Here is a 56,968-nt window from a genome sequence, read left to right on the forward strand (position 1 = left end):
GCGGCGCGACGAACGTGCCACTGCCCTGGCGCCGGATCAGCTTGCCTTCGAGCACCAGCTCGCTGACGGCCTGGCGCAGCGTGACGCGCGAGACGGAGAACCGTTCGGCGAGCTCGCGTTCGGACGGCAGGACGGTGCCTTCGCCGAGGGTCTCGACGAGGTCGAACAGCTCGGCCTTGACCGCGTAATAGCGCGGGACTCGGCCGTGTTCTGGGATGCCCGCGCGAACGGGTCGATCAGCACGGTGCGGCGGGACGCGGTTCACGTGGCGTGAGCCTACGTGACTCCCCGTGCGATCAGGACGACAGCTTCGGCGGGTCGGGGATCTTGTAGCCGGAAGATCCGATGTTGACCTCGAGCGACTTGCGCCAGGCACCGGTGTCGATCATCTTCTGCAGCGCGGCCTGGACCTTCGCCTTGCTCGTCGGGTCGTCGCGGTGCAGGCCGACGCCGTACTCCTCCTTGCTGAACGGGTCGCCGACGACCCTCAGCAGCTCGGGGTTCTGGGCGGCGTAGCCCGCCAGCAGGACGTCGTCGGTGGTGACGGCGTCGACGTTCTCCGCGAGCAGCGCCGTGACGCAGTCGCTGAACTTCGCGTACTCGACCATTTTCACGTCTTTCGCGAACTGGTCGCGCACGTACTCGGCGGAGGTCGAGCCCGCGGTGGAGCACAGCCTCAGGTTGGCGTTGAGCGACTTCGGGCCCTCGATGCGGTTCTCGTTCATGCGCACCAGCAGGTCCTGGCCGGCGACGAAGTACGGGCCCACGAAGTCGACGATCTGCTTGCGCTTGTCGGTGATCGAGTAGGTGGAGACGACCATGTCGGCCTCACCGCTGGTCAGAAGCGTCTCCCGGTTGCCGGGCTGCGCCTCCTTCCAGACGATGTTCTCCTCTTTGACGCCCAGCTCGCCCGCGATGAACTTGGCGACGTCGACGTCGAAACCGCGGTAGCTGCCGTCGAGCCTGCGCACCGACAGTCCCGGTTGGTCGTACGACACGGCGATGACCATGCGGTCGTTCGAGCTGACCTTCCCGGCCATCGTGGACGCGTCACCACCCGCGCACGAGGCCAGCAGGAGCACGGCCGCGCTTGTTGTCGCCGCCAGGCGGAGAAGTGCTCTCGGCGTCATTCGTCCCTCTTACAGCGTTATTCCACGGGCACGCGCCCTCGCACCAAGGTCGGCGCTGCTGGGCGATGCGGGAAACCTAAGCGGCGGCAGGACGCATGTCCATACCTGGGAGCGAATGAAAACAACGGAATCGTTGCTGTAACAGTTCAGCGGCGAGACTGGCGCGGGTCTAGCGCAGACGCCTCGGACCGGCGTCGTGCAGGGACGGGGGCGGGCCGATGACTATGCGGGCGCTGCTGACGAAAGCCCCTGCGGCAGAAGCAAGAACGGGTTCGAGCTTCAGCGACCGCACCTCCGGAAGGTCCTCCGCCAACGCGGCCAAACGGAGTACCAGTTCCTGAAGTGCTTTCAGGTCCGCTGGTTCGTCACCGCGGTATCCGGTCAGCAGAGGCGCGGCTTTGGGTGCGGCAACGAGTTCCGCGGCGTCGGTGTTCGTGAGGGGTACCGCCCGGTAGGCCCGGTCGCCGAGGAGATCGCTGACCAGACCCGACAGTCCGAACCAGACCAGCGTGCCGAAGCTCGGGTCGTCCTGGAGGCCGAGGACGCAGCTGACTCCCTTGGGCGCCATGCGTTGCACGTACACACCCGGCTTGCCGGAGAGCGCCGCGAGGTCGTGGTAGGCGGCCCTGACCGACTCGCGCTGGGCGATGTCGAGCCGGACGCCGACGAGGTCGGTGCGGTGGCGCAACCGCTCGCTGGTCGCCTTCATCGCCACGGGGTAGCCGAGTTCGTCCGCCACCTCCACAGCTTCCTCCTCGCTGGAGGCGATGCGGAACGGGACGACGTCGATGCCGTAACACTCCAGCAGTGCGACGGCCTTGTGGTCGTCGAGCCGGACCTCGGACGCCGGCGAGTCCACAATGGACCTCGCCCGTTCGGTGTCGATGCCCTCCGGCCGGACGAAGGTGCCCTGCGGTGCGGCGCGCCAGCGGGCGTAGCGGACGGTGCGGGCCAGCGCGAGCACGGCCCGTTCGGGACTGGCGTAGCTCGGGATGGAGCCCTTGCCGGGCATCTTCAGCTCGTCGGGGATGCCCTCGACGGCGAGGAACGTGGAGACGATCGGTTTCGTGCTGGGCGCGGCCTCCTTGAGGGCGCGCGCGTAGGCGGCGCCGGGAACCGCGATCGGGGGCACGAAGACGACGACGAGCGCGTCGGTGTCGGGACGGTCCAGGGCCTCCTTCACAGCCTTGGCGAACTCCTCCGGCGTGGCCTGGGCGCCGACGTCGACGGGGTCGCCCGCGAGGTCGAGGTCCTGGGCGAGCAGCGTGTCGGCGGCCAGCAGGCCGATCGCGGTGGAGTTGCCGACAACGGCGACGCGCTTGCCCGCGGGCAGCGGCTGGTGGGCCAGCAGCAGCGCGGTGTCGAAGAGCTGCGCCAGCGAGTCGACCCTGATCACGCCGGCCTGCTCGAACAGGGCCTGGACGCTCGCCTCGTCGACCTTCGCGGCCGTGGCGGCGAGGCCGGGCACGACGGCGTGGCGGCCGGACTTCACCGCGACGATGGGCTTGGTGCGGCCGAGCCTGCGCGCGAGCCGCGCGAACTTGCGCGGGTTGCCGAACGACTCCAGGTAGAGCAGGACGACGTCGGTGGCCGGGTCGGTCTCCCAGTACTGCAGCAGGTCGTTGCCGGAGACGTCGGCGCGGTTGCCCGCCGAGACGAACGTGGACAGGCCGAGGCCCCAGCCGGCGGCGTTGGCGAGGATTGCCGTGCCGAGGGCGCCGGACTGGCAGAAGAAGCCCGCACGGCCGCGCGACGGCAGCTGCGGGGCGAGACTCGCGTTGAGGCGGACCTTGGGGTCGAGGTTGAGCACGCCCAGTGCGTTCGGACCGACGACGCGCATGCCGTGTGCTCTCGCCTCCGCCGCGAGCCTGCGTTCGGCGGACAGACCGTCAGGTCCCGTCTCGCCGTAGCCGGAGCTGACGACGACAAGTGCCTTCACGCCCTTGGCGAGGCAACCGTCCATGACCTCGTCGACGCTGGCCGCAGGAACGGCGACGATGGCGAGGTCGACGTCGTCGGGGATGTCGAGCACGGTCGGATAGGCCCGCACGCCGCGCACAGCGCGATGCTCGGCGTTGACGGGGTAGACGGGGCCGTTGAAGTCGGCTTCGAGGAGGTTCTTGAGGACCGCGTGCCCGATCTTGGTGGGGTCGGTCGAGGCGCCGATGACGGCGACGCTGCGCGGGTGCAGCAGGTTGTGCACGCTGCGTGCCTCGGCGGCCTGTTCGCGGGCCCTCGCGACGGCGACGGACTCGTCGGTGGGGTCGATCGCGAACTCCAGGTGCAGCACCCCCTCCTCGAACGCCCTGCTGACCTGGTAGCCGGCGTCGCGGAACACCCGGACCATCTGGCCGTTCTCGGCGAGCACCTCGGCCTCGAACCGGGTGAGCCCGACCTCCCTGGCCGCGGCGGCGAGGTGTTCGAGCAGGATGCTGCCGAGCCCGCGCCCCTGGTGCCCGTCCTCGACGACGAACGCCACCTCGGCGCTGTCGCCGTGGTGCAGCCGGTCGAAGCGGCCGACGGCGACGATGTCGTCGCCCAGCAACGCGATGAGCGCCACGCGGTCGTGGTGGTCGACGGTGCTGAACCGCTCGAGGTCGCGCTGCGGGATCCGCGGGTAGGGCCCGAAGTAGCGGAAGTACCGCGTCCGCTCGGACAGCCGGCCGTGGAACTCCCGGAGCTCCTCGGCGTCGGCCGGCGTGATCGGCCGCAGGTGGACGGTGCCGCCGTCGCTGAGGACGACGTCCGCCTCCCAGTGCCGCGGGAAGTCGAACGGGTCCCTGGCCGCGTCGGCGCTGTCTTTCGGAACGTCGTTGGAGACGCCCGTCGGGACGTCCTTCGGCACGTTGTCCGGCACTTTGTGTCAGTCCCTGGGGTCGTCGGGGTCAAGCCCATGCAACGGGAACACCGCACGGCGCGTGTCGCGGATCGCCTTGTCCACCGGCTGCTCCGCGTCGCCGCCCCACGCCTGGTACCCAGGGTCGCATCCATCAGTCATGGACGCAGGCAGAGGCCACTCGGGTGCGATCCGCGTCGCATGTGCGACCCACTCCGCCGGCAGCGGCCGGTTCGGGTCGACGTCGCGGTCCAGCACCGTCGCCAGCAGGTGCGTCCACGACCGCGGCACCACCCTGAGCAGCTCGTACCCGCCGCCGCCGAGCGCGAGCCACTTGTACCCGTGCTCGTTCACGATGTCGCGGAACGCCTGGTAGATCGCCCGGTGCCCGTCCACGCTCAGCGACAGGTCCGCGAGCGGATCCTCCCTGTGCGTGTCGACCCCGCACTGCGTGACCAGCACCTGCGGCCGGAACGCCTTCAGCAACGCGGGCACCGTCGCGTGGAACGCCCGCAGCCACGCGCCGTCGCGCGTGCCGGCGGGCAGCGGCACGTTGACCGCGTTCCCCTCGGCACCGGCTCCGCCGACCTCACCGGCCCACCCGGTCCCCGGCCACAGGCTCATCGGATGCTGGTGCAACGACACCGTCAGCACCCGCGGATCGTCCCAGAACGCCGTCTGCACCCCGTCCCCGTGGTGCACGTCGACGTCGACGTACGCGATGCGCTCCACCCCGCTGCGCAGCAACCACTCGATGGCCACCGCGCAGTCGTTGTAGACGCAGAACCCGGCCGCGCTGTCCGGCATCGCGTGGTGCAGGCCGCCGGCGATGTTGACCGCCCGGTCCGCCTCCCCCGACGCGATGGCCCGGGCCGCCACCAGCGATCCGCCGACCACCAGCGCCGACGCCTCGTGCATCCGCTCGAACACGGGGTTGTCCGCCGTCCCCAGCCCGTGCCCGACGTCCCACCCCGCCGTCGGCGCCGCCTGCACCGCGCTCAGGTAACCGGGCTTGTGCACGAGCTCGATCTCGTCGTCACCGGCCGGCACCGGCGCCCGCAGCTCGACGCCGTCCAGCACCCCGAGGGCGGTCGCGAGCCGGACCGTCAGGTCCAGCCGGACCGGGTTCAGCGGATGGTCGCCACCGAGGTCGTACCCGAGGAAGGACCTGTCCCAGACAACCGCGGCTGGCTTACCCATGCCCAGCAACCTACAGTCGCTTCCCGTCGGCGCACCTCCGGCCACGAACCCGGGACCACCACCCCGGAACCGATCTCACCGAACAGGGGTCAGAGGCGACATGCACCTGCGACCAGCCGCCGTCCTCCTCGCACTGGGCCTGACCCTCGCCACCGCCACGGGCTGCGCGGAACAGGTCCGGGGCTCGGCCTCCCCCGACCCGAACGCCGCGGAGCAGTCCACCGCGCCCTCCACGACCTCGCGGAAGCCGCGGAGCAGTGCCACGCCGTCCAAGCCGGCGGCCCCCACCGCCCAGAAGCAGGGCGACGTGAAGATCGGCACCAGGAAGAAGGCGACGGGCCTCGAGACCTGCGGCGTCCTCAAGCCCGCCGACATCGAGGCCGCGACCGGTGGCAAGTCCTCGGCGGACGGCGGCTGCATCCACACCGTCACCAACCCGTCCGCCGTCATCACGCAGCTGGTCACGGTTCCCGACGTCGTGGACCAGGAGGGCGAGAAGAAGCAGATCGACATCGGCGGCAACACCGCGTGGCAGGTCGCCGCCTCCAAGGAGGACTGCCAGGTCACCGTCATGCTGACCGACGACCCGGACGTCATCACCCCGGCCTTCTCCGTGAGCGTCCTGGCGATCGACGACCTGGACACCTGCGGCACGGCCCTCAAGCTCGCCACCGAGGGTTTCAACCGCATCCCCAACGCCTGACCGCCCCACGCCGTCAGGCGGCGGCCGGGCAGCGGCCGGGCATCAGCCGCCGGTGGCGACCTCCCGGTCCAGCGCACACCAGTTGGACCACGACCCGGCGTACAACGCCGCCGGCTTCCCGGCCGACGTGATCCCCGCGACCTCCAGCGCGAGCACGACGGACGAGGCGGTCACGCCGGACCCGCAGTAAGCACCGACAGCCGCCTCCCCCGTCACCCCGATCTCGGCGAACCGCGCGGCCAACTCGGCCGCGCCGAGCCACCGCCCGTCCGGACCGACGTGCCCGGTGCTCGGCGCGTTGAGCGCCCCCGGAACGTGCCCGGCCTTCGGGTCCACCGGCTCGGTCTCGCCCCGGTACCGGGCCGCCGCCCGCGCGTCGAGCAGCACGCCGTCTCGAGCGAGCGCCGCCGCCCCGTCCGCGTCGAGCACGGGCATCTGCCCAGGCCGCACCACGACGTCTCCAGCCGCATCACCGGTCAGCGCCGGCGCCTCCTCAGCGGTCACCGGCAACCCGGCGGCCTCCCACGCGGCGAACCCGCCGTCCAGCACCGCGACCTCGCCGTACCCGGCCCACCGCAGCAACCACCACACCCGCGCGGCGACCGACCCGTCTCCCGCGTCGTACGCGACGACTCGCCCGCCCTCGCGCACGCCCGCGCGCCGCAGCACCTCCTGCAGCAGTTCCGGATCCGGCAACGGGTGGCGCCCACCCTGACCGGGCGGGGCGGACAACTCCGTGTCGAGATCCACGTACACCGCGCCGGGCACGTGGCTGACCTCGTAGTCTTGGCGTCCGGGTGGTCCGCCGAGACGCCACCGCACGTCCAGCACGACGGTGGCCGGCTGCGCACGCAGCGCGTCGGCGAGGGCCTCAGGAGTGATCAAGGGATGCACGGCACACATCCTGCACCCGCGCGGACACCTGTGTCCCCCGGCACGACTACCATCGACACCATACGAAGGGGAGCGGGTGTGAACGACCTCATCGACACCACGGAGATGTACCTCCGCACGATCTACGAGCTCGAAGAAGAGGGCGTCGTGCCACTGCGCGCCCGCATCGCCGAGCGTCTCGGCCAAAGTGGACCGACGGTGAGCCAGACCGTCGGCCGCATGGAGCGCGACGGCCTGGTCATCGTGGCGGAGGACCGCCACCTCGAGCTCACCGAGCAGGGCCGCAACCTCGCGATCGCCGTCATGCGCAAGCACCGGCTCGCCGAGCGCCTCCTCGTGGACATCATCGGGCTCGAGTGGGAGCACGTGCACAGCGAGGCGTGCCGCTGGGAGCACGTGATGAGCGAAGCGGTCGAACGCAAGCTCATCAAGCTGCTCGGCAACCCGACCACCTCGCCCTACGGCAACCCGATCCCCGGTCTCGACAAGCTGGGCGACGGCGAGCCGGCCCCGCCCGCCGAGGCGGACCTGGTGCGCGTGGACGAGGTGGCCCGCCGCGGCGGTGGCCGCGTCGAGGTGCGCCGCATCGCCGAGCACGTGCAGCTCGACCCGGACCTCATGGCCGAGCTCAAGGAAGCCGGCGTCGTGCCCGGCAGCACCGTGGAGGTCGCGGCGCTCGCCGGCGCCAAGGTCGTCCAGGTGCGCGGCGGCAACGGCAACTCCGCAGAACTCGACCCCGCGGTCGCCCACGCCGTCCTGGTGCTCGCCCGGTGACCCAGTCGACGGCACCGGCGACGAAGGCGGCCGAGGCGTTCCAGCGCCTGCACGGACGCGCTCCCGAGGGGGTCTGGTCGGCTCCCGGCCGCGTCAACCTCATCGGCGAGCACACCGACTACAACGACGGCTACGTGCTGCCGTTCGCGTTGCCGCACCGCATCGCGGTCGCGGCGTCTCCCCGCGCCGACGGCGTGATGACCGTCAGCACGATGGGCGACGACGGCGGGTTGCAGGAGGCGGACCCGATGGTGGTGGCCGACCTAGCCCCCGGCACCGTCAAGGGGTGGCCCGCGTACCCCGGTGGAGTCGCCTGGGCCCTGCGGGAGCAGGGGATCGCCGTCACCGGAGGAGCCGACCTCGTCATCGCGGGCGACGTGCCCGCCGGCGCCGGTCTCTCGTCCTCCCACGCCCTGGAGTGCGCCGTCGCGCTCGCCCTGCTCGGCCTCGCCGGTGTCGACGCCGAGCGGCCGGACATCGCGCGCTGGGTGCAGCGCTCCGAGAACGACTTCGTGGGCGCGCCGACCGGCATTCTCGACCAGACCGCATCGCTGTGCTGCATCGAATCGCACGCCCTGTTTTACGACGTGCGCTCGGGCAAGCCGGAACAGGTCGCGTTCGACGCGGCTGCCAGCGGGCTCGAGGTCCTGGTCATCGACACGCGCGCGAGCCACGCGCTCGTCGACGGCGGCTACGGCGCCAGGCGGGCCGGCTGCGAGCGCGCCGCCGGGATCCTCGGCGTTCCCGCTCTGCGCGACGTCGACATCGCCGAGCTCGACCAGGCGCTCGTCCGGCTGCCCGAAGACCTGCGTCCGCTGGTGCGGCACGTAGTGACCGAGAACGACAGGGTCCTGCGCAGCGTCGAGCTGCTCCGCGCGGGTGAGCTCGTCGACGTCGGACCGCTGCTCTCCGGCTCCCACGCGAGCCTGCGGGACGACTACCGCGTCTCCTGCCTGGAGCTCGACGTCGCCGTCGACTCCGCCATGGCGGCCGGCGCGCTGGGTGCCCGGATGGTCGGCGGCGGTTTCGGTGGCTCGGCCATCGCCCTCGTGCCCGTCGAAAGGCACGACGAGGTCGAGCGGTCCGTGCTCGCCGGCTTCGCCTCGCGCTCGCTCACGCGGCCGAGGCTCTTCACGGCGGTTCCGTCCGCGGGCGCGGGCAGGGACCGGTAGCAGAGAACGATCTTGACCAGGAATGCGAGGACTGTGGTGAAGCTGCTCGTCACGGGCGGGGCCGGATACGTCGGCAGTGTGTGCGCTGCCAGGCTGCTCGAAGCCGGGCACGAGGTGGTCGTCCTCGACGACCTCTCGACCGGCCACGAGGACGCCGTCCCCTCGGGAGCGCGCTTCATCCGGGGTGACATCGCCGAGGTCATCGGCGATGTCCTCGCAGAAGGGTTCGACGGCGTTCTGCACTTCGCGGCGAAGTCCCTCGTGGGCGAGTCCATGCAGGACCCCGGCAAGTACTGGACGGGCAACGTCCTGACGGCGGTCCGCCTGCTCGACGCCATGAAGGAACATGGCACGCCGAAGCTCGTCTTCTCCTCGACTGCCGCGACGTACGGCGAGCCGCGGGAGGTGCCGATCCCCGAGACCGCGCCGACCGCGCCGACCAACACCTACGGCGCCACCAAGCTGGCCATCGACCACGCGATCACGTCGTACGCCGCGGCGCACGGCCTGGCGGCGACGAGCCTGCGGTACTTCAACGTCGCCGGCGCCTACGGCAGCATCGGCGAGCGGCACGCGACCGAGACCCACCTCATCCCGCTGGTGCTCCAGGTCGCCCTCGGGCAGCGCGAGCACATCTCGATCTACGGCGAGGACTGGCCCACCGAGGACGGCACCTGCGTCCGGGACTACATCCACGTCCTGGACCTCGCGGACGCCCACCTCCTCGCGCTCGAGAACGCCACCGCGGGCGAGCACCGGATCTACAACCTGGGCAACGGCACCGGCTTCTCCGTCAAGCAGGTCATCGACACCTGCCGCGAGGTCACCGGCCACCCGATCCCCGCCGTCGTCGCCCCCCGGCGCGCCGGCGACCCCGCCGTCCTGGTCGCCTCCGCGGAGCGGGCGCGCACCGAGCTCGGCTGGAAGCCCGAGCGCGCCGACATCACCGGCATCGTCCGCGACGCGTGGGAGTTCACCCGCGCCCGGCACGGAGCCTGAGCCGGGATGACCGACTTCGCCTCCTTCGAGAGCTACAACGCCACTCCGCGGCTCGCATCGCTCGCACTGTCCCCGGACGGCACCCGGCTCGTCACGGTCGTCTCCACGCTCGCCCCGGACGGCAAGACGTGGCAGGGCGCCCTCTGGGAAGTCGATCCCACCGGGGAGCGGGAGGCCGTCCGGCTCACCCGCTCCGCCAAGGGCGACTCCTCCCCCGTGTTCGCGCCGGACGGGTCGTTGTTGTTCCTGTCGGGCCGCCCGGACCCGCTCGCGAAGCCGGGCGAGTCCAACGACAAGAAGGCGCTGTGGCGCCTTCCCGTCCACGGCGAGGCCGCCGAGGTGCTGCGGCCGGGTGGCGGAGTCGGTCAGGTGCGGGCCGCCGGCGAGACGGTGCTGTTCACGTCGTCGGCGCACCGCTTCACGGAGTTCGGTGACGAGGACGACGCCAAGCGCAAGGCACGCGAGGACGCCGGGGTGACGGCGATCCTGCACGAGTCGTACCCGATCCGGTACTGGGACGCGGACCTCGGTCCTACCTACCCACGCCTGTTCGCGGCTCCTCTCGCGGACGCCGGCACCGTCACCGCTCTCAGCGAAGACGCCGAAAGCAGGCTCAGCGACGAGGACGTTGAGCTGAGCCCAGACGGGAAGTGGGCCGTTTTCGGCCACGACGTCGACGTCAGCCCCTCCTACGGTCGCCGGACCGAACTGCGGGTCGTCGCCACCGGCGGTGGCGCGCCCCGGACCATCGCCTCCGAAGAGGGCTTCTCCTTCGGTGGTGCCACGTTCACGCCCGACTCGGCCGCCGTGATCGCGATCCGGTACCGCGAGTCCACTCCGGACTCCCCACACCGGCGCGACCTCGTGCGCATCGACCTGGCGGAGGGCTCGATCACGCCACTGGCGCCCGGTTTCCAGGAGGAGCCGGACCACCCGGTGGTGAGCCCGGACGGGTCGGCGGTCTTCTTCACCGCGAGCCACCTCGGGCACCAGCCGGTCTGGCGGCTCGATCTCGCGACCGGCGAGGTCATCAAGCTGACGGTGACCGGTTACTACAGCGATCTGGTGGTGAGCCCGGACGGCAAGACGCTGTACGCGTTGCGCAACTCGGTCGACCACCCGCCACAGCCCGTGCGGTTCGCCTCCGAGGGAACCGACCAGGACCCGGAACGGCTGCGCGCGCCCGGCGCTCTCGCGTCGGTGCCCGGCACGCTCACCGAGATCTCCACGGTCGTCGCCGACGGCAGGACCGTCCGCTCCTGGCTGGTGCTGCCCGAGGGTGCCTCCGCCGACTCCCCCGCCCCGCTCCTGCTGTGGGTCCACGGCGGCCCGGTCATGAGCTGGAACGGCTGGACCTGGCGCTGGAACCCGTGGCTCATGGCCGCTCGCGGCTACGCCGTCCTGCTGCCCGACCCCGCCCTCTCGACCGGGTACGGGCCGGACTTCATCAAGGCCGGCTGGGGCCGCTGGGGCGCCGAGCCCTACACCGACCTGATGGCCATCACGGACGTCGCCGTCGAGCGAGCCGACATCGACGCCTCCCGGACCGCCGCCATGGGCGGGTCGTTCGGCGGTTACATGGCCAACTGGATCGCCACCCAGACCGACCGGTTCCGTGCGATCGTCACCCACGCGTCCCTCTGGCACCTCGACGCGTTCTCCGGCGGCACCGACAGCTCCTACTTCTGGATGCGGGAGATGGGCGACCCCCTCACCCACCCGGAGCGGATCCAGGCCAACTCCCCGCACCTGCGGGTCGCCGACATCAAGACCCCGATGCTCGTCATCCACGGGGACAAGGACTACCGGGTTCCGATCGGTGAGGGGCACCGGCTGTACTTCGACCTCGTCCGCCACGGGGTGACCGCGAAGTACCTTTACTACCCAACCGAAAACCACTGGATCCTCACCCCCGGCAACTCTCGGGTCTGGTACGAGACGGTGTGGGCGTTCCTGGCCGAGCACGTGCTGGATCAGGGCTGGGAGCGACCCGAACTGCTCTGAGCGAGCAACTGGCGGGCGCTGTCCATGTACCTCACGGCCAGCGCCCGCATCTCCGAGGGCGGGAACGCGGCGCTGACGGCGGCCCTGATGAGCTTGCTCAGCGAATGACCGGGGCGCGCCTCATCGGCCACGTCGAGGGCGACGGACGCGATCCCGCCGTCGCCGCGCTGGTAGGCGTAGAACGCCAGCAGGCACGCGGCCTCCGCACGTTCCGGTGCCGGACAGGCTCTGGTGAGCTCGAGCCACAGGCGTTCGGCGAGACGGGACCTGGCCTGGGCGGCGAACCCCAGGCTCGCGTCACGGACGTCGGGCATCACCAGGGCCCGTGCCAGTGCGACGACCTCGTCGTCCCGCAACGGACCCTTGCGGTTCTCCACCGCGTCGATCGCGTCGCTCACGCGGCGCAACTCGGTGCCGGGATCGAGATCGGCCGAGTTCGTCATGAGCTCGTCGAGCAGTGCGGACCTGCGCTCCACCGCCGCGGGTGGGTCAAGCGCGAGGATCGCCGCCATCGCGGCGCGCGACTCGAACGTCACGTTGCCCTCGTGAGCCGACGCGGCGGCGACCGCGGACAGCTGAGGGTCCGGCAGGGTGCCGTAGCAGTCGATGTCGAGGTAGCAGAGCCACTTCGCGCCCTTCTGGCACGACGGCAACCAGACGGCTTCGACGACGTCGATGCCCACGCCACCCAGCCCGTGTCTGAGCGCGGTGACCAGCGGTTCGTGAGGTAGTTCCTCGGGCACGTGCTCTGTCGGCGCGCACACGACCACGAGGATCACTTCTGTCGCGCCTTGGTCGAGCAGCGGCCCTTCCAGCTGGGCTGCCAGGAAGCCCCTATGTCGCGGGCGTGGAAGGTCGACGCGCATGGTCATGCTGACCAGGTCGTCCTTCAGCACCAGCACGACGAGCGAGTCGGACGGGTGGAATCCCATCAGGTGCGGGATCGCGGCGTAGAGCTCGGCGGCGTCGCGAACCCGGATCGGTTTCGGGAGGGTGGTGGGCATGGGGCTCACTGTGGCGGGGCGAGCCGGGTGGTGAGCCGGGATGGACGCCAGGTTGTGGACAACTCAGCGGCTGTGGACAGGTCGAGATCTTGGACCGCCCTGGAGCGGGGTTCTGTCGGAGGTGGGTGCTAGGTTGCCGTGCTCCGGTCCCCGCCGACCGGAGCACGGCATCACCTCAGAACGCCTGGAACACCGAGCGCCAGCCGCCGACGACCGGCAGCTCCACCGACGTCCGGGCGAGGTCGAGCGACAGTCCGGCGCCCGGCTTCGGGCGCAGCGTGTAGTCGTAGTCGCTGGAGATCACCACGAACTCGAGCCGGTGACCGGCCTGCAGGACGTAGTCGTCTGGCACGATCGGCACCTCGACGTCGTAGAACTTGCCGGGCTTGATCGGCGACGTCCTGTCCGGTCGTTCCCTGTTCTGCGGGTCGGTCGAACCGCGCGTGATGACGTGCGACGTGCCGTCCGGACGGCGGTCGACCAGCAGCGTCGTCACGTTGGCCGCGGGCCGGTCGAACGCGAGACGCAGGTTCGCGGTCGACTTGCCGGACAGCCGCACCGGCTTCTGCGCCGGCTCCGAGGTGTAGGACAGCCGGTTCGGCGAGGTCGCCTGGTCGATCAACGACTCAGCCGTCTTCGTCGCGTCATCGGTCAGCTTCTCCACGCCGCGGCCCGGAAGGACACCGAGAGCGCCCTTGGCGGATCCGCCCGCGGACAGGCGCAGCCGCACGTCGGACGTGCCGGGGGCCGGCCAGTCCTTCTCGTCGACCCACGTCTTGTCCTCGCGCTGGATCGTCGCCTTCGGCTCCTTGTCGATGCCGTTGCGGTGACCCCACAGGTACTGGGTGAACCAGCGGTTCAGCGTGCGCCGCCACTCGGCCGAACGGAGCGTGTCGGCGTCCGTGTGCCCGGACTGGTGCAGCCAGATCTTGTGCGGCGCGCCGACCTTCTTCAACGCCGAGTACCACTGCTCGACGTGCGTCATCTTGACGTTCCAGTCGTTGAGCCCGTGCACCGCGAGAACGGCCGCGCGGACTTTGTGGACGTCGTTGAGGTAGTTCCGCTTGTCCCAGAACCGGCTGTAGTCACCGGTGATCCGGTCCTGGTCCTTGGCGATCTCGGCGATGATCGGCTTGCAGATCTCCCGGTCGGCACGCGTGTAGACGTATTCGGCCAGCACGTCGGCGTCCTCGCCCTGGAACGTGCCGGGTGCGACGACGGCGCCGTCCGCGCGGTAGTAGTCGTACCAGCTGGAGATCGCGGCGATCGGCACGATGGCTTCGAGACCGCGGACGCCGGTGGAGGCGACGGCGTTGGGCAGCGTTCCGTTGTAGGAGACGCCCATCATGCCGGTCTTGCCGGTCGACCATGTCGCCTTGATGGCCTCACCCGTGGCGGTCCGCGCCGTCGCACGGCCGTTGAGCCAGTCGACGACGACACGAGCGCCGATCGTCTCGTTGACGTCACCCGTCGTCGGGCAGCCCGTCGACTTGCCGGTGCCGAGGGACTCGGCGTAGACGACCGCGTACCCGCGGGCGATGAAGTAGGCCTCGTAGCGGCCGGAGGTGATCGGGTTGGGGCCGAGGGCGGCGGTGATGCGTTCGTCGGAGTTGGCCTTGAGCAGGCGGCCGTTGCGCTTGTCGGGCACGTACAGCTCGACGTCGACGTTGTGGTTGGCGACGTCGTTGCCGCCCGAGAAGTACGGGCTGACCATGTAGACGACCGGGACCTTGAGACCGCGTTCGGTGGCGCGCGGCCGGACGACCTCGGTGTAGACCTCGTCGTCCTTGCCATCGCGGTCGCTGTCGACCGGGGCGCGGACCCAGAGGCTCTCCTTCACCACGTCTTTCGGGTCGAAGACGGGCTGGGCCTCGCCGTTCTGGAAAACGGGCCCTTCGGCGGCTTGAGCGGTGACAGGCAGAAATGGCAGAACGAGCACCGCGGTCAGCAGTGCGACTCTTCGTGCGCCCCTCACGAGGCACCCCCAATGCGGAAGCCAGAGACAGGGATCGCCCTGCACCCTCTCCCTTGACTGCAAGACATGTCACCCGTCGATCGGCTCTTGACCTGAGAGCATGGACCGTGCACATTTCCGACTTCGTCCACGCGCTGCCGAAGGCCGAGCTGCACGTCCACCTCGTGGGCGCGGCTTCCATCGACACCGTCCTCGCGCTCGCCCGCAACCACCCCGGCGGGCGGGTGCCGACCGACGAGACCGAGCTGCGGAAGTTCTACGAGTTCACGGACTTCCGGCACTTCATCAACGTGTACGGCATCGTCAACGACCTCGTCACCACGGGCGAGGACGTCCGCACTCTCGTCGTCGGATACGCGCGTGACGCGGCACGGACCAACATCCGCTATGCGGAGCTGACGATCAGCGCGACCAGTCACCTGCGAGCCGGCATCGCGCCCGACGAGCTCGTCGAGGCGTTGAACGCGGGACGCGACGAAGCGCTCGCCGTGCACGGCGTGACGTTGCAGTGGATCTTCGACGTTCCCGGTGTCTGGGATCGCGACTGGGGCATGACGAGTGCGCGGTTCGCCACCGAGCACCGGCCGGAGGGGCTGGTGGGCTTCGGACTCGGCGGGTTCGAGTCGGACTCACCGAGGGCGAACTTCCGCGAGGCGTTCGCGATGGCGCGCGACGCCGGCCTGCACATGGTGCCGCACGCCGGTGAGACGACGCCGCCCAGCGAGATCTGGGCCGCTCTGCACGATCTGCGGGCCGAACGGATCGGGCACGGTGTCAGCGCGGTGCAGGATCCCGGCCTGCTGCGGCACCTCGCCGACGAAGGCGTCGTCGTAGAGGTGTGCCCGACGTCGAACCTCCGGACCGGCGCGGTGCGGTCGTTCGACGAGCACCACCTGCCGCGGCTCGTGGAGGCGGGCGTCCCGGTGACGATCAGCACCGACGACCCCGGCATGTTCCACACCGACCTCGACCGCGAGTACCTGCTGTGCCACGAGCGTTTCGGGTTCGGCCGGGACGAGCTCGCCGGCCTCGCCCGTGCCGCCGTGCGGGCGTCATACGCGCCGGCCGAGCTGAAGGACCAGATGTTGAAGGAGATCGACGCGGTATGAGTGGTGCGAACGTGGTGACGACGACCGTCGACTCGCCTGAGGCCGCCGAGTCGCTGGCGAAGGGGATCGTCGAGGCCAGGTTGGGCGCGTGCGTGCAGATCGTGCCCATCCGCAGCGTCTACCGGTGGGACGGCGAGGTGCGCGTCGACGCGGAGTGGCAGTGCGTCGTGAAGACGTCTTCCGTCCGCGTCGACGACCTCGTCGCGCACATCAAGGCGCATCACAGCTACGACGTCCCCGAGGTCGTCGTCACCCCCGTGGTCGGGGGCAACGACGACTACCTCGCGTGGATCTCAGAGGAGACCTCGTAGGTGACGCGGCAGCGGCTCGGTGTGCAGCACGCCGAGCCGCTGCGTCGCCCTCGTCAGCGCGACGTACAGCTCGCTGGGCGACATGCGTTGCGGCTCGACGACGAGGACGACGTCGAACTCCAGCCCCTTCGACGCACGCGGCGGCATCCAGCCTTCGCCGATGACGGCGATCGTGCGGCCGTTGCACGCGCTGGCGTGTGCGTCGAGTTCGTCGCGCACGGCTGCCGATATATCAGTCACGCGGCGGGCCCACGGGCGTTCACCGGTCTTGCGCACCGACACCGGGGCCGACGCGTCGGGGTCGACGACCTTCAGGACCGGGGTGGCGACGGCCATGATCTCGCCCGGGGTGCGGTAGTTGACCTCCAGCCGTCGGTAGGTGAACCGCTCGAACACCGATCCCCAGCTCCGGACTCCTCCCGCGGCCTGACGTTGAGCCAGGTCGCCGACGACGGTCATGGACTTGTTGGGACACCTGCGCAGCAGCAGGCGCCAATCCATTGCGGACAGTTCCTGCGCTTCGTCGACGACGACGTGGCCGTATGTCCACGTGCGGTCTGCGGCGGCGCGTTCGGCGAGGGAGCGGTGGTCGCGCACCTCGTGCCGAGCCGCCAGCACATCGGCGTTGACGAAGTCGGTGACGATGTACTCGTCGGTGTCGGCGCGTTCGTCGATCGACAGGACGTCCATGACGCCGCGGGCGTACTCGAGTTGTTCTTCCTCCGCCCGCCTCGCCTCGCGCTCCGCGGTGCCGTCGGACCCGAGCAGGTCGGCGAGCTCGTCGAGCAGCGGCACGTCGGACACGGTCCACGCGTCGGCGTCTGCCCGGTACAGCTCCGGCGCACCGATCCGGAAACAGCGACCCGCGTACAGATCGGCGAGCAACTGTTCCGGTGTGAGCAGCGGCCACAGCTTGTCGACGGCGTCGCGCAACGCGGAGCTGTGGCGGAGTTCGTGGCGGACGTCCTCCTCGATCTCCGGCCAGTCGACGCCGATCAGGCGCATCGCCGGCGCGACGAGTTCCTCGGCGAGCGCGAGGAAGAAGTACTTGCGGGCGGCGTTGTGCGGCAGCTCGTAGTAGCGCGTCTTCTCGCGTGCGACGGCGGCGATGTGCGCGTCGAGCGGCACGATGATGTCTTCCAGCTCGATCTCGATGGGCTCGTCCGGCAGTTCCTGCCGGTCGGCCACTGCGACGGCCAGCAGGTCGAGAACGGACACATCGCCTTTCAGCCGTTGCAACGACGGTGTGTCTTCGGCGTCGGTGACAACACCGGGGTAGAGCTCACCGGGCGTCGCGAAGACGACGTCGGTCTCCCCCAGCGACGGCAGGACGTCGCCGACGTAGTGGAGGAAGCCGGTGTTCGGGCCTACGATCAGCACACCGTGCCGGGACAGGCGTTCACGGCGCGTATACAGCAGGTATGCCACGCGGTGCAGGGCCACCGCGGTCTTGCCCGTTCCGGGACCGCCCTCGATGACGAGCACACCGGGGCCGGAGTAGCGGATGATCTCGTCCTGCTCGGCCTGGATGGTCGAGACGATGTCCCGCATCGTCACCGTCCGCGGGGCGTTGAGGGCGTCGAGCAACGCGGTCGTGTCAGTCAGCAGTTCGTCGTCGTGGAAATCGCGCAGCTCCCGGTCGCGAACGCGGAAGTGCCGCCTCAGCACGACACCCTCGGGGTTCGCGGCCGTCGCCGTGTAGAACGGCCGCGCCGCCGGTGCGCGCCAGTCCAGAAGCAGTGGCTCGAAGTCGTCGCCGAACAGTCCGACCCTCCCGATGTAGGTGCTGTCGCCGTTCTCCGAGTCGATACGGCCGAAGCACAGCCCCTCTTCCGCCGCTTGGTACTTCCTGAGGTCCTTGGCCAGGACCTCGACCGCAGCTTCGCGGTCCAGCCTCTGGGCCGTGTCGTCCCGCAGCGTGGCGGCGAGATCCGCTGCCGCTTTGTCCCTTTCCTGATCGAGCTTTTGATACAGAGAGGTGATTCGCGCCTGTTCGCTCGCCAACACATTGCCCCCTGTGATACAATAGTGCCGTGTACTCGGAAATCTAATTCCGACAATGCAAAGCCATTCTTTGTATCACATCTCCGCTATGCGCGGAACCCCTTGCAGGATCAACCATCGTACGCGCTTGACGTGCTGCGATGCGGTTCGATCATCACTGGTCGAGGCAGTACACTGGACGTGCACCCAGGAGCTTGGGCCAGGAAATTCAAGGGGATGATGGGCCGGCAGCGTGCCGCGTCAACCCCTTCGAATCATTGGCGGCCGCACCGGAAAATGTAGGATTCGGCTACACGGCTCGCACAGCTGGAGAGGCCGGAATGGACGTGGTCGAAGCATGAAGCTGGTCATCCTGGGCGGAGGCGGCTTCCGCGTTCCGCTGGTCTACCGCGCGTTGCTCGCCGATCGGTCGCCGGGCCGCGTCACCGAAGTCGCGCTGTTCGACCTCGACCCCGGCCGTCTTGCCGCGATCGGTGTCGTCCTGGCCGAGCTCGCGGCGGAGGTACCGGACGCGCCCGCCGTGACGACGTCGACCGATCTCGACGAAGCGGTGAGGGGCGCGGACTTCGTGTTCTCCGCCATCCGCGTCGGTGGTCTCGAAGGACGCGCCGCCGACGAGAGCGTCGCGGCGGGTTGTGGAGTGCTCGGACAGGAGACCGTCGGTGCCGGTGGCGTCGTATACGGGCTGCGCACGGTTCCTGTCGCGCTCGACATCGCGCGTCGTATCTCGGAGTTCGCGCCGGAAGCGTGGGTCATCAACTTCACGAACCCCGCCGGCATGGTCACCGAGGCGATGTCGGCCCACCTCGGCCGTCGCGTCATCGGCATCTGCGACTCCCCCGTCGGGCTCGGCAAGCGAGTGGCCCGTGCCGCCGGCGTGACCCTCGAAGACGCATGGCTCGACTACGCCGGCCTCAACCACCTCGGCTGGCTGCGGGGCGTCCACGTGGCGGGGCGGGATGTGCTGCCTGATCTGCTCGCCGACACCGCTCGGCTCGAGTCGTTCGAAGAGGGCAAGCTGTTCGGTGCGGAGTGGCTGCGCTCCTTGGGTGCTGTCCCGAACGAGTACCTGCACTACTACTACTTCACGCGGGAGGCCGTGGAGGCTGGTGCCTCGCGCGGGGCGTTCCTGCTGGAGCAGCAGAAGCGGTTCTACGCGGCGCCGTCCTGGGAGAACTGGGACCGCACGCGTCTGGAACGCGAACAGACGTACATGGCCGAGACCCGTGACGAGGAACGCGACAGCGACGACCTCGACGGCGGCGGCTACGAACGCGTCGCCCTCGACCTGATGCACGCGATCGCGTCGGACAAACGAACCACCTTGATCCTCAACGTCCCGAACAGGACGACGCTGAGGTGTCTCGACTCGGAGGCCGTCGTCGAGGTGCCGAGCCTGGTCGACGCGAACGGCGCGCGTCCCGTCTCGGTCAGCCAGGTCCCGGACGAGGGCGTCGGACTCGTCACGACGTTGAAGGTCGTCGAGCGCGCCACGATCAAAGCGGCCATCAGCGGTGAACGTGCGCACGCCGTGAAGGCGTTGGCGTTGCATCCGCTCGTCGACTCCGTCAACGTGGCTCGCAGGATCGTCGACACCCATCCGCTGTTGCAGCGGTTCTCCACGCCATGACCGTCGAGGTTTGCGCGCGAGTGCGTCTCCCAAATCGTGTCGAGACGTGCGGACGGTGACGGCCGCACGTTGCCAGGCTCGCTTCCATATATCCGCGACGAACAGCCGAGGTCGCTGGAGGAAGAGTTCCTCGCGGCAGCCGGGGTCGACGACGTCGACGCGCTCAACACCGAGGACGTGACCAAGGCCTGATGCCGAGTGGTGGTGTTCTTAACTACGCTCGTCCACAAATGGACACCACTACCTCTCGCCGCGTGCCGCTCGTCATGGGCATCGCCGTGCTCGTGCTGCTGCTGGACCAGGCCACGAAGTTCTGGGCCGAGAGCGCGCTGACCGGCCGCGCGCCCATTCCCGTGCTCGGGGAGTTCCTGCAGTTCAGGCTCCTCTACAACCCCGGTGCCGCGTTCTCGATCGGCGCGGGGTCGACGTGGATCTTCACCATCGTCGCGGCCGTCGCCGTCGTGCTGCTCGCGCGGTACGGCATGCAGCCGCAGACGAGGCTGCGGGCCGTCGCACTCGCGTTGATGCTGGGCGGCGCGACGACGCACCTGCTCGACCGGCTGTTCCGCCAGCCCGGGTTCGCGCGCGGGCACGTCGTCGACTTCATCGACTACAACGGCTGGTTCGTCGGCAACGTCGCGGACATCGCGCTGGTCTGCGGTGCGATCCTGCTCGTGCTGCTGAGCTTCACTCCGACGAAGCAACCTGCCGCGTGAGCGCGTCGGCGCGGCGGGTCGTCTCGGGCAGCCGGTAGCGCGGAGCGAGACGCAGCACCTCGGCGCACGCCCGGTCCAGGTCGATCTTGTGGCCGACTGACACGAAGACCGGTTTCACGCCGGTCTGGGTCCGCAACGCCCTGCCGACGACCTCGTCGCCGTTGTCGCCGTCCATGAGGAGGTCACTCATCGACCCGCGGTCGTGGCCGGGCGGGTCGAACCTGCCCATCGCGTTCTTCGCGACGCCGATGGTGGGGATGCCGGTGTGCACGCCCAGATGGCACGCCAGGCCGAAGCGCCGAGGGTGTGCGAGACCCTGACCGTCCGCGACGAGCAGGTCCGGTGTGACGGTCACCTGTTCGAGGGCGCGCAGCAGGACGGGCATTTCCCGGAATGCGAAGAGACCGGCGATGTAGGGGAAGTCGGTCGTGCCCTCGACGATGACTTCGTCGAGCACGACCAGCGATTTTGCATCGAACACCACGCAGACGCCCGCAACTGTGTCGTTGCTACGGTAGCCGACGTCCAGGCCTGCGACGGTGTCTATGCGCAGGTCAGAGGCACTAGTGGTGATCACCTGCGTGCGCAGGCGTTCTTGCATCGCGATAGCGTCGTCAACCGTTCTGGGCCACTCCACGTACGACAGTGTGCCGCGACGCGTCGTAGTGGGCGGCCAGGAGGTCGTCGCCGAAGTCACCCGAATGGCGACGCCAGACGGTATGGATGTGGTTCGCCTCATTGGCCGTGTTGTCGTACTCGATGAGCAGTTCCGGGCCCTGGATGCGGTAGTAGTGACCCTCGCCCCGGCGCAGCGAGCCCTCCCAGGAGAAGTGCAGGCGTTCGGGGTCGACTCGTTCGAACTCCTCGTCGGCGAGTTCGAACGCGAGCCTGTCCAGGTAGAAGCGGACGATGTCGACGAGGAGCTCACCGGCCGGCTTGCCGAGCTGGGCCGGCGTCACTCCGACCGGTTCGGACGGGCTGACCCGCGGGGCGTTGCCGGTGCGGATGTCGTGCGGCGCGGTGTCGGACACGACGGCCAGGCGGCGAGCGGTCGGGCCCATGCGGTCGAGGAGTTCGCGGGCCAGTTCCTCTTCCAGCTTCAGCGGCTGGCTGACCACGCGGCCTCGGTAGATGACTCGGGCGGGGTTCGCGCCGAGGAAGAACGGCGTCGCGGAGACGTGGCCGTCGGCGACGACGACGTTGACCGAAAGATGGTGCCCATCGACTCGCCAGCCCCACGGCTCGTCGCTGCCGGGTGTGCCGAACAGGACGGTCCAGTAGTCGGCGCTGTGCCGATTTCGGTGTCCGCCTTCGCGGTGGTCGAGCACGTCTTCCAGCGCCATAACCGCGGCCACCTGGGCGTAGGTGTGCGGGCTGAGAACGGTGGCGAGCATGCCGTGGACTGCTTTGCGCTGGTCGCGTCGGAGGTCTCCGAGCGCCAGGCCCGGCCGTGTGCCCGGTGTGTACGCCCAGCGATGCCTCAGGTCGTCGTCGGTGATGGCGCGAATCGCGTGTTCGCGCTGGTCACCGTCCAGCAAGCCGATGTAGTGATGCGTGGCGTCAGCGACGTCGTGCAGCATCTTTCGAACTTATCGGCCTTACGGTCATAGAGCAGTGGATGTGGTGGTCGACGCCGGCCTTAATGGGTGTCAAAAGTCTTACCTGGCGAACTCGTTGAGGATGGATGGGAGACCGGCTGGCACGTCGTCATGCAACACCTTGGTGTGCTTCGCGGGGCCGATCTGGTGCTCGTGGAGCCTCGGGGCCGGAAGCGGGTCAGCCAGCTCAAACCGTGCGCCTCCAGCAGATCCACCAGCGGTGGGTCGCGCATTACGAGCAGAACTGAGCAGCGGCGCTCGTCGGCTTGAAGCTCACGGTCGAGAGCCGGACAGGAGGACGAGGACGTTGGGTGAACCCGGCACCGAGCTGGTGCACAGCATTGTGATCGCCGCGCCGACCGAGGCGGTGTGGGCGGAGATCACCCGACTCGACGGCAAGCAGCGCGCCATGATGGATGCCGTTCTCGATTCCACGCTCACGCCGGGTGCGCCGCTGCACTACCGGTCACCGGACGGCAAGCGGGTGTTCGTCGTCGGCCGCGTCGTCGAGGCCGATCCACCGCGGCTGCTTTCCCACACGCAGCGGCTGACCATGCGCGACGACCCGTGGACCGTCGTCTCGTGGCAGTTGGAAGAGATGGACGCGGAACGCGCGTCATGTTGCGCAACTCCGGTTGGCCCGAGGGCGTCAAGCGGCTCGACAAGGTCGACTCGACATGGAAGGGCATCCTCGTCGCGCTCAAGCAGGTCGTCGAGACCGGCGATGTCGGCTCCGGCCTGAAGGTCAAGTACGCGTTGATGCGCGCGTTCATGTGGGCGATGCCGACGGGCACGAAGGCCGGGAACGTCCCCGAGCCGCCGGATATCGGCCAAGCCGTCTGAGACGTGAACCCCTGCTTTGCAACAGGTCTTTTGACGACGAAGTCAAAAGACCTGTTGCAAAAGGGCAGGTGAACGCGGCGGAGAAGCCGATATATTGGTTGGTGCTAGGCGTGGCAGGCGATGGGGCCGCCGTGAAGCTCCATCATGTCCATCCAGACGCGGGGCAGCTCAAGGCGTTCGGAGAGGGGCTTGCCGTCCAGTTCGTGGTAGGCGCGGTGGAGGTTGCCCACCAAGCGCTCGGACTCCTGCCACGACGAGAAGCGTGACTCTCCCGCCTCGCGGACGACCTCCATCGGGGTCTTGCCGGCGGCGTGGCCGGATGACGCCAGGTCTGCGAGGTACGTCGTGTAGGCGGCGAGGTCGTCCAGGACGCGGTTGATCTCGGCGCCTCGCAGCAGCGGACCGTGGCCGGGAACGACGACGGCGGCGTCGAAAGAGCGCAGGAACTCGAGGGCGGACCGGTAGCCGGTGATGCTGCCCTCGGCGAGGAACGGCTGGCCTCCCGCGAAGACGAGGTCGCCGGTGAACAGGACGCGCTCGGCCGGCAGCCAGACGACGGTGTCACCGCGGGTGTGCGCCGGGCCGGGGTGGTGCAGTTCGACGACGCGCGTGCCGAGGTGCAGGGTCAGCGACTTCGTGTAGGTGAGGGACGGTGGGCGGACCTCGATGTGGCCGTAGTCCGGGCCGGTGAGCACCTGGGCGGCGAGCAGGCCGGCGGTGAGGACCTCTTCGCGGCACGCCTCGTGGCCGATGATCACGGTCGACGGCGGGACGAGCCAGTTGCCGAACGTGTGGTCGCCGTGGTGGTGGGTGTTGATGACGTAGCCGGGTTCGGCGGAGCTCACCGTGGCCACCGAGGCGAGCAACGCGCGGTTGCGCGCCTCGGTGGACGTGGTGTCCACGAGCAGCAGCGAGTCGTCGGAGCCGACGACCGCGCCGGTGTTGTTGATCATCCAGGACCCGTCGGGCTGAACGTAGGCGTGGACTCCGGAGGCGATCTCGACGAGTTCGGGCTGAGCGGAAGGCTTCACCCGATCCAGCGTAGAGAGAGGCGGGTCAGCCCTGGGCGATGTAGGCCTGCAACTGGTCCTGCGACTGTTCGAGCTGGCCGATGCGGCTCTTCACCACGTCACCGATGCTGACTATCCCGACCAGCCGGCCGTCGGAAAGCACGGGTACGTGGCGGAAGCGCCGTTCGGTCATCACGATCGTGAGGCTGTCCACGGTGTCGGACGGGCTGCAGGTGAACACGTCGGCGGTCATGATCGACGACACGGGGGAAGACAACAGATCAGCGCCGGATTCGTGCAGCTTCCGCACGACGTCGCGTTCGGACACGATTCCCGCCACGCCGGAAGCACCGACGACGACGATCGCACCGACGTTGTGTTCCGCGAGCGCTCTGAGAAGTTCGGACACGGGTACGTCCTGGCCGATCGTCGCGACCGCCGATCCCTTGGTCCGCAACACGTCAGCGATCCTCACCTGGCGCCTCCGATCCTGTCGGTCCGGTAGCACCTCAGGCTAGATCGGATCCGGGCGGAACGGGAGGTCGTGCCCTCGAAGGGAGCAGGGGACGCGTCCGGTGTGAACGCGTCCCCCGCCGGTGTCGCGCCTGGTTCGGCGTCGGCTACGCGGTTCCTCCGCGGCGACGGGTCGCGAACTGGCGCGGCTGGACCACGGGAACACGTTGCTGCGGCAACGGGAAGTGCGTGGTCTGGTCGTGCTTGTTCCGCTTCTGCGCACGGCGCGCGGCGCGGTTGCCCTGCTCGGGCGGGGTGGTGTCAGGCATGCGAAAGCCTCCTCACGAAGAGGGCGTGCAAGGGCACGGCGGAAGCCGTGAGAAATGGACCCGCAAGGGTCACCGGAGAGAGCGCGACGACGAGGTCGCGGAGGCGGCGTCGAGAGCGCCGCGGGCTTCATCAGATGAAGAACATGCCCGCAACGCTAGCGACGGCGCCGTCCCGCGCCAACCGAATTAACCGCGGGCCCGTGCGGCGGCCGCGCCGGCGCCGAGCACCACGAGGACGATCGTCACCATGGCCCACTTGCGGGACTTCGTCATCGGCGTCGTCTCGGGGTCGAGGGGGAGGTCCCGGCGCGGCTCGGGCCTCTGCCGCGCCGCACGCACCGGAACCGGTTGCGCCGCAACAGGAGCAGGCGCGGGCTTGGCCACCGTGGCGGGGGGCGGCGGGACCACCGGAGCGGGCATCGGCGCCGGAGCCGGAACGGGGGCGGGCACGGGTGCGGGAGGAGGCGGCGCGGGCGCCGGCACCTCGGGGCGCGGCGCGGGCGGCTGGACGCGCGGAGGCATGGGGGCCGGAAGGCAGCCCGCCGCGTCGATCATGGCCATCGGCGGGCCCGACGAGAGCTCCACCGCGGCGGCACCGGAGATCCGGTAGAGGCGGCTGCGGCCTTTGTAGCCGTTGTTGACGGCGTAGACGGTGCCGGCCGAGTCGATCACCACGGCGCCGTAGGTGGACTTGCCGGGAAGGCCGGCGATCTCGGTCCTGCCCACCACCCGCCCGTTCGCCGGGTCGAACGACACGACCTCGCCCGGTCCGTGGCCCGCCGCCGACACCCCGGTCAGCTTCCCGCCCGGGTCGGGGGCGAAGTCGTCGAGCGTCAGAGCGGGCCAGTCCAGCACGACGGTCCGCGTGATCCTGAGGTACGAGGGGCTGGCCGGGTCGATGTCGATCGCGTGCAGCTTGGCGTGGTCGCGCACGTAGAACGTGGTGCCGACGACCGCGCCCGCGGACACGTCGTCGGTGCGGAACCAGTGCGCGCCGACGGGTCCCAGGTCGTCGACCGCGCCCTTGGTGTCGACCAGCACCACGTGCGACGGGTTCTTCCACGAGCGGTGGCCCTGGGACGTGAGACCGACCAGCCGGCCCAACGACGACGAATACCCCAATGCGTTCAGCGCGTAGTCCAGGTGGGCCACATCTGTCACCCCACCGGATGACAGCTCCACTTTCGTGAACGACGAAAACGACCCACGATGGTGTGAACGTACTTGATAAGCGTCACAGTTCGACGGTGCAGCCTGAGCAACGGCGCTGGTGAACGGGGTGGAAAGCACCATGAGCGCCGAGACGGAGCCCAGCGCGAACACATTCCTCCGCAACCGGAATGGAGTAGCCCAATACGACAACCGGGTATTCGTGCTGTTGCCGCGCATTGCCACCTGACCATTGCTCGTTACCCGGACCGTGCTGTACCGGTCACAGTAGACCGTGGTCTAATCCCACACCAGAAAGGAGCCGAATTGAGCATTTACCTCAGCGGCGCGCTCTGGGTTCTCGGCGCCGCCGTCATCTCCGCGGTCCTCGTCGTCATCACCCGCCGGTTCGGCTCGGACGAGGTGGGCGAGAAGAACCTCGGTGCGGGCGGTTCGGTGTTCAGCATCGTCGCCGGCCTGCACGCGGTGCTGGCCGCGTTCGTCCTCATTTCCCTGTTCGACTCCGCCAACAGCGCGGAGGATCAGGTCCAGAAGGAGGCCAATGCGCTCGTCGCGGTCAACTGGTCGGCGGACTCGCTGCCGGAACCCGCGAAGACCAAGGTCGACGAGCTGATCCGGGACTACGTGTCGACCGTCGTGCAGGACGAGTGGCCCCGCATGCGCGAGGGCGAGAACGTCGACAACGAGGGCTGGCTGACGTTGAACCAGCTCAGGGACACGATCGCGTCGGCGGCACCGGACGGCGACTGGCCGCAGGACCGCAAAGCCGAGGCCGCGAACCAGCTCTGGGAGGTCTACCAGGCCCGCCAGCAACGCCTCGACGCGGCCGAGAACGGCGTGAACCCGGTCGTCTGGCTCGCACTCCTGATCGGCACGGGTCTGTCGCTGCTGTTCCCGTACCTGTTCCGCGGCCCGACGCTGGTCTCGCAGCTGCTGATCACGGTCACGCTCACCTCGACGCTGGTCCTGCTGCTGTTCGCGATCTACCAGTTGCAGAACCCGTTCGACGGCGGCGTGCTCATCCCGTCCGACGCGTTCAGCTCCGCGGTCGACAGGCTGAGTTAGCGCGAATCCGTCGTTCCGTCCGCTTCTTCGATCTCGACGGACAACACCTCTCCGTCGAGGACCTTCGGCAGCGGGTCGGCCTGAGCGAAGTAGCGGTTCGCGAATGCGCCGACCGCGCGGGTCGAGGCGGCGTCGACGCCACCGCCGATGACGCCGCCCAGCACCGGAACGCCCTTGGCGACGACGCTGCCGAGTTTCTTCGTGCCGTATTTCGTGATGAGCGCCGAAGCGGCCTTCTTGGTGAACTGCTTGATGCCGACCTTTTTGAACAGCTCGGTCCCGGCGTTCCCGAGGAGGCAGAGCAGGATCGCCATCTGCACCTCTTCGCTGTCCACGTCGTGGCCGCGCAACGACGCGATGGACGCGATGAGGTGCGTCTGGATGACGTACGTGGCCGCCACGTTGGACGGTAGCGAGATCGGCAGCGTGATCAGGCCGCCGAGGTTCGTCAGGAAGCCCTGCGCGCCCGCCAGCGCCACGTGGGTGCGGATGAGGTGTTTGATCGCGTCGGTCTCGTCGCCCTTCTTGGCGAGCGCGTCGGACGCGGACTCGCGAGCGCTCTTGAACGGACCGAAGCCGTCCACGCCCGCACGCAGCAGGTAGTCGGCGATGCCCTGCTGGACCTTGTTCAGCTCACCCTTGGACTCAGCCACGATCCCGACATTACGCGTCCGGTTGCCGCGGTGAGACCTCAACCGGCGAGTCGAGCGTCGTGATCGCGCCCGTGCTGCCGTCCACGGTGATCCGCTCGCCCGTCCTGATCCGCGTCACGGCCTCCCGCACGCCCACCACCGCCGGAATTCCGTACTCGCGCGCCACGACGGCACCGTGCGAGTTCGCGCCGCCCATCTCCATGACGAGGCCGCCCGCGGTCAGGAACAGCGGTGTCCAACCGGGATCCGTCGAGGGCGCCACGAGGATCTCGCCGGGTTCGAGGTGCGCGCCCACCGGGTCCATGACGACGCGCGCGACACCGGTGATCGTGCCCGCCGACGCCGGTGTGCCGACGAGATCGCCGTCCACCGGGGCGCCGTGGTGCACGGCCTCGGGTTCCGTGCCGTCCGACAGCAGCACGCGCGGGACGTGTCGGCGCCGCAGCTCGCGGTCGTAGATCTCGCGCCGCGCCGCCACGAGCGGCCGCAGATCTCCCTGCGGAGAGCGCATCTCCTCGAAGTTCAGGAAGAACACGTCGTCCACGGTGTCGAGGCGCCCGTCGGCGACGAGCTGGGCGCCGGCCTCGGCGATCCGCTTCCGCAGCGCGCCGAACAACGTGATGACCAGGTACTTCGGGTACTCCCGCAGACCGGCCAGCACCCTGGTGCGGCGCAACGCGAAGCGCACGAACCAGCCGCGTCCCCACGCGCGGCGGGCGAGCGTCTCGATCATCGCCTCGGCGTCGGCGGCGCCCCGGGCGAACACCGCGTCGGGGTGCGCCTGGTCGTCTTCCAGGCGCAGGAAGTTCTTCACCACGCCGACGACGTGCGCGGGGTCGTCGGACCAGCGGGGCAGCCCGAGGTCGATCTCGGCGACGGCGCGGTGCCCCCACCGGGCGAGGAAGCGGTCGAGCGCGGCCGGGCGTCCACCGTCGCGGAACTGCCGCAGCGCGACGGGATCGTGGCGGATCTCCTGCGCGAGGTCCCACAGCGCCAGGTCCATCTCGGTGGTGATGTTGTTGGGCAGGCCGCGCAGAACGGTCTGCAGCTCCCCCGGCCGGGTCTTCACGACCTTGCCGGCCAGGCCGAGCATCGCGAAGCCGACCAGCGCGGTCGGAGCGAGGCGGGGCAGCACCGGAACGACGCACTGCCGCAGCGCCTGCTCGACGGAGAGACCGGCGGCCTTCTCCAGGACCTCCCGTTCCAGCCGCAACGCGGTGCGCACGGCCTTCTCCGGGGCGACCAGTGCTTTCACCACCGTCACGGGCACGCGGAACCGGCGGGCGAGCCGGAGCACGCGCTTCAGCGCGGGCGTCGGCGAGGAGTTCCTGATCGCGAACCGCGGGTCGTCGAACAGCCTGCGCAGCACCTCGGAGGACCGCGCCTCCATCACGGCGAGCAGGCGTGTGACGAACTCGCGGCCCACCTTGCTCCGCAGGACCTTGGTGACGTCGAAGAAGATGCGCTCGCCGTTCTCCACATAGGACCGGCTCGCCGGGTCTCCGATCACGATCTCGAAGGCCGCCTTGGAGATCTCCCGGAACGCCGCGCGCCCCATCGGGGTGATCGGGCGTTCGAGGCCCTGCGCGAGGCTGAAGCAGAAGTACACGTGGCTGCCGCCGTCCGGGTTGTCCGGCAACGGGAACAGCGTCGTGATCGGGCGTGCCTGCGTCAGGTGCGGCTCACCCTTGTCGTCGATCGCCCACTCGGTGTCCTGCGGTGTCCCGCAGTGCCGCTGCACCTTGCGGCCGAGGACGGTGAGCGCGTGGACCTGCCCGTCGGTGAGGCACTGCTCGCCGCTCTCCCCGACGTCGACGTGTTCGGTGCCGCCGCCGGGCAGTGAGCGGATGACGAACCTCTTGTCCCCCAGGCGTTTCTCGACGATGTCGGAGCCGTCGACGACGAAGTGGTCGGGGTTGACCGCGCCGGACACGACCGCCTCGCCGAGACCGGGACTCGCGTCGATGACGATCTGGTCGCGCTTGCCGGTGACGGGGTTCGCCGTGAACATCACGCCCGACACCGCCGGCTGCACCATCCGCTGCACGACGACGGCGAGGTACGTGGTGGTGTGGTCGATGCCGTTGGTCTCGCGGTAGCTGACCGCCCGGTCGGTCCACAGCGAGGCCCAGCAGCGGCGCACGGCGTCGACCACCGCGTCCTCGCCGACGACGTTGAGGAACGTGTCCTGCTGGCCCGCGAAGCTCGCGAAAGGCAGGTCCTCGGCCGTGGCGCTGGACCGCACCGCCACGGGCACGTCGTCACCGAGTGCGCGGTACCCGGCGACGATCGCGTCCCGGATCTCCTGCGGCACAGGGGTTTCCAGCAGCGTCCCGCGAGCGTTGCCCGGGGTGGTGCTCGCCGGATCGACGGCCTGCGCGACGGCGCGGTAGGCGTCGGTGGTGACGCAGAAGCCGGGCGGCACCGGCAGACCGGCTCTGGTCAGCTCACCGAGGTTCGCCGCCTTGCCGCCGACGGTGGCGAGCATCGAGCCGTCGATGGACTCGAAGTCGATGGTGAGCGCCATGGTCGCCCCTCCCGGATCCGCCTGGAGAGGAGGTTACGAGCCTTCGACCAGAAACTCAACACGTGATGAATATTCGCCGGGTCACAACTCCTGTTCGGTGCGGCTCACCCAGCCCGGCAGGGGCTCGCGGGCCTGCAGCCACTCCTGCGGCGGTCCTGTGACGACGCCGCCGACGATCGCGGCTGTCGTATCGATGTCACCGCCCGCTTGGACGCACGTCGTTATGGCGGCGCGGTAGTCGCCGAGGTGGCGTGAGGCGACCCAGAGCGCGAACGGCACGGTGTCCTGCGCCGTCACGCGCGAGCCGTTGCCGAGGACGTGTGCGGCCTCCTCGGCGTCGTCGATCTTGCGCGCCTTCTCGATCCCCTTGCGCACCAACGACTCGGCGAGGTGCTCCAGCACGCCGCCGAGCAGGTCGTGCGGTGGCGCGCCCGTCAGCCGGGCTCTGGTCGCGATGGCGGAGGCGTGCGCGACGGCCACTCCGCCCGCGATGCCCTCCGGGTGCTGGTGCGTCACCTCGCCGGCCCGGACCGCCTGCGTCGTCACGGCTTTCGGGTCGTCGGCGAAGTACGCGCCCAGCGGCGCGATCCGCATCGCCGCTCCGTTGCCGCACGAGCCCTGCCCGTGGAAGGCGCTGCCGGCGGCCTGCTTCCACGGCGTTCCCCGGCGGATCTTGTGCAGGATGGTGAAAGCTCCCGCGCCGTACCCGCGGTAGGGCTCGCAGCGGTCGGCGAACGCCGCGGCGAGGCTGTCCTGGTCGACCTCGCCGTGGTCGCGGAGCTCGGCGACGAGGTTGCAGGCCATTTCGGTGTCGTCGGTCCACTCCCACGGGCCCCGCGGCGGCTTGCCGGCCACGAGGTCGGGCACCGAGCGGCCGACCATGAAGAACTGCGCGCCCAAAGCGTCGCCGACGGAGAGCCCGTCGAGCGAGGCGTATGCGAGGTCAAGGCGCGCGCGAGTGTGCAGAACTATGCGCATCACCTGCGATTTTACCCGCTCGCCCTGCCCTGGTCGCGTGATTTCGCGGGTCAGCGCGCCTGCCCGGCGGGCGTGAAGACGAAGCTGTCGCGGAAGCCCCCGTCGCCGCGCCTCGTCGCCATCAGCCGCAGCTCCGGCATGAAGTGGAAGAACACCAGCGACCCCGAGCGGTCCGGGTAGCCGAGCGTCTTCGAGTACTTGGGGTTCGTGCCGCCGAGCCACAGCGGCGGCTCGCCGTACTCGGCGATCACGTCGTCGAGCAGGCAGTCGTGCTCGCCCAGCACGCCGGGGATGCGGCTGTCGGCGTCGAGGCTGAGCCAGCCCTGCCGGTGCGCGAGGTCCGCGTACACCGACGCCATGACGTCCTCGCTGCGGTGGCCGAGCGCCTCCTGCACCGCGCCGCTGACCATCGCCGCGTTCGCCGCGCCGCGCTTCACCAGCGCCTCGAGCTCGTTCTGCCAGCGGTCCGTGCGGTCGTCGGCGAACGCCAGCGCGTCGAGCAGGGTGAGGATCACCGCCTCACCGCCGTACATGCCGGGACGCCGGACAGCGGCGTTGAGCTGACCGAGCAGGTAACGACGTAAGTCGTCGAACGAAGGCATCTCTCCCCCTTCCTGCGAGATGTTCTATCAGTTGCACGGAGGCGAAACGGAATCGCCTTCACGACCGACAGGGGAGACAAAGACCGGGGAAGGACCACATGAGCATCAGCAACCGGCAGATCGTCGCGTACTGGGTCGAGCACGAGGTCGACCTCGTCATCGACTGGAGCACGGCCCACGAACGGTGCTGGCGCTGCGGTTACAGGTCCTCACTGGAGCAACACCTCGTCGTGCCCGCGTCGATGGGTGGCAGGCGCACCACGGACAACGTCGTGCTGCTGTGCGGGCGGTGCGTCAGCGAGTCGCCGAGCCACCAGGACCCGCGGTACCTGTGGCGGTGGCTGCGCGCGACTTCGGCGCTGTCGGCCGACACGTACTGGACGTTGCGCGGGTGGGAGGAGTTCGAGGTCATCTTCGGCCGCAAGCCCCTGGAGTGCTTCAAGGAGGCGGAGGTCGACCACAGGTCGCTGAACGCCGAGTGCCGGGCGTTGGCGGCGGACGAGTTCGCGAAGACCGTCGTGCGGTTCGGGGAGGGGCGGCTCAACCCGTCGACGATCGCGTGCGTGATCGCGGAGGTCGAGAAGAAGCTGGCGGACCGTCACGGCATCAAGCTTCCGTGACGACCCGCAACGCCAGTTACATCATCTAACTCAAACACCACCGATGCGAAGTGGGGGCCAACCGCATGGTGGCCCCCACTTTCACGTGCACGTCATGCGCACACCCGGCTCACTGCCGTACCGGGTGCACCCCGGCCCGGGATCAGCTGCAGCCGGAGGTGCTGCCGCAGCCCTCGCACAGGTAGCACGAACCGGCCGGACGCATCTTCGTGCCGCAGGTCATGCACAGCGGCGCGTCAGCGGCCTTGCCCAGGTGCAGCTCCAGCAGCTCGGTCGAGCTGCCGACCTGCTTCGGCGCGGCCTGCTCGACCGCGGCCTCGACGGCCGGGGCCGCCTCGACCGAGCCGCGCAGCCCCTCGAGGTCCACGTCGGACGTCGCCGGGGCGCCGTACTCGCCCGCGACCTGAGCGGAACGCTCGTCGGCGGTGAAGATGCCGAGCTGCGCGCGCTTGTCGTACGGCAGGTAGTCGAGCGCCAGGCGGCGGAACAGGTAGTCGAGCACCGAGGTGGCGATGCGGACGTCCGGGTCGTCGGTCATGCCCGCCGGCTCGAAGCGCAGGTTCTGGAACTTCGAGACGTAGAACTCGAGCGGGATGCCGTACTGCAGGCCCACCGAGATCGACATCGAGAACGCGTCCATCACGCCGGCCAGCGTCGAGCCCTGCTTGCCCAGCTTGACGAAGATCTCGCCGAGGCCGTTGTCCGGGTAGGAACCGGCGTGCAGGTAGCCCTCGGCGCCACCGACCGTGAACGACACGGTCTGCGACGGGCGCTTCTTCGGCAGGCGCTTGCGGACCGGGCGGTACTCGACGACGGTCGCGGAGGAGTCTCCCGCGGCGGCCTTCTTCTCCTCGGTGGCCTTCGCGGACTTGCCGGCCGACAGCGGCTGGCCGACCTTGCAGTTGTCGCGGTAGATCGCGAGCGCCTTCAGGCCGAGCTTCCAGCCCTGGTAGTAGATCTCCTCGACGTCCTCGACGGTCGCCGTCTCCGGCATGTTGACCGTCTTGGAGATCGCGCCGGACAGGAACGGCTGTGTGGCCGCCATCATCCGCACGTGGCCCATGGGCGCGATGGAGCGCTCGCCCATGGCGCAGTCGAAGACCTCGTAGTGCTCGCGGCGCAGGCCCGGCGCGTCGACGACGTGGCCGTGCTCGCCGATGAACTCGACGATCGCCTCGATCTGCTCGTCCTGGTAGCCCAGCGCCTTGAGGGCGCGCGGCACCGTCTGGTTGACGATCTGCATCGAGCCGCCGCCGACGAGCTTCTTGAACTTGACCAGGGCCAGGTCCGGCTCGATACCGGTGGTGTCGCAGTCCATCATCAGGCCGATGGTGCCGGTGGGGGCCAGCACGGACGCCTGGGCGTTGCGCCAGCCGTTCTTCGCGCCGATCTCCAGCGCCTGCTGCCAGGCCTCGGTCGCGACCTTGTGCACCGACGAGTCGTTCGCGTGGTAGGTGCGGATCAGGTCGTTGGCGGCGGCGTGCTTGCGCATGACGCGCTGGTGCGCCGTGGCGTTGCGCTTGTAGCCGTCGTAGGCGCCGACGATGCCCGCGAGCTCGGCGGAGCGGCGGTACGAGACACCGGTCATCAGCGAAGTGATGGTCGCGGCGAGCGCGCGGCCGCCCTCGGAGTCGTACGCGTGGCCGGTCGCCATCAGCAGCGCGCCGAGGTTGGCGTAGCCGATGCCGAGCTGGCGGAACTTGCGGGTGGTGTCCGCGATCGGCTCGGTCGGGAAGTCCGCGAAGCAGATCGAGATGTCCATCGCGGTGATGATCAGCTCGACGGCCTTGGCGAACGTGACGGCGTCGAACTGGCCGTCGTCACCGAGGAACTTCATCAGGTTCAGCGACGCGAGGTTGCAGCTCGAGTTGTCGAGGTGCATGTACTCCGAGCACGGGTTGGACGCGGTGATGCGGCCCGACTCGGGGCAGGTGTGCCAGTCGTTGATCGTGTCGTCGTACTGGATGCCGGGGTCGGCGCACTCCCACGCGGCCTTCGCGAGCTTGCCGAACAGCTCCTTGGCGTCGACGCGCTCGATGACCTCACCGGTCTGGCGGGCGCGCAGGCCGAAGTCGCCGCCGCTCTCGTAGGCGTGCATGAACTCGTCCGACACGCGGATCGAGTTGTTCGCGTTCTGGTACTGCACCGAGACGATGTCGGCGCCGCCGAGGTCCATGTCGAACCCGGCGTCGCGCAGCGCGCGGATCTTGTCCTCTTCGCGCGCCTTGGTCTCGATGAACTCCACGACGTCCGGGTGGTCGACGTCGAGGACGACCATCTTGGCCGCGCGGCGGGTGGCGCCACCGGACTTGATGGTGCCCGCGGACGCGTCGGCGCCGCGCATGAACGACACGGGGCCCGACGCGGTGCCGCCGGAGGACAGCAGCTCCTTCGACGACCGGATGCGCGAGAGGTTCAGGCCGGCACCGGAGCCGCCCTTGAAGATCAGGCCCTCCTCGCGGTACCAGTTGAGGATCGACTCCATCGTGTCGTCGACCGCGAGGATGAAGCACGCGCTGACCTGCTGCGGCGAGCTGGTGCCGACGTTGAACCACACCGGCGAGTTGAAGCTGAACACCTGGTGCAGCAGCATGTAGGTGAGCTCGTGCTCGAAGATCTCGGCGTCCTGCTCGCCCGCGAAGTAGCCGTGCTCCTTGCCGGCGCCCACGTAGGTCTTCACCACGCGGTCGATCAGCTGGCGCAGCGACTGCTCGCGCTTCTCGCTGCCGACGGCACCGCGGAAGTACTTGCTGGTGACGATGTTGGTGGCGTTCACCGACCACGACGCGGGGAACTCGACACCGCGCTGCTCGAAGTTCACCGAGCCGTCGCGCCAGTTCGTCATGACGACGTCGCGGCGCTCCCAGGTGACCTCGTCGTAGGGGTGGCGGCCCTCGGTCGTGTAGACGCGCTGGACCTTCAACGCGGCGGGCTTGGCAGCCGCCCGTGCGGCTGTCTTCTTGGCTGAGCCGCCGACGGTCTCGGTCACGGTGGATCTCCCTCGTGCTGGTGCTTTAGAAAGATGGTTTGCCCCACGCGCCGCAAAGGCGCGCGGATCACTGCTCGGCCGGTGCTTCCTCGGCGCGGGCAGTGCGAAGATCGAGGATTTCCTTCTCGAAGTCCTCGACGGACGAGAAGGACCTGTAAACACTCGCGAAGCGCAGATAAGCGACCTCGTCAAGCTCGCGCAGGGGGCCGAGAATGGCGAGACCCACCTCGTGGCTCGCGATTTCCGCGCACCCCGTCGACCGGATCGACTCCTCCACCTGCTGAGCCAGAACCTGGAACGCGTCCTCGTCGACCGGGCGGCCCTGGCACGCCCTGCGCACGCCGACGACGACCTTGTCGCGGCTGAAGGGCTCCGTCACGCCGGAGCGCTTGACCACGGCGAGAACCGCTTCTTCGACCGTGGTGAACCTGCGGCTGCAGCTGTTGCAGGAGCGCCGGCGGCGGATCACCTGACCCTCGTCGACCTCGCGGGAGTCGACCACCCGCGAGTCCGAATGGCGGCAGAACGGACACCGCACGCCACCTCACCCCTTCCCCGCGCAGCACTCATCGCAGCAGCCTCACTGGTCGGGTTACCCACAACCTGTGGACTACTTGGAACGGTGCAACCACTAGATGTAGGGGTAGAACCTAGATCGCAACCGACACCGGGCGCAACTCGACACGGCGCGTCGAGTGTCACCCTGTTGGACGAACCGCCGACGATCAGCGGTGATTACACAGCGACGCCCACCTCATGACGCAGCGAACACGTCAGGGTGGGCGTGGAACCACAAGATGTAGGGGCAGGCCTACGGGGTGACCCCCATCTGCTGGAGGTAGAGCGCGCCGAGCGCGACGACCGTCAGCGCGCTCAGAATGCCGGCCGCGATCAGCTCGAGCGTCGACTCGCGCTTCGGACGGACCTCGCACGAGCTCGACTCGCGCTTCGCGGGGACCACGATCTGGTGCGGCCGCGTCGCCGGACGCCGTGGCATGACACGAGGACCCGAACGGAGTGGGCGTCCCGCTGCGACGTCCGCGTCCTCGACAACGCGCAACCGCTTCTCGACGAGCACCGCCATCACGACCTCCATCGCAGGTCAGCCACCGTGATCGAACAAGGGTTCGATCGAACGTCCGTGCGAATTTCTACCAGACGGGATGGTCGTGCGCCACAACACGCGCCCAAATACCTCGAACAGGTGTTTGATCTGCGCAGCAAACACGACTACCGTCGACCATGAAGATCGACGGAGGCCGGAATCCCATTCGAACTGGGGGCGGCGAGGAGGACAGCGACCGTGGCAGGCAAGACGATCGACCCGGACCCCGCTCTTGTGGAGACACAGGTGAACGAGATCGCGGGAAACGCCGGCCTGACCCTGCGTCAGCGCAAGGTGCTCGACGTGATCCGCGACTGGCTCGACCGTTTCGGCTACCCGCCGAGCGTGCGCGAGATCGGTGAGGCCGTGGGTCTCACGTCGACCTCGTCCGTGGCGTACCAACTGCGTGCGCTGGAGCGGAAGGGCTTCCTGCGCCGCGACCCGAACCGCCCGCGAGCGGTCGGCGTGCTGCCCACCGAGATCGACCCCGGTCTCGACCCCATGTCCAAGCCGACGCCCGCGTACGTGCCGATGGTCGGCCGGATCGCGGCCGGTGGCCCGATCCTGGCCGAGGAGTCGATCGAGGACGTGTTCCCGCTGCCGCGCGAGATCGTCGGCGAGGGCGAGCTGTTCCTGCTGCGCGTCGTCGGTGACTCGATGATCGACGCCGCGATCACCGACGGCGACTGGGTCGTGATCCGCAAGCAGCCCACGGCCGACCAGGGCGAGATCGTCGCCGCCATGATCGACGGCGAGGCGACCGTGAAGACGTTCAAGCGCAAGGACGGCCACGTGTGGCTGATGCCGCACAACCCGGCCTACCAGCCGATCAACGGCGACGAGGCCACCATCCTCGGCAAGGTCGTCACGGTGCTGAGGCGTCTGCCGTAGCTTCGCCGCGAGCGCGCTTCTTCTTGGCGAAGAAGTCGAGCCACTTCTGCCTCGTGGCCTCCATGTCCACGACGACGAACGCGAAGAACTGGCCCATGTCCTTGAGGCGGGCACCGACCGACGTGTCGAGACCGAAGATCTCGGCACCGGCCAGTCCGGTGTCCGCCCAGGTCGAGTTGCGCTGGGCGCTGGACAGCCACGCCCGGTACCAGAGGTCGTCGCCCAGGAAGTAGCGCACGCGCTTGCCGTCGCGTTCGGCGCGCAGCAGGTCGAGCTCCTGCAGGTAGGCGGCCGAGCGCGAGACCGTGCCGGGGCTGACCGACAGCCGCAGCACGAGCTCCGTCGCGGTGAGACTGCCCCTGTCGGTCATGAAGATCTCGGCGAGGATCCGCGCCGCCGTGCGCGTGAGGCCGGTCTGCCGGAACACGCCGACCAGCCTCAGGTGGAACTCCTGCACCTCGCCCGGGCTGCGGTCGAACGAGTAGGCCTCCTCGTCGACGTCGAGGTCGTCCACCGCGGGCATCCGGCGCATCGCCCGCTCACTCGCCGCCCGGTGCGCGGCACCCGGCCGGTAGTTGTTGTGGCCGCCGTTGCGGACCACCTCCCGCTGGATCGTCGAGGCCGGCCTTTGCAACCGCCTCCCGATCTCGGAGTAGCCGAGCCCGTCCCAGAGGAACTGGGCGATGAGCTGCCGTTCTTCTTCATCCAGGCGTTTACCGGGCACGACATCATGGTCCCTTGCTCTCCAGGCCATTGCAATGAGTCTTTTGACTTCGTCCGCAAACGTTTTTAGCTTGCAGGGAGGGGAAACAAGCTCGTTGCAAGGGGGAAGCGATGCCACTGAGCCCGATGACGTACCCGGACGGGCACGTCGGCTGGCGAGCGCACGATCACGCGTCGGTGCGTGCGGTGCTCGCGGACGACCGGTTCAGCATCCGGCCGGATCTGATGCACAACCCGTTCGGGCCGGGGAGTCCCGGTGACGCGCCGCCGTCGCCGCCCGGTGCGTTCACCGACCACGACCCGCCGGAGCACACGCGGTACCGGAGCAGGCTGACCGGTCAGTTCACCGTGCGGCGGATGCGGCTGCTCGCCGAGCGGCTGGAGGTGATCACGGCGGCGCACCTCGACGAGCTCGCGGCGGTGGGCTCGCCCGCGGACCTGGTCGAGCACTTCGCGGTGCCGGTGCCTGGGTTGATGATCTGCGAGCTGCTCGGCGTGCCGTACGAGCGGCGTGCCGAGTTCCAGCAGGACGCGATGGTGCTCACCGGCGGCAGCGGCGCGGAGGCCGGTGAGGCGGAGGCGATGTTCGCCGCGTTCGGGAGGTTGCAGCGGTTCATGCTGGAGATGGTCGTGGCGAAGAGGGCTCGGGCGACCGACGACGTGCTGAGCGATCTCGTCAACGCGGACCACGACCTGAGCGACGACGAGATGGCCGCGATGGGCATGGCGTTGCTCGGCGGCGGGCTCGACACGACGACGAACATGCTGTCGCTCGGCGCGCTGGAGCTCATGCGGGAGCCGGCGCGGGTGGAGGCGATGCTCGCCGATCCCGCAGCTGCCGTCGAGGAGTTGCTCCGGTACATCAGCCTGACGCCCGCGACGGTGCGCACGGCGTTGGAGGACGTCGAGGTCGGCGGCGTCGTCGTGCGGAAGGGCGACACGGTGTTCGTCGAGCTGGCGTCGGCGAACCGCGATCCGGCGCGGTACGCGGATCCGGACGTCCTCGACCTGGCTCGGGGCGCGGCCGGGCACCTGGCGTTCGGGCACGGCGTCCACCAGTGCATCGGCCAGCACCTGGCGCGGATCGAGTTGAAGATCGCCTTTCCGGGGCTCTTCACGCGGTTCCCGCGGCTGCGGCTGGCCGTGCCCGAGGACGAGTTGCCGCGCCGGGCGAGCCTGGTGATCGGCGGGCTGGAGCGCATGCCGGTCGCTTGGGACTGACCTGCGGGGCTTCCGCGCGGCCCCTAAGCGCGGCGGCGGAAACGCAGGCCGATGACCAGTGCGGCGACGAGCACGATGCCGCCGAGGGTCAGGGCCAGGGGCCAGTTCTGCCAGGAGCCGTTCGACGACTCCGGCGGGGCGGCCTGCGGCTGGGCGGCGGCCGGGGGTGGTGGCGTCGTGGTCGTCGGCGCGGCCGGCCGGGCCAGGGCTGCGGCGCCCGCGACGGCGCGGATCGCGGTGCCGGCGCCTTCGGAGGCGGACAGCAGGGTGCCGTCCGGGTCGAAGGCGATGGCCTCGCCCTGGGGTTCGTTCGGCAGCGGGACCCGGACCGGGTCGCCGGCCAGGGCCTTGACGACCGCTTCCTTCGGGTCGCCGTCCGGGACCGGGAAGAGGTACGCGTCGGTGTAGGTGCGCAGCGCGATGACGGAGCCGTCGGCGGTCGAGGCGGCTCCGGTCACCAGGCGTGAGTCGAGGGTGCCTTCGAGCGGTCCGCCCGGGGTGTCCGTCGTCGACAGCGACACGCGTCCGACCTGCTCCAGCGGCACCGACGCATCAGTGCGGAGCGGGGCCGTCGGACGGTAGACCAGCGCGGAACCGAGCGGTTCCTTGGTGATGATGTAGGGCGTGCCCGTCTTGTCGACGAGCAGCGCCTCGGCGTCGTGCTTGCCGTCGGGGTACGTCACGCGGAACCGCTCCACGGCGCCGGAAGGCGAGACCTTGTGCAAGGCGACCGTGGAGCGGGACTTGTTGTTGTCGCCGGTGTCGGACGCCCAGAGGGTGCCGTCCGGCGTCAGCGCGAGGTCTTCGACGTCGTAGGGGTCGACGGGCGCGGTGATCGTGCGTTTCACGACGCAGTCGCGGCCCATGACCTGGATGCGCAGCGTGCCGTTGTCGCTGTCGCTGACGGCGAAGAACTGCTTGCCGTCGGACGTGAGCCCGGAGAGCTCCTGCATGGCTACCGGGCACACGTCCACCGGTGGAGGCGGGAGGATCAAGCAGGCGTCCCGTTCGTCGCGAACTCCTCGAGGACGCCGGCGAGGTCCGGGCGCACGCGGGCGCTGAGCAGCGTGCCCGACTCCGTGTGCTTCTCGGACAGCACCTCGCCGTCGCGGTGCACGCGGGCGACGACCTCGCCGCGCGCGTACGGCACGAGGGCCTCGACCACGACCTCGGGTCGTGGCATCAGCTCGGCGATGCGGACCCGCAACTCCTCGATGCCGACGCCCGAATGCGCCGACACGAACGACGCGTCCGGGAACAGGTGACGCAGCCGCGCCATGCCGAGGTCGCCCACCGCGTCGATCTTGTTGACGACGAGCAGTTCGCGCGGCATCGGCGTCTCGGTCTTCTCGTTGATCTCCGCGAGGACCTCGCGCACGGCCTTGACCTGCTTCTCCGGCATGCTGTCGGAGCCGTCGACCACGTGCACGAGCAGGTCGGACTGGCCGACCTCCTCGAGCGTCGAGCGGAACGCCTCGACCAGCTGGTGCGGCAGGTGCCGGACGAAGCCGACCGTGTCCGTCAGCGTGTACGGCAGGCCTTCGGGCGTCAGCGCGCGGCGCGTCGTCGGGTCGAGGGTGGCGAACAGCGCGTCCTCCACCAGGACACCGGCGCCCGTCAGCGCGTTGAGCAGCGACGACTTGCCCGCGTTCGTGTAACCCGCGATGGCGACGCTCGGGATCTCGTTCGCCGTGCGGCGGCCCCGCTTCGTCTCGCGGATGACGCCGATCGCGGCGATCTCGCGGCGCAGCTTGGCGATGCGCGCGCGGATCCGGCGGCGGTCGGTCTCGATCTTCGTCTCACCGGGACCGCGCAGACCCACGCCGCCGTTGCCGCCACCGGCACGGCCACCGGCCTGCCGCGACAACGTCTCACCCCAGCCGCGCAGGCGCGGCATCAGGTACTGCAGCTGGGCCAGCTCGACCTGCGCTTTGCCCTCCTTGGACCGCGCGTGCTGCGCGAAGATGTCCAGGATGAGCGCGGTGCGGTCGATGACCTTGACCTTGAGCTTCTCCTCCAGCTGACGCAGCTGGCCGGGAGAGAGCTCACCGTCGCAGATCACGGTGTCGGCGCCGGTCGACTGCACGACGTCGCGCAGCTCGGAGACCTTGCCGGAGCCGATGTACGTCGCGGCGTCCGGCTTGTCCCGCCGTTGCACGACGCCTTCGAGGACCTCGGAGCCCGCGGTCTCGGCGAGGCGCGCGAGCTCCTCCATCGAGGCGTCGGAGTCGGCCGCCGTGCCCTCGGTCCACACCCCGACGAGCACGACCCGCTCCAGGCGAAGCTGGCGGTACTCGACCTCGGTGATGTCCTCGAGCTCGGTGGACAGCCCGGCGACGCGGCGCAGTGCGGCGCGCTCGGCGAGTTCGAAGTCGCCGGTCGAGAAGTCGTCCTCCTCGTCCCAGGTGCTGTCGAACTCCGGGTCGAACTCTGTGCTCTGGATGTTTTCCGTCATTTGCCCTTCATCGTCCCACGGACCATTAGTCCCCCGGATACACCGCGAGGTAGATCGCCACACGGGGAACATCCGGCTTGACCGGTTGCGCGGCCAACTCATCCATCAACGTCGCGAGCCGCTGCTTTAGTTCCTCCGGGTCGACGGTGACGACCAGGCGGCTCTGATCCACGTCCTCGAGCCCGATGTCGGCGACCTCGCCGAGGAAAGCGTGCAACATCGCCTCACCGACCGCGAGCGCATTTTCGCTGTTGTCGAGCTGCCAGGACAGGCCCGTCGACCGGTAGGGGATCTCCTTCGCCCCTCTGTTGCCCGCTCGTGGCGGCATCGCCTCCAGGAATCCGGCGGCGACGAGCTTGCGCACGTGGTGCAGCGTCGTGGCCGGGTCCTTGTCGAGGCGCTGCGCCAGCTCCTTGTTGGTGAGCGGACGCTCGAACGTCAGGCGGATGATGCGAAGCCGCAGGTCGGAGCTCAGGGCGGCGGCTTCCTCGCTGGTCGCGGGACGTCGTTTCCTGGAGAGGGCCACGCGTTCAGCCTAGATCAGTGATTGACACTTTCCAATCACTCGGCGCAGACTCGCCGCATGGCGCTTCGGGGGCATCACGACTTCCGCCGGCTGTGGATCGGCGACACGATCAGCCAGTTCGGCACGAGCATCGGCATCACGGTCGTCCCGCTGCTCGCGGCCGGTGTGCTGCACGCGACACCGTTCGAGATGGGACTGCTGGCCGCGGCGAGCACGATGGCGTTCCTGCTGATCGGTCTGCCGGCGGGCGTCTGGGTCGACCGGATGCGCCGCAAGCCGCTCATGATCTCGATGGACGTCGCGCGGGCGGCGCTCATGCTGAGCGTGCCGGTCGCGTGGTGGCTGGCCGTGCTCGACCTGCCGCAACTGGTCCTGGTGAGCCTCGGGGTCGGCGTGTGCACGGTCTTCTTCGACGTCGCGTACCAGTCGTACCTGCCGTCGCTGGTGGGTCGCGAGCAACTCGTCGAGGGCAACTCGAAGCTGCAGGCCAGCCTCTCCGTGGCCGACGTGTCGGGACCCGCGATCGGCGGCTACGTGGCGCAGTTCCTCGGTGCCGCCAACGGTGTGCTCGGCACCGGCCTCGGCTACCTGAGCTCGGCGTTCTTCCTGTTGCGGATCAAGAACGCCGAGCCGGTGCCGGAACGCCACCCCGACCCGCACCTGCGGCGCGAGATCATGGAGGGGCTGCGGTTCGTCTTCGGCAACGCGACCCTGCGCAAGATCGTGGCGTGCACCGGCACCTCGAACTTCTTCCACGGCATCCAGAACGCCGTCAGCGTGCTGTTCCTGCTGCGGGTCGCCGGGCTGAACGAGGGCACGGCGGGGCTGGTGTTCAGCGCGAGCGGTGTCGGCGGCGTGCTCGGGGCGATGGTCGCGCACCGGCTGGGCGTGCTGATCGGGCAGGCACGGCTGATCTGGCTCGTACCGCTGCTGACCTGGCCGTTCGTGCTGCTGATGCCGTTCACGAAGCCGGGCTGGGGCGTCGCGTTCGCCATGGCCGGGCTCGCCGTCAGCGCGTTCGGCGTCGTCGTCTACAACGTCGGCCAGGTGAGCTTCCGGCAGGCGATCTGCCCCGACCACCTGCTGGGCAGGATGAACGCCTCGATCCGCTGGGTGGTGTGGGGCGCGATGCCGCTGGGCGCGTTGCTCGGCGGCGGGCTCGGCTCGTGGATCGGCATCGTGCCGACGTTGTGGATCTCGCTGGCCGGCTCGGTGGCGGGCATGCTGTGGGTGCTGTTCTCGCCGTTGCGGACTATGCGTGACCTGCCGGTGGCATCTAGCGTCGCGGCTCATGGCTGACACGGTGGTTGTGCGCGACGGTCTTCACTTCGGCGAGGGACCGCGGCGCGGTCCGGACGGGCGCCTGTACTACTCCGACTTCTACGCGGGCGAGGTGCACGCCCTCGACCTCACCGGCGGCGCCGACGAGGTCGTCGCCGCCTTCGACGGCCAGCCCTCGGGCCTCGGCTGGCTGCCCGACGGACGGCTCCTCGTCGTCTCGATGCTCGACCGCACGGTCCGCCGCCTCGAAGGCGGCGAACTCGTCGTTCACGCCGATATATCGGATATCGCGACCTTCCACGCCAACGACATGCTCGTCGACGGCGAGGGCCGGGCGTACGTCGGCAACTTCGGCTTCGACCTGCACGGCCTGATCGACGAGGTCGGCGTCCCGCGCCTGCTCGAACCGGACTTCGTCCCGCCGGGTGCCTCGCTCGCGCTCGTGCGGCCCGACGGCTCCGTCAGCGTCGTCGCCGAGGACCTCAAGTTCCCGAACGGCATGGCGCTGCTGCCCGACCCGACGGGCGAGTCCGAGAGCGGGAACATCCTCGTCGTCGCCGAGACCGTTGCGTTCAAGCTCACTTCGTTTTCGGTCGACCGCAACGGATCGTTGCAAAACCGCAGGGTGTGGGCCGAGGTGAAGGAGTTCGGGATCGCGCCGGACGGGATCGCGGGCGACGGGGACGGGGTGTGGGTGGCGCCCTCGGTGCAGCCCGCCGTGTTCCGGGTGGCCGAGGGCGGCCGGATCACGCACAAGGTCGAGACGACGCAGACGTGCTTCGCCGTCGCCGTCGTGGACGACCACCTGGTGTGCCTGACGGCGCCGGACTCGAACCCGTCCGTGGTCAAGCCGGACCGCCTCGGGAAGGTCGAGGTCTACGAGCTCGGCTGACGCACCGGAACCGATATATCGGTTAAGCCAGAGCGTCCCACCAGGACTTGTCGAGCTCGCCGCGTGCGACGAGCACGGCGGGTCCGGTGAGCGTCGACGTCGTCGGCTCGATCGTCACGTAGACCTGGCCGCCGAGGACGTCGACGGTCGCCGAGCCGGTCGTCCTGCCCTGCCCGGCGAGCCAGGAGGCGACGGACGCGACCGTGCCGGTGCCGCAGGACCGGGTCTCGCCGACGCCGCGCTCGTGGACGCGCATGCGCAGGGCGTTGTCGCCGATGGTGTTGATCAGCTCGACGTTCACGCCGTGCGGGAACACCACAGGGTCGTAGCCGGGCGGCACGGTGAGGTCGAAGCTCTCGACCGGGACGTCGGTGACGCACGCCAGGTGCGGGTTGCCGACGTCGACCGCGAAGCCGCTGATGCCGGCGCCGTCGACCGCGGCGATGGACGTGCCGGTCACGCGCGCCGGGCCCATGTCGTTCGTGACGGAGCCGTCCGGGTGCGTCACCACGGTCCTGTCCCCCGCGCGAGTGGCGACGACGAACTCGCCCTGCGGCTGGTGGCCCGCGTCGACGAGGTAGCGGGCGAAGACGCGCAGGCCGTTGCCGCACATCTCGGCGATGGAGCCGTCGGCGTTGCGGTAGTCCATGAACCACTTGCCGCCCGACTCGCCACCGGAGCGCACGACGCGCAGCACGCCGTCCGCGCCCAGGCCGCGCTGCCGGTCGCACAGCGCCTGCACGCGCGCTACGGTCAGGTCCAGCCGGTCATCGAGGTCGGGCAGGACGACGAAGTCGTTCTCCGTGCCGTGCCCCTTCACGAACTCCACGGCACCAGGTTACCGGCGGCTTCCACCAGATCGGGCCGCGCACCGTCGAGCCAGGTGATGCGCTGGTCACGCCGGAACCAGGAGCGCTGCCTGCGCACGAACCGGCGGGTGGCGTGCTTGGTCTCCTCGGCGGCGAAGTCGATCGTGCAGGCTCCGTCCATTGCGGACAGCACCTGCTGGTAGCCCAACGCGCGCGACGCCGTCTTGCCGTCGCGCAGTCCGATGCGGACCAGCGCGCGCACCTCGTCCTCCAGGCCCGCGGCGAACATCCGGTCCACGCGCAGGTCGACGCGCTCGTCCAGTTCGGACACCTCGCGGTCGACGCCGATCTGGACGGTGCCGTAGCGCGCGGGCCCCGGCTTGGGCAGGTTCGCGGAGAACGGCCGCCCGGTGAGTTCGATGACCTCCAGCGCGCGCACGATGCGGCGGCCGTTGGACGGCAGGATCGCGATCGCGGCGGCCGGGTCGAGCTCCCGCAGGCGCCGGTGCAACGCCTCGGAGCCCGCCGAGGCCAGTTCCGCCTCGAAGCGCTCCCGCACCGCGTCGTCCGTGCCGGGGAACTTCAGGTCGTCGAGCACGGCCTGCACGTACAGGCCGGAGCCGCCGACGAGGACGGGCGGGCGCCCGGCGGCGAGCAGGTCCTCGACGACGGCGCGCGTCTCGCGCTGGTAGGCGGCGACCGACGCGGTCTCGGTGACCGAGAGGACGTCGAGCAGGTGGTGCGGGACGCCCCTGCGTTCGGACAGCGGCATCTTCGCCGTGCCGATGTCCATGCCGCGGTAGAGCTGCATGGCGTCGGCGTTGACGACCTCTCCCCCGAACCGCTCCGCCAGGGCGACGGCGAGGTCGGACTTGCCGGTCGCGGTGGGTCCGACGACTGCGATGGGCGTGATCACGGGCGCTCCCAGACGGCGACGTGGTAGCCCACGCCGAACGGTGCGAAGAACTCGGCGCCGGTGCAGCGCCACGGTCCGGGCACGCCGGCGAGGACCTGCCAGGCCGCACGGCCCTGCGCCCCCAGCTCGCGGGCGAGGTCCACGTCGAGGCCGAGCAGGCCGTCCACGTCGGCGGCCGCCAGCACAGTGTGGACCAGGGAGTCGAAAGGTCCCGAACGCTCGTCGTCGGACCCCGGTGACCGGGGGCCGTGCCGGGTCGAGCCGTCACCGAGGACGAGCAGGCCGCAGTCCTCCTCCGCCAGTCGCCGTCCAAACGAGACGCAGTCGGGAACGGGCAGGTCACGCGGGATGATTTCGACGCGTGACACCTCGGCTGCGCACTGTTCCCGCAGCCACGCCGTGATTAGCACGGGCAAAGGAATTTCGGCGTCCGGCGGCAGGTCACCGCCGAGTGACACCGGCACGTCGACCCCGTAACCGAGAAAAGTTCCCGACATCGGCGGCGCGAACGTCGCCGGACCGCTGTCGTCCGCGGCGACCGCGATCCACTGACCGGGCAGTTTTCCCGCCGCGGCAAGGGTTGCGGAGCGCACGGGCTCGGTCTCGGCGGCGGCGCCGGCGACCAGTTCTGGCACCAGGAGAGGTGGGTGCGGCACCACCACGGCACGGGTGATCACGACGAACGAGGCTACCTATCGTGGACTCCCAGTACCGAGTCGAGCTCTGACCTGTTTGAATGCGCGCGGGGAACTGGGGACGGGAGACCCCTCAGCGCCCGTATTGCATCGGCCCCGCCAACGGCGGGGCGCCCGTGGCAGGCACGGGCGTCAGATGGGAGGAACCGGCGATGTCGGAGCAGGACAGCACACCGGAGGCCGTGGCCGAGACCGCCCCGGTGGAGGTCGCAGCCGAGGGTGTGGTCGAGGAGACGCCGAAGGAGACCGCGCAGGCGACGCCTCCGGCCGTCCCCGTGGCGTCGGACCACCCTGACCGCTGGGGGCGCGTGGACGCCGACGGCACCGTGTACGTGAAGACCGAGGACGGCGAGCGCGCCGTCGGGTCGTGGCAGGCCGGTGAGCCGGTCGAGGGCCTCGCGCACTTCGCGCGGCGCTTCGACGACCTGCGCACCGAGGTCGAGCTGCTCGTCTCGCGGCTCGCGTCCGGCGCCGGCGACCCCAAGCACGCCCTGACCAGCGCGAAGCACGTCAAGGAGCAGCTCGCCGAGGCCGCCGTGGTCGGCGACCTGAAGGCGCTGGCCGCCCGCGTCGAGCACGTGCTGCAGCAGGCCGAGGCCGGCATGGAGAAGGCGAAGGAGGCCAAGGAGGCCGCCCGCGCCCAGGCCGTGGCGCGCAAGCAGGCGCTCGTCGACGAGGCCGAGTCGATCGCGAACGAGTCGACCCAGTGGAAGGTCGCGGGCGACCGGCTGCGCGCGATCCTCGACGAGTGGAAGACCATCCGCGGCGTCGACCGCAAGACCGACGAGCAGCTGTGGCGCCGGTTCTCGAAGGCCCGTGACGCGTTCAACCGCCGTCGCGGCTCGCACTTCGCGGACCTCGACCGCCAGCGCTCGGTGGCCAAGTCCTCCAAGCAGGCGCTGGTCGAGGAGGCCGAGAAGCTCGTCGACTCCGACGACTGGGGTCCCACGGCCGGCCGCTACAAGGAGCTCATGGTCGAGTGGAAGGCCGCCGGGCGTGCGCCCAAGGAGGCCGACGACGCGCTCTGGCAGCGGTTCCGCGCCGCGCAGGACGCGTTCTTCCAGCGGCGTTCCGAGGCGTTCAGCGAGCGTGACGCCGAGTTCTCGGCCAACGCGAAGCTGAAGGAGGAGCTGCTCGCCGAGGCCGAGGCGATCGACCCGTCGGCCGACCTCGAGACGGCGCGCCAGCAGCTCTACAAGATCCAGGAGCGCTGGGACGCCATCGGCAAGGTGCCGCGCGAGCGCATCCGCGAGCTCGAGGGCAAGCTCCGCGCGATCGAGGAGAGGGTCCGCGGCGCGGTCGACGCGCAGTGGCGCCGCTCCGACCCCGAGGCCGAGGCCCGCGTGGCGCAGTTCCGCGAGCGCGTGGAGCAGTTCGAGGCGCAGGCCGCCAAGGCCCGTGCCGCGGGCGACAAGCGCCGCACCGAGCAGGCCGAGGCGCAGGCGGCGCAGTGGCGCGAGTGGCTCGCCGCCGCCGAGCAGGCGCTGGCGACCCGCTAGAGGTTTTTGACGCCTGAGGGCCCCTCTCCTTGGGTTCTAGGGATCGTTGCAACACCTGAGTTGTTCAGGGGTTGCAGTGTTCGAGATCCGTGAGGACCGGTCGCCGCAGGACGTAGGAAGTTGGTGGCGGAGCGCCGCCAATATCTTGATCTTGTGGCGAAGGGTGTGGGCACCGCGCAGGCGTGCCGGATTGTCGGGATCAACCGGCGGACCGGGCATCGGTGGCGGTATGGACGCAAGAGCCAGGCCGGACGGAAGGCGGACCAGCCGCCCGCCGTCCGGCCTGCGCCGTCGACGGGCCGGTTCCTGTCGCTCGACGAGCGGATCGTGATCGCCGACCTGCTGCGGGCGGGGCGAGGGGTGCGGTCGATCGCCGCCGAGCTGGGCCGCCCGCCGTCCACCGTCAGCCGGGAGATCACGCGTAACCGTCATCCCGGCTCGGGTGACTATCGGCCGCACGCGGCCCAGGACCGGGCCGACCGGCGCCGGCCGCGCCCGAAGACGCGCAAGATCACGGCCTGCCCCGAGTTGCGGGAGCGGGTGCAGGGCATGCTGGACGACCGGTTCAGCCCCGAGCAGATCAGCCGCCGGCTGCGCCGCGACCATCCCGACCGGCCGGAGCTGCACGTGACCCACGAGACGATCTACCAGACGCTCTACCTGCAAGGCCGCGGCGAACTACGCCGCGAGCTGGCCCGCGCGCTGCGCACCGGCCGCACCGTCCGCAAGCCTCACCGCGCACCGGAGCGGCGCCAGCCCCGGTTCACCCATCCGATGATCATGATCAGTGAGCGGCCCGCCGAGGCCGAGGACCGCGCCGTCCCAGGCCACTGGGAAGGCGATCTGATCATCGGCGGCGGCGGCACCTCCGCGATCGGCACCCTGGTCGAACGCGCCACCCGCTACGTGATGCTCGTGCATCTGCCCGCACGCCATGACGCCGAGACCGTCCGCGACGGCCTGATCACCACGATCGGCACCCTGCCCGCACATCTGCGCCAGTCACTGACCTGGGACCAAGGCTCGGAAATGGGCCGTCACCACGAGTTCAGCGTCGCCACCGGCACGCCCGTCTACTTCTGCGACCCGCACAGCCCCTGGCAACGCGGCTCCAACGAGAACACCAACGGCCTGCTACGCCAGTACTTCCCCAAAGGCAGCGACCTGTCCGTCCACAGCGCCGAGGACCTCGCCGCCGTCGCCGCACAACTCAACCGCCGCCCACGCAAAACGCTCGGCTGGGACACCCCAGCCGAGCGCTTGACCAAGCTCCTGGCCCAAGCCAGTTGATCACCTGTGTTGCAACGACCCCTCGAATTCGCCCTCCCGCGTGGAGAGGGGCCCTCAGGCGTCTTCCCGCCGGCGGGCGTTTCTCCGGCGGCGGGGAGGGTGCGTCACAGCTGCGGCGGGCGTGAGGCCGCGATCTTGACCCACTTCACCAGCAGGACGACGACGGCGATCACCGCGATGATCAGCCCGATGCCGGGGCCGGGCCCGATCGTCTTGTTGCTCGTCGTGGTCTGCTGCGTCCAGATGGACAGCACGCCGATGATCGACCCGGCGAACAGCCCGAGCGAGCACACCCACGTGAGGACCCAGCGCCGCACCGCGAGCGTGACGCCCGAGCCGACCACGCCGATGCCGAGGGCGAGGTAGGAGAACAGCGTCGGCAGGAACAGGTCAGCCTCGCCGAGCACCACCTGCAGGCCCGAGTGCTCGCCGATCCACGGCAGCACCAGCGACACCAGGATCGCCAGCACCGCGACCGAGATCGTCAGCGCGCCCTTGCCGGGGTCGATCCTCTTGGCCGCCTGGTGCTCGACCGCGTCGATTTCCTTGCGCAAGAAGTCCTCATCACTCACTGGGCCGCACACCCCGAGACGGCGGGCAGCGGCGCGGGGGCTCCGAACGAGGGCAGGCCGAGGCCGATGCCCGCGGTCTTGGGCTTGATGCCGGCCTCGGAGCGGTCACCGGCCTTCGTGCGGCGCCACGACAGCGGTTCCCCGTCCGCGACGAGGTAGTGCGGGGCGGCGTAGGTCACGACGGTCTCGACGACGTCGCCGGGACGCGGACCCGTCGCACCGGGTGTGAAGTGCACCAGGCGCCCGTCGCGGGCACGGCCGCTCATGCGCTGCGTCTCGGCGTCGCGCTTGCCCTCGCCGGTGGCGACGAGGACCTCGACGGTGCGGCCCACCTGCTCCTTGTTGAGCGTGTGCGTCATCTCGTTCTGCAGCGCCACGAGCCGGTCGAAGCGCTCCTGCACCACGGCCTTGGGCAGCTGGTCCGGCAGGTCGGCGGCCGGGGTCCCGGGGCGCTTCGAGTACTGGAACGTGAACGCCGACGAGAACCGGGCCTGGCGCACGACGTCGAGCGTGCCCTGGAAGTCCTCCTCGGTCTCGCCGGGGAAGCCGACGATGATGTCGGTGGTGATCGCGGCGTCCGGCATGGCGGCGCGGACCTTGTCGATGATCCCCAGGTACTTCTCCGTGCGGTACGAGCGGCGCATCGCCTTGAGCAGCCGGTCCGAACCGGACTGCAGCGGCATGTGCAGGCTGTGGCACACGTTCGGCGTCTCGGCCATGGCGGCGATGACGTCGTCGGTGAAGTCCTTGGGGTGCGGCGAGGTGAAGCGCACGCGCTCCAGCCCGTCGATGTCGCCGCAGGCGCGCAGCAGCTTGCCGAACGCGAGCCTGTCGCCGAACTCGACGCCGTAGGAGTTGACGTTCTGGCCCAGCAGCGTCACCTCCAGCACGCCCTCGTCGACGAGCGTCCGCACCTCGGCCAGCACGTCGCCGGGGCGGCGGTCCTTCTCCTTGCCGCGCAACGACGGCACGATGCAGAACGTGCAGGTGTTGTTGCAGCCCACCGAGATCGACACCCAGCCCGAGTAGGCGGAGTCGCGCGCGGCCGGCAGCGACGACGGGAACGTCTCCAGCGCGTCGAGGATCTCGACCTGCGCCTCGGAGTTGTGGCGGGCGCGTTCGAGCAGCACCGGCAGCGAGCCGATGTTGTGCGTGCCGAACACGACGTCCACCCACGGGGCGCGCCGGACGATCTCGCTGCGGTCCTTCTGCGCGAGGCAGCCGCCGACGGCGATCTGCATGCCGGGCTTGGCCGCCTTCTGCGGGGCGAGGTGGCCGAGCGTGCCGTAGAGCTTGTTGTCGGCGTTCTCGCGGACGGCGCAGGTGTTGAAGACGACGACGTCGGCCTGTTCGTCCTGGGTCGCCCGCTCGTAGCCCGCGTCCTCGAGCAGACCGGCGAGCCGCTCGGAGTCGTGCACGTTCATCTGACACCCGAACGTGCGGATCTGGAAGCTCTTGCGAACCTGCGCGGTACTCACGCCCACCACGATAACCCCTGGTCAGTGGCCCGAGTTGCGCGGACCGGGCAAAGCCTCGCCGATGAGCGCCGTGACCAGGCGAGACCTTCGTCGGGTGCAACGCCCGCCGGTCCCCGTGGCACGATGCGCTGGTGTTCGGACGAATGCACGCCGCCGTGAGCCTGTTGACCGCCGCAACGGTCCTGACGGGGTGCGGCAGCACGGTGTCGGACATCAAGATCACCATGGCGACCGGCAGCCCCGGCGGCGTCTACTACTCGCTCGGCCGCGGCCTCGCGGACATCTGGAGCGGGCGCCTCGGCATCACGCGTCCCCAGGTCGTCGCGACGGCCGGTTCCAAGGACAACGTCACCCGCCTCATCAACGACCAGGCGCAGGTCGGCTTCTCGCAGGCCGACGCGCTGGAGGGCGTCGCCGGTTCGGACAAGCTCCGCGCCCTGGCCCGCATGCACGACGACTACCTGCAGGTCATCGTCCGCGCCGATCTCCCGGTGACGAAGTTCGCCCAGCTCGACGGCCTGCGCGTGTCGATCGGCGGCCGGGAGTCGGGCGTCGAGATCATCGCGAGCGCGCTGCTCAGGTCGGCGGGTGTCACGCCCCAGGCGGTCAACCTCAACCTCGACGACTCCGCCCAGGCGATGCGCGAGGGCAGGCTCGACGCGTTCTTCTGGTCGGGCGGTCTGCCGACGCAGGCCATCACGGACCTCACCAAGGGGCTCGGCGTGCGGATGCTCGACCTGAGCGACGTGCTGCCGAAGTTCCGCCGCGAGAAACCCGTGTACGGGGCGGCGACGCTGCCCGCGTCCACCTACACCCTGCAGTCCGACCCGGTCGGGCCGGTCATCACCCTCGTCGTGCGCAACTTCCTGCTCGTCAGCGAGAAGATGCCCGACGACGTGGCCGAGGCGCTGGTGCGGCAGCTGTTCGAAGGGCAGCCGGAGCTCGTGAAGGCGCACTCGGCGGCCCGCACGATCGAGCAGCGGTCGGCGATCGAGACGTCACCGGTACCGCTGCACAACGGCGCCATGCGCTACTACCGCGAGAGCAAGATCTGAGCTCCTAGACGGCCGGGAGCTCGACCACGACCTTCAGCCCGCCGTCCTCGGGCGACTCCAGCCGGACGACGCCGTCGACGCGCTCGACGACCAGCCGCACGATCGACAGGCCGAGGCCGGAGCCGGGCACGTTCTGGTGGGCGGGGCTGCGCCAGAACCGGTCGGTGGCGCGTTCGAGCTCCTCGGGCTGCAGACCGGGCCCGTGGTCGGCGACGGAGAGCCGGATGACGCCGCCGGCCTTGCGGGCGTCGACCACGATCAACGTCCCCTCGGGGGTGAACTTGAGGGCGTTGTCGAGCAACGCGTCCAGGATGGTCTCGACGCCGCGCGGCGGGGCGAGCGCCATGCCGACGCGGTGCCCGTCGAGCACGAGGTGCACCTCCTTGGCGGCGGCGGCCGCCTGCCACGCCGAGAGCCGGGCCGCCACGGACTTGTCGACGTCGACCGGCACCGGGTCCACCGAGCTCGACTCGGCCCGCGCCATGGCGAGCAGCTCGTCGAGGATGCGGTTGAGGCGGTCGGTCTCGCTCAGCGCCTCGACCTGGTGCACCTCGGCCTCGGCGTCGACGTGACCCTCCAGGTTGGACAGACGGAGTTTCAGCGCGGTCAACGGGTTGCGCAGCTGGTGCGAGGCGTCGGCGACGAAGGCCCGCTGGGAGGCGAGCACGTCGCTGACGTTCGCGGCCATCTGGTCGAAGGACCGGCTGAGCTGCCTCAGCTCCGGCGGTCCGCTCTCCGCGCCCACCGGCGGCACCGGCCGGCCCGCCACGACGGCGGCGAGGAGCTTGCCCGTCGCGTCGTCGAGGGCCTGCACCGGCCGCAGCGTCCAGCGGACCACCGGCAGCGCCAGCAGCACGGCCAGCGCCAGCACCAGCAGGCTCGCCGCCAGCAGCAGCGCCCACCACGCCAGCACCTCGAAGCGGGTCTTCGCGGTCGGCGAGAAAGTGATCACCGCGCCGCGCACCTCGCCGTCGACCAGGACGGGCTCGGCGAGCACCAGCCGTTCGTCGTCCCACGGCATGAACAGCGGCGGCGCGACCGGCAGGCGCCCGGCCAGCGCCTTGCTGACCAGGTCCTGCACGCCGCTCTCGCCGAGCGCGAGGTCGTTGCGCGACGCCACCAGCGGCACCGTCGGCGCGTCACGGGCGACGACGGCCACGCCGATGCCGTAGAGCTCGTCGTAGCGCTGCAGCTCGGGGCGCAGCAGGTCCGGCTTGTCGTCGATCAGCGGCCGCGCGGCGAGCGAGGCGAACCGGCTCGTGTCGGTGAGCCGGTCGAGGAACATCTCCTGCTGCTCCGCGGCCGCCACGCCCCTGCCCAGCGGCACCCCGAGGCCGACGAGCACCAGCACGACCAGCGCGAGCACCACTCCCAGCAGTCGGGACCTCACGAGCCGTCACCCCACCCGACCGCGCAACGCCGCGCGAGAATCACTCAATCGAGATCACACCTGCCCCAGCCGGTATCCGACGCCGCGCACGGTCTCCAGCAGCGCGGGCCTGCCGAGTTTGGTCCGCAGCGTGGCGACGTGCACGTCCAGGGTGCGGTTCGCGCCCGACCAGGTGCGTCCCCACACCTCGGCGAGGATCCGCTCCCGCGTGCACACCGCGCCGCCCGCGGCCATGACGAGCGCGAGCACCTGGAACTCCTTGCGCGACAGCGCGACCGACTCCCCGGCGACCGTGACCTCGTGGCGTCCCAGGTCGACCCGCACGTCGCCGGTCTCGAACACCTCCGTGGACGCCGCGCCCACCCCGACCGGGTCGGCGCCGCGGCGGCGGCGCACGGCGTGCACGCGGGCGACGAGCTCCCCCACGTCGTAGGGCTTGACCAGGTAGTCGTCGGCGCCGGCGTGCAGGCCGAGGATCCGGTCGTCGATCTCCCCCCGCGCGGACACCACGATGATCGCGACGTCCGAGGCGGCCCTGATGGCACGGCACAGCGTCACACCGTCCATGTCGGGCAGGCCGAGGTCGAGCAGCACCACGTCGACGCCCGCGAGGCGGTCGAGCGTGCCGCGGCCCGTGGCCTGCCGGTCCACGTGGAAACCCCGCCTGGTCAGGGCTGGGACCAAGGCCTCGGCGACCCTGTCGTCGTCCTCGACGAGCAGCACGCGCACTTTCGCTACCTCCCGGGCAACCGATGTCTGCCTGTGACAGAGTTGAGACCCTAAGTCTTGCTCAATGTCCTGGACTGGTGTGGTGGCGGACACCTAGGTTTCCGCCAACGCCGACGACCCCAAATGGAGGACTGGATGACTGCCGCCTCTGCACCGCCGATGATTCGCGTGGCGGGTGTGGACAAGTTCTTCGGCCCGTTGCACGTGCTCAAGAACGTGCAGCTGGAAGTGCCGAAGGGGCAGGTCGTGGTCGTGCTGGGGCCGTCGGGTTCCGGTAAGTCGACCCTGTGCCGGACCATCAACCGCCTCGAGCCGATCGATTCCGGCGTCATCGAGGTCGACGGCCAGCCGCTTCCCGCCGAAGGAAAAGAACTGGCTCGCCTGCGCGCCGATGTGGGCATGGTGTTCCAATCGTTCAACCTTTTCGCGCACAAGACCATCGTCGAGAACGTGATGCTCGCGCCGGTGAAGGTCCGCAAGACCCCCGCCGCCGACGCGCGCAAGACCGCGATGGAGCTGCTGGAGCGGGTCGGGATCGCGAACCAGGCCGACAAGTTCCCCGCGCAGCTCTCCGGTGGTCAGCAGCAGCGCGCGGCGATCGCCCGCGCGCTCGCCATGAAGCCCAAGGTGATGCTGTTCGACGAGCCCACCTCGGCGCTCGACCCGGAGATGGTCCAGGAGGTCCTGGACGTCATGACGGGCCTCGCGAAGGACGGGATGACGATGCTCGTCGTCACCCACGAGATGGGCTTCGCCCGCAAGGCCGCGGACCGGGTGATCTTCATGTCCGACGGCGAGGTCGTCGAGGACTCGACCCCGGAAGAGTTCTTCTCGGCCCCGAAGTCCAACCGCGCGAAGGACTTCCTTGGCAAGATCCTGACTCACTAGTAGTCAGCCCACTTTCGAACGGAATGGCAGGAGAAGGACGATGAGGGTTCGCACCCTTGCGGCGGTGCTGCTGACGGGCGCACTGGCCCTGACCGCGTGTGGCAAGGAGGGCAGCCCGACCGACTCGGCGGCGCCCGCCGGCCTGTTCGAGGTCGCCAAGGACGTCAAGGTCGACGGCTCGCCCACGTTCGAGAAGGCGAAGGCGCGCGGCTCGCTGATCGTCGGTGTCAAGGAGGACCAGCCGGGTCTGGGCTACAAGGACCCGACGACCAACAAGTACAGCGGCTTCGACATCGACATCGCGCGCCTGATGTCGGCCAAGCTGGGCTTCGACCCCGAGAAGATCCAGTTCAAGACGATCCAGTCCGCCGCGCGCGAGCAGGCGCTGATCAACGGTGACGTCGACTACTACGTCGGCACCTACACGATCAACGCGGGCCGCAAGGAGAAGGTCGGCTTCGCCGGACCGTACTTCGTCGCCGGCCAGGACCTGCTGGTGAAGAAGGACAACACCGACATCACCGGCCCGGAGACCCTCAAGGGCAAGAAGGTCTGCTCGGTCACCGGCTCCACCCCGGTGAAGAAGATCCGCGAGAACGGCTACACCGAGCCGGAGAACATCCTGGAGTTCCAGGGCTACTCGCAGTGCGTCACCAAGCTGCTCAACGGTGAGATCGACGCGGTCACCACGGACGACGCGATCCTCAAGGGCTACGCCTCCGCCGAGGAGGGCAAGCTGAGGGTCGTCGGCAAGACGTTCTCCAGCGAGCCGTACGGCATCGGCGTCCCCAAGGAGGACACCGCCCTGCGCACGAAGTTCAACGACGTCCTGCAGGCCTCGCTCGACGACGGCACGTGGCAGAAGATCTACGACGGCACGCTCGGCAAGTCGGGCTCGTCGGCCCAGAAGCCGACGATCGACCGGTACTGACGGTTCCTCACGTGGCCGGTGGATCCCGCGTGGGTCCACCGGCCGTTCCTTTGAAGGCGGACGGACGGCAAGGAAACCGATGAGCGTCCTCACCAACAACCTAGATCTCTTCCTGTCCACGTTCGGGCAGACCCTCCAGCTGTTCGCGATCTCCGCGGTGCTGTCGCTCGTGCTGGGCACGCTCCTCGCGGCGTTGCGGGTCAGCCCCGTGCCCGTGTTCCGGGGCATCGGTGCCACCTACGTGACGGTGCTGCGCAACACGCCGCTCACGCTGGTGTTCGTGTTCTTCGTCTTCGCGTACCCGTTGCTGGAGATCGTGAAGAT

The 56,968-nt window shown here is 69.7% G+C and carries 54 protein-coding genes (2 of these 54 running past the window's edge); 22 read left to right on the top strand and 32 right to left on the bottom strand.

Going from position 1 to position 56,968, the window contains the following annotated elements:
• The 4 genes from V1227_RS18015 to V1227_RS18030 all read right to left on the bottom strand — a co-directional run.
• A protein-coding gene (locus tag V1227_RS18015) for a GntR family transcriptional regulator (protein WP_090102693.1) crosses the window boundary here: on the bottom strand, positions 1 to 265 show its beginning. Its footprint begins 503 nt before the window's first position; the window shows 265 of its 768 coding nt (coding positions 1–265); it begins with the start codon at positions 263 to 265; its stop codon lies beyond the left edge, outside the window.
• A gap of 31 nt (positions 266 to 296) precedes the next feature.
• The gene (locus V1227_RS18020; RefSeq protein ID WP_329793734.1) at positions 297 to 1,082 is read right to left on the bottom strand and encodes a glutamate ABC transporter substrate-binding protein; all 786 of its coding nucleotides are present in this window, start codon (positions 1,080 to 1,082) and stop codon (positions 297 to 299) included.
• A 217-nt stretch (positions 1,083 to 1,299) separates the two neighbouring features.
• Positions 1,300 to 3,975, bottom strand: coding sequence for a bifunctional acetate--CoA ligase family protein/GNAT family N-acetyltransferase (locus V1227_RS18025; protein WP_442916538.1), 2,676 nt, complete (start codon positions 3,973 to 3,975; stop codon positions 1,300 to 1,302).
• 18 nt (positions 3,976 to 3,993) lie between these two features.
• Positions 3,994 to 5,166, bottom strand: a complete 1,173-nt coding sequence (locus tag V1227_RS18030) for an acetoin utilization protein AcuC (protein WP_329793736.1) — start codon at positions 5,164 to 5,166, stop codon at positions 3,994 to 3,996.
• Positions 5,167 to 5,266: 100 nt separating this feature from the next.
• On the opposite strand from V1227_RS18030, the gene V1227_RS18035 reads away from it, so the two are divergent.
• Positions 5,267 to 5,869 (top strand): hypothetical protein, encoded by a 603-nt coding sequence (locus V1227_RS18035; protein WP_329793737.1) that lies wholly within the window; start codon positions 5,267 to 5,269, stop codon positions 5,867 to 5,869.
• Between the two features lie 42 nt (positions 5,870 to 5,911).
• Here the strand turns inward: V1227_RS18035 and V1227_RS18040 are convergent, their stop codons facing one another.
• Complete coding sequence (locus tag V1227_RS18040; protein ID WP_329793738.1) at positions 5,912 to 6,763, bottom strand: sulfurtransferase; 852 nt, start codon at positions 6,761 to 6,763, stop codon at positions 5,912 to 5,914.
• Positions 6,764 to 6,841: 78 nt separating this feature from the next.
• On the opposite strand from V1227_RS18040, the gene V1227_RS18045 reads away from it, so the two are divergent.
• The 4 genes from V1227_RS18045 to V1227_RS18060 are packed head-to-tail and all read left to right on the top strand — an operon-like array spanning position 6,842 to position 11,712.
• Positions 6,842 to 7,537 carry a metal-dependent transcriptional regulator gene (locus V1227_RS18045; RefSeq protein WP_329793739.1) on the top strand — a complete coding sequence of 232 codons (696 nt, stop codon included), beginning with the start codon at positions 6,842 to 6,844 and terminating at the stop codon, positions 7,535 to 7,537.
• The gene (gene galK / locus V1227_RS18050; protein WP_329793740.1) at positions 7,534 to 8,709 is read left to right on the top strand and encodes a galactokinase; all 1,176 of its coding nucleotides are present in this window, start codon (positions 7,534 to 7,536) and stop codon (positions 8,707 to 8,709) included. Before V1227_RS18045 ends, galK begins: the two co-directional genes overlap by 4 nt.
• A gap of 36 nt (positions 8,710 to 8,745) precedes the next feature.
• A complete protein-coding gene (gene galE / locus V1227_RS18055; RefSeq protein WP_090102823.1) occupies positions 8,746 to 9,708 on the top strand; it encodes a UDP-glucose 4-epimerase GalE in 963 nt (320 codons plus the stop codon).
• 6 nt (positions 9,709 to 9,714) lie between these two features.
• Complete coding sequence (locus tag V1227_RS18060) at positions 9,715 to 11,712, top strand: S9 family peptidase (RefSeq protein WP_329793741.1); 1,998 nt, start codon at positions 9,715 to 9,717, stop codon at positions 11,710 to 11,712.
• Here the strand turns inward: V1227_RS18060 and V1227_RS18065 are convergent.
• Both V1227_RS18065 and V1227_RS18070 read right to left on the bottom strand, forming a co-directional pair.
• Entirely contained in the window at positions 11,682 to 12,716 is a 1,035-nt protein-coding gene (locus V1227_RS18065) for a DUF4192 domain-containing protein (RefSeq protein ID WP_329793742.1), read from the bottom strand. The genes V1227_RS18060 and V1227_RS18065 overlap by 31 nt on opposite strands.
• A gap of 175 nt (positions 12,717 to 12,891) precedes the next feature.
• A complete protein-coding gene (locus V1227_RS18070) occupies positions 12,892 to 14,691 on the bottom strand; it encodes a Xaa-Pro dipeptidyl-peptidase (protein WP_329793743.1) in 1,800 nt (599 codons plus the stop codon).
• Positions 14,692 to 14,798: 107 nt separating this feature from the next.
• Here V1227_RS18070 and add point away from each other — a divergent pair, with 107 nt between their 5' ends.
• Both add and cutA read left to right on the top strand, forming a co-directional pair.
• Entirely contained in the window at positions 14,799 to 15,800 is a 1,002-nt protein-coding gene (gene add, locus V1227_RS18075; RefSeq protein WP_329793744.1) for an adenosine deaminase, read from the top strand.
• Positions 15,797 to 16,111: a divalent-cation tolerance protein CutA gene (cutA, locus tag V1227_RS18080; protein ID WP_090102704.1), complete on the top strand. Its 315-nt coding sequence runs from the start codon at positions 15,797 to 15,799 to the stop codon at positions 16,109 to 16,111. Before add ends, cutA begins: the two co-directional genes overlap by 4 nt.
• Here the strand turns inward: cutA and V1227_RS18085 are convergent.
• Positions 16,094 to 18,118, bottom strand: coding sequence for a helicase (locus V1227_RS18085; protein ID WP_329793745.1), 2,025 nt, complete (start codon positions 18,116 to 18,118; stop codon positions 16,094 to 16,096). The genes cutA and V1227_RS18085 overlap by 18 nt on opposite strands.
• A gap of 334 nt (positions 18,119 to 18,452) precedes the next feature.
• Here V1227_RS18085 and V1227_RS18090 point away from each other — a divergent pair, with 334 nt between their 5' ends.
• The gene (locus V1227_RS18090; protein ID WP_329793746.1) at positions 18,453 to 19,745 is read left to right on the top strand and encodes a 6-phospho-beta-glucosidase; all 1,293 of its coding nucleotides are present in this window, start codon (positions 18,453 to 18,455) and stop codon (positions 19,743 to 19,745) included.
• Positions 19,746 to 19,975: 230 nt separating this feature from the next.
• Positions 19,976 to 20,461 carry a signal peptidase II gene (gene lspA, locus V1227_RS18095; RefSeq protein WP_329793747.1) on the top strand — a complete coding sequence of 162 codons (486 nt, stop codon included), beginning with the start codon at positions 19,976 to 19,978 and terminating at the stop codon, positions 20,459 to 20,461.
• On the opposite strand, the gene V1227_RS18100 is transcribed toward lspA, so the two are convergent.
• Positions 20,433 to 21,062: an endonuclease V gene (locus tag V1227_RS18100; RefSeq protein ID WP_329793748.1), complete on the bottom strand. Its 630-nt coding sequence runs from the start codon at positions 21,060 to 21,062 to the stop codon at positions 20,433 to 20,435. The genes lspA and V1227_RS18100 overlap by 29 nt on opposite strands.
• Positions 21,063 to 21,075: 13 nt before the next feature.
• A complete protein-coding gene (locus tag V1227_RS18105) occupies positions 21,076 to 22,041 on the bottom strand; it encodes a DUF3500 domain-containing protein (protein ID WP_329793749.1) in 966 nt (321 codons plus the stop codon).
• A 636-nt stretch (positions 22,042 to 22,677) separates the two neighbouring features.
• On the opposite strand from V1227_RS18105, the gene V1227_RS18110 reads away from it, so the two are divergent.
• Positions 22,678 to 22,902: a hypothetical protein gene (locus V1227_RS18110; protein WP_329793750.1), complete on the top strand. Its 225-nt coding sequence runs from the start codon at positions 22,678 to 22,680 to the stop codon at positions 22,900 to 22,902.
• A 104-nt stretch (positions 22,903 to 23,006) separates the two neighbouring features.
• On the opposite strand, the gene V1227_RS18115 is transcribed toward V1227_RS18110, so the two are convergent.
• The 4 genes from V1227_RS18115 to V1227_RS18130 all read right to left on the bottom strand — a co-directional run bounded on the left by V1227_RS18115 (position 23,007) and on the right by V1227_RS18130 (position 26,083).
• Positions 23,007 to 23,933, bottom strand: coding sequence for an MBL fold metallo-hydrolase (locus tag V1227_RS18115; protein ID WP_329793751.1), 927 nt, complete (start codon positions 23,931 to 23,933; stop codon positions 23,007 to 23,009).
• Between the two features lie 25 nt (positions 23,934 to 23,958).
• A complete protein-coding gene (locus V1227_RS18120) occupies positions 23,959 to 24,387 on the bottom strand; it encodes a CBS domain-containing protein (RefSeq protein WP_329793752.1) in 429 nt (142 codons plus the stop codon).
• A 145-nt stretch (positions 24,388 to 24,532) separates the two neighbouring features.
• Complete coding sequence (locus V1227_RS18125) at positions 24,533 to 24,694, bottom strand: hypothetical protein (RefSeq protein ID WP_329793753.1); 162 nt, start codon at positions 24,692 to 24,694, stop codon at positions 24,533 to 24,535.
• 186 nt (positions 24,695 to 24,880) lie between these two features.
• On the bottom strand, positions 24,881 to 26,083 hold the full coding sequence (locus tag V1227_RS18130; protein WP_442916505.1) for a DUF6923 family protein: 1,203 nt from the start codon (positions 26,081 to 26,083) through the stop codon (positions 24,881 to 24,883).
• A gap of 87 nt (positions 26,084 to 26,170) precedes the next feature.
• Here V1227_RS18130 and V1227_RS18135 point away from each other — a divergent pair, with 87 nt between their 5' ends.
• Positions 26,171 to 26,929 carry a bestrophin-like domain gene (locus tag V1227_RS18135; RefSeq protein ID WP_329793755.1) on the top strand — a complete coding sequence of 253 codons (759 nt, stop codon included), beginning with the start codon at positions 26,171 to 26,173 and terminating at the stop codon, positions 26,927 to 26,929.
• On the opposite strand, the gene V1227_RS18140 is transcribed toward V1227_RS18135, so the two are convergent.
• The 4 genes from V1227_RS18140 to V1227_RS18155 form a co-directional block, all read right to left on the bottom strand.
• Entirely contained in the window at positions 26,926 to 27,582 is a 657-nt protein-coding gene (locus V1227_RS18140) for an EcsC family protein (RefSeq protein WP_329793756.1), read from the bottom strand. The genes V1227_RS18135 and V1227_RS18140 overlap by 4 nt on opposite strands.
• A gap of 10 nt (positions 27,583 to 27,592) precedes the next feature.
• Positions 27,593 to 30,109 (bottom strand): PEP/pyruvate-binding domain-containing protein, encoded by a 2,517-nt coding sequence (locus tag V1227_RS18145; RefSeq protein ID WP_329793757.1) that lies wholly within the window; start codon positions 30,107 to 30,109, stop codon positions 27,593 to 27,595.
• A gap of 81 nt (positions 30,110 to 30,190) precedes the next feature.
• The gene (locus tag V1227_RS18150; protein WP_329793758.1) at positions 30,191 to 31,087 is read right to left on the bottom strand and encodes an ADP-ribosylglycohydrolase family protein; all 897 of its coding nucleotides are present in this window, start codon (positions 31,085 to 31,087) and stop codon (positions 30,191 to 30,193) included.
• A 50-nt stretch (positions 31,088 to 31,137) separates the two neighbouring features.
• Positions 31,138 to 31,689, bottom strand: coding sequence for a hypothetical protein (locus V1227_RS18155; RefSeq protein WP_329793759.1), 552 nt, complete (start codon positions 31,687 to 31,689; stop codon positions 31,138 to 31,140).
• Between the two features lie 98 nt (positions 31,690 to 31,787).
• Here V1227_RS18155 and V1227_RS18160 point away from each other — a divergent pair, with 98 nt between their 5' ends.
• Positions 31,788 to 32,309, top strand: a complete 522-nt coding sequence (locus tag V1227_RS18160; RefSeq protein WP_329793761.1) for an HNH endonuclease — start codon at positions 31,788 to 31,790, stop codon at positions 32,307 to 32,309.
• A 142-nt stretch (positions 32,310 to 32,451) separates the two neighbouring features.
• On the opposite strand, the gene V1227_RS18165 is transcribed toward V1227_RS18160, so the two are convergent.
• The 3 genes from V1227_RS18165 to V1227_RS18175 form a co-directional block, all read right to left on the bottom strand.
• Entirely contained in the window at positions 32,452 to 35,298 is a 2,847-nt protein-coding gene (locus V1227_RS18165) for a vitamin B12-dependent ribonucleotide reductase (protein WP_329793762.1), read from the bottom strand.
• A gap of 67 nt (positions 35,299 to 35,365) precedes the next feature.
• On the bottom strand, positions 35,366 to 35,836 hold the full coding sequence (gene nrdR, locus V1227_RS18170; RefSeq protein ID WP_089924179.1) for a transcriptional regulator NrdR: 471 nt from the start codon (positions 35,834 to 35,836) through the stop codon (positions 35,366 to 35,368).
• A gap of 273 nt (positions 35,837 to 36,109) precedes the next feature.
• The gene (locus V1227_RS18175) at positions 36,110 to 36,394 is read right to left on the bottom strand and encodes a hypothetical protein (protein ID WP_329793763.1); all 285 of its coding nucleotides are present in this window, start codon (positions 36,392 to 36,394) and stop codon (positions 36,110 to 36,112) included.
• A 222-nt stretch (positions 36,395 to 36,616) separates the two neighbouring features.
• Here V1227_RS18175 and lexA point away from each other — a divergent pair, with 222 nt between their 5' ends.
• Complete coding sequence (gene lexA, locus V1227_RS18180; RefSeq protein WP_374237579.1) at positions 36,617 to 37,294, top strand: transcriptional repressor LexA; 678 nt, start codon at positions 36,617 to 36,619, stop codon at positions 37,292 to 37,294.
• Here the strand turns inward: lexA and V1227_RS18185 are convergent.
• A complete protein-coding gene (locus tag V1227_RS18185; RefSeq protein ID WP_329793764.1) occupies positions 37,269 to 38,018 on the bottom strand; it encodes a GbsR/MarR family transcriptional regulator in 750 nt (249 codons plus the stop codon). The two genes, lexA and V1227_RS18185, sit on opposite strands and share 26 nt — an antisense overlap.
• A 110-nt stretch (positions 38,019 to 38,128) precedes the next feature.
• Here V1227_RS18185 and V1227_RS18190 point away from each other — a divergent pair, with 110 nt between their 5' ends.
• Positions 38,129 to 39,238: a cytochrome P450 gene (locus V1227_RS18190; protein WP_329793765.1), complete on the top strand. Its 1,110-nt coding sequence runs from the start codon at positions 38,129 to 38,131 to the stop codon at positions 39,236 to 39,238.
• A 23-nt stretch (positions 39,239 to 39,261) separates the two neighbouring features.
• On the opposite strand, the gene V1227_RS18195 is transcribed toward V1227_RS18190, so the two are convergent.
• The 3 genes from V1227_RS18195 to V1227_RS18205 are packed head-to-tail and all read right to left on the bottom strand — an operon-like array spanning position 39,262 to position 42,219.
• Complete coding sequence (locus V1227_RS18195; RefSeq protein WP_329793766.1) at positions 39,262 to 40,191, bottom strand: hypothetical protein; 930 nt, start codon at positions 40,189 to 40,191, stop codon at positions 39,262 to 39,264.
• A 38-nt stretch (positions 40,192 to 40,229) separates the two neighbouring features.
• Positions 40,230 to 41,693, bottom strand: a complete 1,464-nt coding sequence (gene hflX / locus V1227_RS18200; protein WP_329793767.1) for a GTPase HflX — start codon at positions 41,691 to 41,693, stop codon at positions 40,230 to 40,232.
• Positions 41,694 to 41,718: 25 nt separating this feature from the next.
• Positions 41,719 to 42,219, bottom strand: coding sequence for an ArsR/SmtB family transcription factor (locus V1227_RS18205; protein WP_329793768.1), 501 nt, complete (start codon positions 42,217 to 42,219; stop codon positions 41,719 to 41,721).
• A gap of 57 nt (positions 42,220 to 42,276) precedes the next feature.
• Between V1227_RS18205 and V1227_RS18210 the strand changes: the two genes are divergently transcribed.
• A complete protein-coding gene (locus V1227_RS18210; RefSeq protein WP_329793769.1) occupies positions 42,277 to 43,518 on the top strand; it encodes an MFS transporter in 1,242 nt (413 codons plus the stop codon).
• Positions 43,511 to 44,392, top strand: coding sequence for an SMP-30/gluconolactonase/LRE family protein (locus V1227_RS18215; RefSeq protein WP_329793770.1), 882 nt, complete (start codon positions 43,511 to 43,513; stop codon positions 44,390 to 44,392). The genes V1227_RS18210 and V1227_RS18215 overlap by 8 nt, the downstream gene beginning before the upstream one ends.
• A gap of 22 nt (positions 44,393 to 44,414) precedes the next feature.
• On the opposite strand, the gene dapF is transcribed toward V1227_RS18215, so the two are convergent.
• The 3 genes from dapF to V1227_RS18230 are packed head-to-tail and all read right to left on the bottom strand — an operon-like array spanning position 44,415 to position 46,794.
• The gene (gene dapF, locus V1227_RS18220; protein WP_329793771.1) at positions 44,415 to 45,221 is read right to left on the bottom strand and encodes a diaminopimelate epimerase; all 807 of its coding nucleotides are present in this window, start codon (positions 45,219 to 45,221) and stop codon (positions 44,415 to 44,417) included.
• Positions 45,209 to 46,117, bottom strand: coding sequence for a tRNA (adenosine(37)-N6)-dimethylallyltransferase MiaA (gene miaA, locus V1227_RS18225; RefSeq protein WP_329793772.1), 909 nt, complete (start codon positions 46,115 to 46,117; stop codon positions 45,209 to 45,211). The genes dapF and miaA overlap by 13 nt, the downstream gene beginning before the upstream one ends.
• Positions 46,114 to 46,794: a class III extradiol dioxygenase subunit B-like domain-containing protein gene (locus V1227_RS18230; protein WP_236223407.1), complete on the bottom strand. Its 681-nt coding sequence runs from the start codon at positions 46,792 to 46,794 to the stop codon at positions 46,114 to 46,116. Before V1227_RS18230 ends, miaA begins: the two co-directional genes overlap by 4 nt.
• Positions 46,795 to 46,964: 170 nt before the next feature.
• Here V1227_RS18230 and V1227_RS18235 point away from each other — a divergent pair, with 170 nt between their 5' ends.
• Together V1227_RS18235 and V1227_RS18240 are read left to right on the top strand one after the other, a co-directional pair.
• Positions 46,965 to 48,311, top strand: coding sequence for a DUF349 domain-containing protein (locus V1227_RS18235; RefSeq protein ID WP_329793773.1), 1,347 nt, complete (start codon positions 46,965 to 46,967; stop codon positions 48,309 to 48,311).
• Between the two features lie 153 nt (positions 48,312 to 48,464).
• Complete coding sequence (locus V1227_RS18240) at positions 48,465 to 49,601, top strand: IS30 family transposase (protein WP_442916539.1); 1,137 nt, start codon at positions 48,465 to 48,467, stop codon at positions 49,599 to 49,601.
• Positions 49,602 to 49,705: 104 nt separating this feature from the next.
• Here V1227_RS18240 and V1227_RS18245 read toward each other — a convergent pair whose 3' ends face one another.
• The gene (locus tag V1227_RS18245) at positions 49,706 to 50,173 is read right to left on the bottom strand and encodes an Rv2732c family membrane protein (RefSeq protein WP_329793774.1); all 468 of its coding nucleotides are present in this window, start codon (positions 50,171 to 50,173) and stop codon (positions 49,706 to 49,708) included.
• Complete coding sequence (gene miaB / locus V1227_RS18250; protein ID WP_329793775.1) at positions 50,170 to 51,651, bottom strand: tRNA (N6-isopentenyl adenosine(37)-C2)-methylthiotransferase MiaB; 1,482 nt, start codon at positions 51,649 to 51,651, stop codon at positions 50,170 to 50,172. The genes V1227_RS18245 and miaB overlap by 4 nt, the downstream gene beginning before the upstream one ends.
• A 131-nt stretch (positions 51,652 to 51,782) precedes the next feature.
• On the opposite strand from miaB, the gene V1227_RS18255 reads away from it, so the two are divergent.
• Positions 51,783 to 52,706 carry a TAXI family TRAP transporter solute-binding subunit gene (locus tag V1227_RS18255; RefSeq protein ID WP_329793776.1) on the top strand — a complete coding sequence of 308 codons (924 nt, stop codon included), beginning with the start codon at positions 51,783 to 51,785 and terminating at the stop codon, positions 52,704 to 52,706.
• 4 nt (positions 52,707 to 52,710) lie between these two features.
• Here V1227_RS18255 and V1227_RS18260 read toward each other — a convergent pair whose 3' ends face one another.
• Positions 52,711 to 54,096 (bottom strand): sensor histidine kinase, encoded by a 1,386-nt coding sequence (locus V1227_RS18260; RefSeq protein WP_329793777.1) that lies wholly within the window; start codon positions 54,094 to 54,096, stop codon positions 52,711 to 52,713.
• Positions 54,097 to 54,150: 54 nt separating this feature from the next.
• Positions 54,151 to 54,825 (bottom strand): response regulator transcription factor, encoded by a 675-nt coding sequence (locus V1227_RS18265; RefSeq protein WP_089924238.1) that lies wholly within the window; start codon positions 54,823 to 54,825, stop codon positions 54,151 to 54,153.
• 159 nt (positions 54,826 to 54,984) lie between these two features.
• Here V1227_RS18265 and V1227_RS18270 point away from each other — a divergent pair, with 159 nt between their 5' ends.
• The 3 genes from V1227_RS18270 to V1227_RS18280 form a co-directional block, all read left to right on the top strand.
• The gene (locus tag V1227_RS18270; RefSeq protein ID WP_176960056.1) at positions 54,985 to 55,713 is read left to right on the top strand and encodes an amino acid ABC transporter ATP-binding protein; all 729 of its coding nucleotides are present in this window, start codon (positions 54,985 to 54,987) and stop codon (positions 55,711 to 55,713) included.
• A 40-nt stretch (positions 55,714 to 55,753) separates the two neighbouring features.
• Entirely contained in the window at positions 55,754 to 56,644 is an 891-nt protein-coding gene (locus V1227_RS18275; RefSeq protein ID WP_329793778.1) for a glutamate ABC transporter substrate-binding protein, read from the top strand.
• Positions 56,645 to 56,723: 79 nt separating this feature from the next.
• Positions 56,724 to 56,968, top strand: the start of a protein-coding gene (locus V1227_RS18280; RefSeq protein WP_090102762.1) for an amino acid ABC transporter permease. The gene runs 403 nt beyond the window's last position; only the first 245 of its 648 coding nucleotides appear in the window; its start codon is at positions 56,724 to 56,726; the stop codon falls past the right edge of the window.

This window comes from Lentzea sp. DG1S-22 (genome assembly GCF_036321065.1).
GTDB lineage: Bacteria > Actinomycetota > Actinomycetes > Mycobacteriales > Pseudonocardiaceae > Lentzea > Lentzea jiangxiensis.

What these genes read in the sequence shown, in the direction of transcription:
- V1227_RS18190 (WP_329793765.1), top strand. Translation starts at nt 38,129, where the DNA reads ATGCCACTGAGCCCGATGACGTACCCGGACGGGCACGTCGGCTGGCGA.
- V1227_RS18060 (WP_329793741.1), top strand. Translation starts at nt 9,715, where the DNA reads ATGACCGACTTCGCCTCCTTCGAGAGCTACAACGCCACTCCGCGGCTC.
- V1227_RS18125 (WP_329793753.1), bottom strand. Translation starts at nt 24,694, where the DNA reads ATGCCTGACACCACCCCGCCCGAGCAGGGCAACCGCGCCGCGCGCCGT.
- V1227_RS18155 (WP_329793759.1), bottom strand. Translation starts at nt 31,689, where the DNA reads ATGCCTTCGTTCGACGACTTACGTCGTTACCTGCTCGGTCAGCTCAAC.
- V1227_RS18150 (WP_329793758.1), bottom strand. Translation starts at nt 31,087, where the DNA reads ATGCGCATAGTTCTGCACACTCGCGCGCGCCTTGACCTCGCATACGCC.
- V1227_RS18235 (WP_329793773.1), top strand. Translation starts at nt 46,965, where the DNA reads ATGTCGGAGCAGGACAGCACACCGGAGGCCGTGGCCGAGACCGCCCCG.
- V1227_RS18215 (WP_329793770.1), top strand. Translation starts at nt 43,511, where the DNA reads ATGGCTGACACGGTGGTTGTGCGCGACGGTCTTCACTTCGGCGAGGGA.
- V1227_RS18270 (WP_176960056.1), top strand. Translation starts at nt 54,985, where the DNA reads ATGATTCGCGTGGCGGGTGTGGACAAGTTCTTCGGCCCGTTGCACGTG.
- V1227_RS18035 (WP_329793737.1), top strand. Translation starts at nt 5,267, where the DNA reads ATGCACCTGCGACCAGCCGCCGTCCTCCTCGCACTGGGCCTGACCCTC.
- V1227_RS18160 (WP_329793761.1), top strand. Translation starts at nt 31,788, where the DNA reads ATGAGCATCAGCAACCGGCAGATCGTCGCGTACTGGGTCGAGCACGAG.
- hflX (WP_329793767.1), bottom strand. Translation starts at nt 41,693, where the DNA reads ATGACGGAAAACATCCAGAGCACAGAGTTCGACCCGGAGTTCGACAGC.
- V1227_RS18105 (WP_329793749.1), bottom strand. Translation starts at nt 22,041, where the DNA reads ATGCTGCACGACGTCGCTGACGCCACGCATCACTACATCGGCTTGCTG.
- V1227_RS18130 (WP_442916505.1), bottom strand. Translation starts at nt 26,083, where the DNA reads ATGCGCGGCAACAGCACGAATACCCGGTTGTCGTATTGGGCTACTCCA.
- V1227_RS18030 (WP_329793736.1), bottom strand. Translation starts at nt 5,166, where the DNA reads ATGGGTAAGCCAGCCGCGGTTGTCTGGGACAGGTCCTTCCTCGGGTAC.
- V1227_RS18175 (WP_329793763.1), bottom strand. Translation starts at nt 36,394, where the DNA reads ATGGAGGTCGTGATGGCGGTGCTCGTCGAGAAGCGGTTGCGCGTTGTC.
- cutA (WP_090102704.1), top strand. Translation starts at nt 15,797, where the DNA reads ATGAGTGGTGCGAACGTGGTGACGACGACCGTCGACTCGCCTGAGGCC.
- V1227_RS18065 (WP_329793742.1), bottom strand. Translation starts at nt 12,716, where the DNA reads ATGCCCACCACCCTCCCGAAACCGATCCGGGTTCGCGACGCCGCCGAG.
- V1227_RS18195 (WP_329793766.1), bottom strand. Translation starts at nt 40,191, where the DNA reads ATGCAGGAGCTCTCCGGGCTCACGTCCGACGGCAAGCAGTTCTTCGCC.
- V1227_RS18110 (WP_329793750.1), top strand. Translation starts at nt 22,678, where the DNA reads ATGTTGCGCAACTCCGGTTGGCCCGAGGGCGTCAAGCGGCTCGACAAG.
- V1227_RS18275 (WP_329793778.1), top strand. Translation starts at nt 55,754, where the DNA reads ATGAGGGTTCGCACCCTTGCGGCGGTGCTGCTGACGGGCGCACTGGCC.
- lspA (WP_329793747.1), top strand. Translation starts at nt 19,976, where the DNA reads ATGGACACCACTACCTCTCGCCGCGTGCCGCTCGTCATGGGCATCGCC.
- V1227_RS18090 (WP_329793746.1), top strand. Translation starts at nt 18,453, where the DNA reads ATGAAGCTGGTCATCCTGGGCGGAGGCGGCTTCCGCGTTCCGCTGGTC.
- V1227_RS18100 (WP_329793748.1), bottom strand. Translation starts at nt 21,062, where the DNA reads ATGCAAGAACGCCTGCGCACGCAGGTGATCACCACTAGTGCCTCTGAC.
- V1227_RS18145 (WP_329793757.1), bottom strand. Translation starts at nt 30,109, where the DNA reads ATGGCGCTCACCATCGACTTCGAGTCCATCGACGGCTCGATGCTCGCC.
- V1227_RS18210 (WP_329793769.1), top strand. Translation starts at nt 42,277, where the DNA reads ATGGCGCTTCGGGGGCATCACGACTTCCGCCGGCTGTGGATCGGCGAC.